Source organism: Pseudomonas sp. rhizo66 (assembly GCF_031931925.1).
Lineage (GTDB): Bacteria > Pseudomonadota > Gammaproteobacteria > Pseudomonadales > Pseudomonadaceae > Aquipseudomonas.
The window spans coordinates 1-57671 of the sequence record NZ_JAUJWZ010000004.1 but is presented as its reverse complement, the minus strand read 5'-3'; the positions used below and the strand labels follow the sequence as shown (position 1 = coordinate 57671).

Sequence of the window (57671 nt, the reverse complement as noted above, 5' to 3'; positions counted from 1 at the left end):
CCGCGGCCGGCGACGGCCTTGAGCACGGCATGCTCGAAGCGGCGGCGCTGCTCAATGAAGGCGCCCCGGCGGTGCTGCTGGTCATTACCGAAGAACAACCGCCCGAAGCCTATTCGGCGTGGATCGATGACGTGCCGTTTCCCTACGCGCTCGGGCTTTTGCTCACCCCCGGTACCGACTGGCGGCTGACCCTGAACAGCGCCCCGGAAACACGGTCAAAAGCGCACTGGCCCCACGCGCTCAATCTGTTGCAAACCCTGCTCGGCCAGCAAACCCATTGCCAACATGCCTGGAAAAATCGTGTATGGACCTGGCAACGCAACCCGTGACTGAAAAAAACCGCGATGCCTATTACTGGCGCCTGCTGGCCACCGCCGCAAGCTTCGCCCTGTTCGGGCTAGGCGGGCTGTGCCTGCGTGTGCTGGTGTTTCCGCTGTTGGCTTGCCTGCCCGGTGACGCCGTTGTGCATCGCCAACGCGCGCGGCAGACCGTCAGTCGGCTGTTCTGGTTTTTCGTACGGTTCATGGCCCGCACCGGCGTGCTGACGTATGACATTCAGGGCGCCGAACGCTTGGGGCGACCCGGGCAGATGATCATCGCCAACCACCCATCGCTGATCGACGTGGTGTTCCTCATCGGTCTGGTGCGTCAGGCCAATTGCGTGGTGAAGAAAAGTCTGTGGGAAAACCCCTTCACCCGTGGCCCGCTGCGCCGCACCGAATACATCAGTAACGACGGCAGCATGGACATGCTCGATGCCGCCGCGCAGTCCCTGCAAAACGGCCAGACCCTGATCATTTTCCCGGAAGGCACGCGCACCCAGCCCGGTCAGGCGCCGGCCTTTCATCGGGGCGCTGCGGCGATTGCCCTGCGCGGTGCGAAAATCCTCACGCCGGTGATCATCAAGGTCAGCCCGACCACATTGACCAAAGCCGAACCCTGGTACCGGATCCCCAGCCGCCGCGTGCACTTCAGTTTTCGCGTGGGAGCCGATATAGATCCACAGTCTTTTGCCGCGCAGGGGCCTGCCCCGCAAGCCTCGCGCAAGCTCAACGATTATTTGCACACCTACTTCATTAAGGAGCTCGCCGAAGATGAGCGATCTGAACACCCCTAGCCTGGTGCGTGACATCAAACTGCTGATCATCGACGCCCTTGGCCTCGAAGACATCAGCGCCGACGACATCGGCGACGATCAGACGCTGTTTGGCGAAGGCCTGGGTCTGGATTCCGTCGACGCGCTGGAACTGGGTCTGGCCATCCAGAAAAAATATGGCATCAAGATCGATGCCGACGCCAAAGACACCCGTAACCATTTCACCAACGTGGCCAGCCTTGCGGCGTTCGTCACGGCAAAACAGGCAGCTTGAGACCGGACCATGCAAACTCGTGACGATATTTTCAACACCCTGCGCGATGCCTTGGTCGAGCTGTTCGAACTGGATCCGGCCCGTGTGAGCCTGGAGTCCAATCTGTATCAGGATCTGGAAATCGACAGCATCGACGCGGTCGATCTGATCGATCACATCAAACGCCAGACCGGCAAGAAAATCGCCGCCGAAGAATTCAAATCGGTGCGCACTGTCGGCGACGTGGTCGAGGCGGTCTACCGTCTGGTTCAACCGGCCGCATGAGCCGATTGATCGGCCTGGGCCTGCTGCTGGCCGGTCTGCTGTACCCCTTTGCGGTGTATTTCGGCATGGAGCACTTTGCCCCGTGGCAGTTTGGTCTGCTGCTGGGCAGCCTGTGGCTGGCGCGGGCGCTGACCGGTGAGCGCAAGCCCGGCAGCCTGTGGATGGCCGGCGTGGCCATTGTGTTCTGCCTGCTGCTGGCGCTGTTCGACAGCCCGCTGTTGCTGCGCTGGTACCCGGTGCTGATCAGCGGATTCATGCTTGTGCTGTTCAGCCTGAGCCTGAAATTCGGGCCACCGATGGTCGAGCGCCTGGCGCGGTTGCGTGAGCCAGAGCTACCGGACATCGCGATTCGCTACACGCGCAAGGTCACCGTGGCCTGGAGCGTGTTTTTCTTCTGCAACGGTTTGTGCGCTGCCCTGCTGACCCTGTGGGCGCCGCTGAATTGGTGGATGTTGTACACCGGCCTGATCTCCTATGGATTGATCGGCCTGATGTTTGCCATTGAATGGCTGATACGACAACGGGTAAGAGGCCGTACATGAACTGGATAAAACTTGAGCAGCTGTTGCTCAAGCCTGAGCCGACGCGGGCCATCAGCCACGTACCGGCGCTCGAACATGCGCAACTGTGCGAGCAGGCGCTGAGCGTTGCCGCCGGTCTGCAAGCTCGAGGCGTGAAACGCCTGGCTGTGCACCTGGAAGATGCCGCCGAACTGGCCATCGCTTTGCTGGGTGCATGGCGTGCAGGCGTGAGTGTTCTGTTGCCCTCGGACCTGCAAGCGCAAACCCGCGAGCGCTGGTTGGCTGAAGTCGATCTGTGGCTGACGGATCAAGCCGATGACGCGCAACTGAGCGACGTTCAGCAGCCGCCGCTGCCCGGTGCCGAACTGGATCTCGACAAGTGCCGTCTGAGCCTGTGCACGTCCGGCTCCAGCGGCGAGCCCAAGCGCATCGACAAGACCTTGCGTCAACTGGCCAATGAAGTCGAAGCGCTGGAGCAATTGTGGGGCGCGGACCTCGGCGAGGCCTGCATCATCGGCAGCGTCGCCACACAGCATATCTACGGTTTGCTGTTTCGCGTGCTGTGGCCGCTGTGCGCCGGGCGCCCGTTTGTACGCAAGCAACTGGCGTTCCCCGAAGACTTGCAGCGCGCCAGCCGCGAACATCCAGCCTTTGCGTGGGTGGCCAGCCCGGCATTGCTCAAGCGTATGGGCGACAACCTCGACTGGCCGGCCCTGAGTGCCGTGCGCCGGGTGTTTTCTTCCGGTGGCGCGTTACCGTTCGAGGCCGCGCAGAGCCTGCAGCAACGCTTGCAGCAATGGCCGACGGAAATCCTCGGCAGCTCGGAAACCGGCGGTATCGCCTGGCGTCAGGGCGAACAACTGTGGCAACCGTTCGCCGGTGTTGAATTGAGCCAGGACAGCGAAGGCGCCCTGCTGATCGCTTCACCTTACCTGCCCGCCGGGCACGTCGAGCACAGCGCCGACGCCGCGCGTATCGCCGCCGATGGCCGTTTCGAACTGCTCGGACGCCTGGACCGGATCGTCAAACTCGAAGAAAAACGCATCTCTTTGCCCATGCTCGAACAGGCTTTGGTCGCCCACGATTGGGTCGCCGAAGCGCGCTTTGGCGTAGTCCAGGAAAACCGCGCCTCCCTCGGTGCTCTGCTGGTGCTCAGCGAGGACGGCCTGTTTGCCTTGCGGGAGCATGGCCGTCGCAGTCTGACCGAAACCCTGCGCCAGCATTTGCGCCACCACTGTGAAGCCTTGGCCCTGCCCCGCCGCTGGCGGCTGGTGCGGCAATTGCCATTGAACAGCCAAGGCAAACTGCCGCAGGCCGATATCGAAGCGCTGCTGATGGCGCCGCGTCCGAAAGCGCCCGAAGTGCTGGAACAAGTCGAAACCTCTGGCGAATGGAGCCTGCAACTGAGCGTGCCTCCGGATCTGGCTTATTTCAGTGGTCACTTCCCTAAAGCCCCGGTATTGCCCGGCGTGGTGCAGGTGGAATGGGCACTGAACCTCGGTCGCCAATTGCTCAATCTGACTGGCCCGTTTGCCGGCATGGAAGTGCTGAAATTCCAGCAACTGGTGCGGCCTGGGGATGAAATTCAACTGCACCTGCGCTTTGATCCTGAGCGCGGCAAATTGTACTTCGCTTATCGCAATGACACGGCGACCTGTTCCAGTGGGCGGATTCTTTTGGGTGTAGAGCATGGCTGACCTTGGTGAGTGCTGCGCACTCAATCGCGAGCAGGCTCACGCCTACAGGGATCGCGGTCTTCCAATGGAGAACACGTATGCATAACCCTTGTGCCGTTATCCCGGTCTACAACCACGAAACCGCGATCGGCACCGTGGTCGACGCCCTGCTCGCGCAAGGTCTGCCGTGCATTCTGGTGGACGACGCCAGCACGCTCTCCTGCGCCAGAGTGCTCGACGGTTTGGCGGAACGCGACAACGTGCACCTGGTGCGCCTGACCGCCAATCAGGGCAAGGGCGGCGCAGTCATGACCGGTTTGCGCGAAGCCGCGCTATTGGGTTTCAGCCATGCGCTGCAGGTCGATGCCGACGGGCAACACGATCTGCACGATGTCGCCCGTTTTGTTGAAGAATCCCGCGCCCATCCCGAGGCGATGATCTGCGGTTATCCGCTGTTCGACGAGAGCGTACCGAAAGGTCGTTTGTACGCGCGCTATCTGACCCATGTGATGGTCTGGATCAACACGCTGTCGCTGCAGATCCGCGATTCGATGTGCGGTTTCCGCGTCTATCCGCTGGCCCCGACGCTGGCGGTGATCGACTCGGCAAAAGTCGGCAAGCGCATGGATTTCGACTCGGACATTCTCGTGCGCCTGTCGTGGCGCAATCAGCCGATGCGCTGGCTGCAAACCAGCGTGCATTACCCGCTGGACGGCGTATCGCACTTCCGTCTGTTCCACGACAACGCACTGATTTCCAGCATGCACACACGGTTGTTTCTCGGCATGTTGCTGCGTTTCCCGGCGATCCTCTGGCGGCGGTGGCGCGCATGAGCGGCGAAGCCGACAAGCAGCACTGGGCTGACCGCGAGGAACGCGGCAGTTTCCTGCTGATGAAATTCACCGCGTTCGCCGCCAAGGTCCTTGGCCGACGCCTGCTCAGTCCGTTGCTGTACGGCATCGTCCTGTACTTTTTCCTGTTCGGTAGCACCGCACGGCGCAGTGCCTGGCAATACCAGCAGCGCCTGGCCGCATGGAGCCAGCGCGAAGATTTACGCCCCACGCATTGGCGGGTGTTCGGCCAGTTCATGGCATTCGCCGATTCGATGCTCGACAAGCTCGATGTGTGGAACGGCAAGCTGCGCATCGAACAGATCGAAATCATCGACCCCGCCCTGCTGCGCAATCAATTGCGCGGCAGTCGCGGGCAACTGCTGGTCGGCGCGCACCTGGGCAACCTGGAAGTCTGTCGCGCACTGGCGGAGATCGGCGAAAAGGTCACCATGAACGTGCTGGTACACACCAAGCACGCTGAGCAATTCAACCGTTTGCTGGGCGAGGCTGGAGCGACCAATCTGCGCCTGATTCAGGTCAGCGAGCTCGACCCGGTGATCATGCTGCAACTGCACGAACGCCTGGAGCGCGGCGAGTGGCTGGCGATTGCTGGCGACCGCGTGCCGCTGCACGGCGGGCGCAGTGTCACCGTGGACTTTCTCGGCCATCCGGCGCCGTTCCCGCAAGGCCCGTGGCTACTCGCCGGCCTGCTGAAATGCCCGGTCAATCTGCTCATGTGCCTCAAACAGCCGGACGGCCACTATCGCCTGACCCTCGAACCCTTCGCCGACGCCGTGGTGTGGAAGCGCAGCGAGCGCGAGCAGGTCATTCATCAGTGGGCCACCCGCTACGCGCAGCGCCTGAGTCACTATTGCCTCGAAGCGCCGCAACAATGGTTCAACTTTTACCCTTTCTGGAAGACCGATGACGACGCCAACCCATGAGCCGGTAACCTTCGGCGAACGCCCTTTGCGCATCGAAGACGTGCTGGCCCTGGCCAACCGTCAGGCGCCCGTGCAGTTGCAGAACGACGCCGACTATCGCGAGCGCATCGCCAAGGGTGCACGTTTTCTCGATTCGCTGCTGGACAAGGAAGGCGTGATCTACGGCGTGACCACCGGTTATGGCGATTCCTGCGTGGTTGCGGTGCCGCTGCATCACGTCGAAGCGTTGCCGCGCCACCTCTACACCTTCCACGGTTGCGGGCTGGGCAAACTGCTCGACGCGCAAGCCACTCGCGCGGTGCTGGCGGCGCGTTTGCAGTCGCTGTGTCACGGCGTGTCCGGGGTACGCGTTGAATTGCTGGAGCGTCTGCATGCCTTCCTCGAATACGACATCCTGCCGCTGATTCCTGAAGAAGGTTCGGTCGGCGCCAGCGGCGATCTGACGCCGCTGTCCTACGTCGCCGCAACGCTATCCGGTGAACGTGAAGTAATGTTCCGTAGCGAACGTCGCCAGTCTGCCGATGTGCATCGCGAACTCGGCTGGGCGCCGCTGGTGTTGCGTCCGAAAGAAGCCTTGGCCCTGATGAACGGCACTGCGGTGATGACCGGTCTCGCCTGCCTCGCCTTCGCCCGAGCCGACTATCTGCTGCAACTGGCCACGCGCATCACTGCGCTCAATGTGGTCGCACTGCAAGGCAACCCGGAACACTTCGACGAACGCCTGTTCGCCGCCAAACCGCATCCGGGGCAAATGCAGGTCGCCGCGTGGTTGCGCAAGGATCTGGCGATCGACGCACCGACCGCGCCGCTGCATCGATTGCAGGATCGTTACTCGCTGCGCTGCGCCCCGCATGTCCTCGGGGTGTTGGCCGACAGCCTGAACTGGCTGCGTTCGTTCATCGAAACCGAACTGAACAGCGCCAACGACAACCCGATCATCGACGCCGAAGCCGAACGCGTGTTGCACGGTGGGCACTTCTACGGCGGGCATATCGCGTTCGCCATGGACAGCCTGAAAAATCTCGTGGCCAACGTTGCTGACCTGCTGGATCGGCAACTCGCGCTGCTGGTCGACGAACGCTACAACCACGGCCTGCCGAGCAACCTCTCCGGTGCTCCGGCGGACCGGGCAATGATCAACCATGGCTTCAAAGCCGTGCAGATCGGTACCAGCGCGTGGACCGCCGAAGCGCTGAAAAACACCATGCCGGCCAGCGTGTTCTCGCGCTCCACCGAGTGCCACAACCAGGACAAAGTCAGCATGGGCACCATCGCCGCCCGCGACGCGATTCGCGTGCTGGAGCTGACCGAACAGGTCGCCGCCGCCACCCTGCTCGCCGCCAATCAAGGCGTATGGCTGCGCGCCCAAGCTGAAGATGCCCGACCGCTGCCACCGTCGCTGGCGGCAATGCACGCAGAACTGGCCAAGGACTTCCCGCCGGTGATCGAAGACCGCGCGCTGGAAGGCGAATTGCGCCTGTGCCTGCAACGTATCGCCGCACAACACTGGAGGCTGCATGCGTAGCGCCGGAGTACTTCACGCCGACACCGAAATCCTTGTGCCGTTTTTCGACGTCGACACCATGCACGTCGTGTGGCACGGCCATTACGTCAAGTATCTGGAAGTCGCGCGTTGCGCGTTGCTGGACATGATCGGCCACAACTACACGCAGATGGCCGAGTCCGGCTTCGCCTGGCCGATCATCGACCTGCAATTGCGCTACGTCCGTGGCGCGGTGTTCGGTCAGCGCCTGAATGTACGCGCCAGCCTGGTCGAGTGGGAAAACCGCCTGAAGATCAACTACCTGATCACCGACCTGCAAAGCGGCGAACGCCTGACCCGCGCCAGCTCGGTGCAGGTTGCCGTTGAAGTGAGCAGTCGCGAGATGCAACTTGCCTCACCGAAAGTCTTCACCGATGCCGTGGAAAGGATGCTGCGATGAACCTGTTATTCAGAAGCCTTGGCGCAGTGGCGCTGCTGGCCGTGTGCTCTTTGGCCAACGCCTTCGATCTGCAACAACTCAGCGAGCAACTGGCGAAACCGGATGTGATCCACGGTCAGTTCATTCAGGAAAAACACCTGCGTGCATTACCGCAGCCGCTGATCAGCAAGGGCAGTTTTGTTCTGGCGAAAAACCATGGCCTGCTCTGGCTGCTGAAAACCCCGCTGCAACAGGACTACCGCATCACCGCCAAAGGCATCGCCCGGCGTGAAGGCAATGGCTGGCAGATGCTGCCGAACAAGAGCGCCGGGGCCGAGCAGAACCGCTTGTTCCTCGCCGTGCTGCAAGGCGACAGCAGCGGCCTGCAACGCGACTTCGAACTGGCCCTGAGCGGCGACGCACAGCAGTGGAAACTGACCCTGACCCCGCGCTCGCTGCTGCTCAAGCAAGTGTTCAACCAGATCAATATCGACGGCGGCACGCTGGTGCAAACCATCGAACTGCTGGAAACCCAGGGCGACAGCACCGTGCTGCGCATGCAGGACAGCACTGCTGATCAACCGTTGAGCGACGCGGAGCAACATGACTTTGCCGAGTGAACGCAGGCTGCCCTGGCTGTTTCTGATCCTTTTGCTGGCGGTCATCGCCCTGGCCGGTTGGCAGTGGCGCGACGGTGCGCCGCTGTCGGCCAATCTGATGGAGCTGGTCCCCGGCACCCACCCCGACGCCCTCGAACTGCGCGCCGAACAACGCATGCAGGAACCGCTCAACCGCGAGATGCTGGTGCTGGTCGGCCACACCGATCGTCAGCAAGCGGTGGCCATGGCGCAGACGCTGGGCGAGCAATGGCAGGCCAGTGGTCTGTTCGAGAAAGTGCAGTGGAACCTGCAGGCGGATCTGCCAGCGCTGCGCACGCAACTGCTGCACGGGCGGCTGGCGATGCTCTCGGCGGATGATCGGCAACTGCTGATCGAACATCCCGACGTGTTCATTCAGCAACGCGTGCAGGCCCTGTTCGACCCGTTCAGCGGTTTCAGTCTGGTGCCGAGCCAGGATGACTGGCTGGGCCTGACCGGGCGCATCCAGAACAGCCAGCCGCAGCACGGTTCGGTGCAACTGGACATCGGCAGCGGCGCGTTGATTGCCGATGCCGACGGCAAGAGCTGGGTGCTGCTGCGCGCACGTACCACCGGCAATGCCTTCGATATGAACCTGCCGCTGCAAGTCGCGGCGCTGCTACAACACAGCCGCGAGCAGGCGGCGAAATCCGACGTGCAACTACTGGCCGCCAGCGGCTTGCTCTACGCGGCCAACGGTCAGCAGCAAGCCACGCGCGAAATGACCTGGGTCGGCGGCGGTGCCACGGTCGGTATCCTGTTGCTGCTGTTGCTCGCTTTCCGCCGCTGGCGCGTGTTGCTGGCGTTCGTGCCGGTGCTGGTCGGCATGCTCTTCGGTGCGGTGGCGTGTGTGGCGCTGTTCGGCCATATGCACGTGATGACGCTGGTGCTCGGTTCCAGTCTGATCGGCGTGGCCGTGGATTACCCCCTGCACTATCTGTCGAAGAGCTGGAGCCTGAAGCCGTGGCGCAGCTGGCCGGCGTTGCGTTTGACGCTGTCCGGGCTGACTCTGAGCCTGGTCACCAGTGCCATCGGATACTTGGCGCTGGCGTGGACGCCGTTCCCGGCGCTGACGCAAATCGCGGTGTTCTCCGCCGCCGGCTTGCTCGGTGCCTATCTGTCGGCGGTGTGCCTGTTGCCGGCGTTGCTGAAAAACGTCGAACTGCGCCCCGCGCAATGGCCGCTGCATCTGGCCGAGCGCATGGTCGCGCTGCGCGAAAAACTCCTCGAACGCGTGCACACGCCGGTGTTGCTGGCGTTGCTGCTCGCCTTCTGTGTGGGCGGTCTGGTGCAGTTGCAAAGCAAGAATGACATTCGCCAGTGGGTCGGCGCGCCGCAACGCCTGACCGACGAAGCGCAGACCATCGCGCGCATCACCGGCTATCAGCCGACCAGCCAGTTTTTCCTCGTACGCGCCGACAATCAGCAGCAATTGCTCGAGCGGCAGGCCGCGCTGAGCGAGCGTCTGCAGCAACTGGTCAACCTCGACAAGCTGCAAGGCTATCTGGCCCTCGATCAACTGGTCAGCCCGCCAAACCAGCAAGAACAGGTACGCCAGGCGCTGAACAAACTGCCGCAATACTGGCAGCCACTGCTCGACCTCGGCGTCCCGCTCGCCGCGCTGCAAACCGAACTACAGCAATTGCAGACCGTGCCTGCCGAGGACATCGACGCGGCATTGGCCGGCCCGCTCGGCGAGCCTTATCGCACGCTCTGGCTCGGTCCGACGGAAGACGGCGTAGCGGCAATGACCAGCCTGCAAGGCTTGAACAACCCGGCGCTGTTGCGGGTGCAAGCGCTGGACTTGCCGGGGGTAATGCTGGTCGATCGTCTCGGTGAGTTGAATGAAGTCTTTGCTGCGACGCAAATCAGCGCTGCTGAACTGAAACTCGCCTCCTGCGCGTTGATCGTGCTGGTGCTGATGCTGCCGTTCGGCCTCGGCGGCGCGCTGCGCATTGTCGCCCTGCCGTTGCTCGCCGCTTTGTGCAGTCTGGCCAGCCTTGGCTGGCTCGGTCAGCCGTTGACCCTGTTCAGCCTGTTCGGCCTGCTGCTGGTGACGGCGATCAGCGTCGACTACGCGATTCTCATGCGTGAGCAAGTCGGTGGTGCGGCGGTGAGCTTGCTGGGTACCCTGCTGGCCGCTGTGACGACGTGGTTGTCGTTTGGTTTGCTGGCGGTTTCCAGCACGCCGGCGGTGAGCAATTTCGGTATGTCGGTGAGCCTCGGCCTCGCGTTCAGCTTCATGCTCGCACCGTGGGCCGGACGCCACGAACAGGCCGCCGCCGTCACGGAGCCAGCAGCGTGATGATCGTCGGCTTCTGGCTGCTGGCCCTGGCGCTGTTTGCCGTGGCCACTCGCGTCGGGCGCCACTTCGGCCTGATCCCGATCGTCAGCCAGTTGCTGCTGGCGAGCTTCGGCTTGCCGCTGCTGATGTACTTCTGGATAGAGCCGGGCTGGCAGCTCAGCGGCGCACAACTGATTGCGCCTGACTGGCTGAAAAACCTCTACAGCCTGAGCTTTGCTTTGCTGCTCGGGCATATCCTCAGCGATGTGATCGACCTGAAACTCGATCGGCAGAGCGTGAAAATCGCCGTGCCGAGTTTCCTCGTGCCGTTCGCCAGCGGTCTGGCGGCAGCGTACTGGCTGTTGCCCGCGCAGCCGTGGCTCAACTCATTGGCGATCGGTCTGGTGTTCGCGATTACCGCGATCCCGGTGCTTTATCTGTACCTGCGCCACATCGATTATCCGCCCGCCGCCACGCGCCGACTGGTGCAGACCGCGATCCTCATTGATCTGACCTGCTGGACATTGTTCGGGCTCGCCCAAGGCAGTCTGCACCTGAGCAGTCTGTTGTTGCCGCTGGGCCTCGCCTGTGTGCCGCTGTTGTTGCGCGTCATCGGCGTACGCCGACCACTGACCTACAGCCTCGGTTTTTTCGCGTTGCTGGTGATGGCCGAGCATTACAAACTCAATGCGCTGATCTTCGGCATCGGCTACCTGCTGTGCATGGCCGCGCTGAAAGTGCCGCTGGTGCTGCCGTTGCCGGCGCACTGGATGAGGCGTTTGCAGACGTGGCTGGCGATCCCGCTGATCCTCACCTTCGGCATCGTCCAGATCGATGTGCACAGCGCCCTCGCCAGCCTCGGCGCAGTGCAATGGGCGGCGCTGCTGCTGTTGCCGATTGCCAGTAAACTGCTCGGCAACTGGCTCGGCCTCGGCTGGGCCGGCGCGTCGTTCGAAGGCGCCAGCCGCTGGCGCGAAAGTGTGCTGCTGAACATTCGTGGTCTGAGCGAAATCGTCTTTCTCAATTTGCTGTTGCAACAACAACTCATCACCCCGGCGCTGTACTTTGCGCTGATGCTGATGGGTCTGATCGCGACGCTGCTACCGGCTCTGATCGGCCTGCATCGCGCGCCTTTGAATCTGAAACAGCCTCTGTCCCGGAGCTCACGTGCCAATCGTTGAAATGGAATCCCGTCAGGTCGTGATCATCGGCGCCGGCCCTTCGGGCGCCATCGCCGCTGCACTGCTCAAGCGCAAGGGCCACGATGTGCTGGTGCTCGAGCGCCAGCACTTCCCACGCTTCTCCATCGGCGAAAGCCTGCTCAGCCATTGCCTGGATTTCGTCGAAGAGGCCGGCATGCTCGACGCCGTCAACGCCGCCGGCTTCCAGTGCAAGACTGGCGCCGCCTTCGCCTGGGGCGAGCGTTACAGCGCCTTCGATTTCGGTGACACCTTTACCGGCGGCAAACCGACCACGTTTCAGGTGCAACGCGCCGATTTCGACAAACTGCTGGCCGATCAAGCGGCGCTGCAAGGCGCGGAAATCCGCTACGGCGATGCCATCGTCAGCGTCGATTTCGAGCGGACGAAACCGCAGCTGAATGTGCGTCGCGAGGACGGCAGCGACTATCGCGTCGAAGCGGATTTCGTCCTTGATGCCAGCGGCTACGGCCGCGTGTTGTCACGACTGCTGGACCTCGAAGCACCGTCGAATTTCCCGGTGCGTCAGGCGGTGTTCACCCACGTCGAAGATCACATCGATAACCCGGCATTCGACCGCGAAAAAATTCTCGTCACCACCCATCCGGAACACCGCGATATCTGGTTCTGGACGATCCCGTTCAGCAACGGACGTTGCTCGGTGGGTGTGGTCGCGGCCGAGGAACACTTCAAGGGCCGTGACAGCGATCTGGATGCCTGCCTGCGCAGCTTCATCGCCGAAACCCCGAGCCTTGCCGGCGTGTTGAACAACGCTGTCTGGGACACCCCGGCACGCACCCTCGGCGGCTACGCGGCCAATGTGAAAACCCTGCACGGGCCGGGCTTCGCACTGCTCGGCAACGCGGCGGAATTTCTCGACCCGGTGTTTTCCTCCGGCGTGACCATCGCCATGCGCTCGGCGAGCATGGCCGCTGCCGTGCTGCATCGTCAGTTGCAGGGTGAAACGGTCGACTGGCAAAGCGAGTTCGCCGAGCCACTCAAGCGCGGCGTCGACACCTTCCGCTGCTACGTCGAGGGCTGGTATGCCGGTACTTTTCAAGACGTGATTTTTTATGAAGACAGCCAGGCCGACATCCGCCGGATGATCTGCTCGATCCTCGCCGGCTACGCCTGGGACGAACGCAACCCGTTCGTCAGCGAGGCGCGCCGCCGCTTGAAGATGATTTCCGAACTCTGTGCAAAGGACGCCCCATGAATTACTTGAGCGACAGCTACGTCGAGGAAACCCGCTTCGGTCTCTGGTTCCTGCGCAGCCACACCTGGCAGCACCATGTGTTGCGCGTGGCAATCAATGATTTGCGTGGCTTGTTCAGTGAAGCGCTGCCGGAACATCCGGTGTTGCTGGACGCCGGTTGCGGACAGGGCAAGTCGTTCGGTCATCTGCGCCAGACCTTCGCGCCACAGCGTTTGATCGGCGTTGACGCCGATCCGCACAGCCTGGAGTTGAGCGCTGAAGAAGCGACGCGTCTGGGCCTTGATGTAGAGCTGATCGGCAGTGATTGCGCGACGCTCAGTGTGCCGGACGCCAGTGTTGATCTGCTGTTCTGTCACCAGACGTTCCACCATCTGGTCGAGCAGGAAAAAGCGCTGGCCGAGTTTTATCGGGTGCTGAAACCGGGTGGCTATCTGCTGTTCGCCGAATCCACCGAGGCTTACATTGATACGTGGGTGATTCGCTGGCTGTTCCGCCATCCGATGCACGTGCAAAAGAGTGCGGCGCAGTATCTGCAGATGATTCGCGGGCAGGGTTTCGAGTTTGCCGAGAAAAATGTCTCATACCCTTATCTGTGGTGGAGCCGGTCGAAGGATTTTGGTTTGCTGGAGCGGTTTGGCTTGCGTAAGCCGAAGCCATTTGGTGAGCGCGAAGAGACGTTGGTGAACGTCGTCGCACGTAAACCGCTTGAAGGTGCCATCTGATGCCCCCCTTTCGACCTGCACACGTAGAACCCTGTGGGAGCTGGCTTGCCAGCGATAGCGGTGAATCAGCTTGCATCAGTGCCGGATGTGCCAACGCCATCGCTGGCAAGCCAGCTCCCACAGTGTCCGCGGTGTGGCGACTTTTTGTGGTCAGCATGATGCTTTTGTTAAGTGCCTGCGCCAGCCAGGCGCCGCTACCGGCAGGCAACCCGACGCTGCCCCTGCCGCTGCAATTGCACATCGAACGCCAGCAAGCCGAACAACGTCAGGACTGGTTGCTGGTGATCCAGCGCGAAGGCCCAGGCATTCGCTGGTCGATGATGGATCCGCTGGGCATTCCCCAGGCGCGTCAGCAACTGATCGACGGCCACTGGCAGGCCGATGGGCTGCTGCCACCGAACCCGGAAGCCCGGGAATTGTTTGCCGCGCTGTTGTTCGCCCTGACCCCGTCCGGCGAGTTGCAGCGCAATTACCCCGCCGCGCTGCAACAGGGCCAGCAACGCTCCCTGCCGACACGCTGGGATATCCGTTATTCACAACCGTTGAGCTTCGAATTGAACCTGCCCCAAGGCCCGCACTATCGCGTTTCTCCGTTGGATGAACCAACGCCATGACCGCTTACCTGAATGCCCTCGGCGTGATCTGCGCACTGGGCCGCGATAAACAAACCGTTGCGCGCAACCTGTTCGCCGGCGACTGCTCGGGTATGCGCCCCGAGTCCGGCTGGGTGGCGGAGCGTGAGTTGCCCGTCGCTGCCGTCCGCGGTGAGCTGGCGCCGATCCCGGCAGAACTCGTCGATCAACGCAGCCGCAACAATCAGTTGCTGCTGGAAGCGGCGTTGCAGATTCGCGATGACATCGATCAAGCGATCCAGACCTTCGGCCGTGAGCGCATCGGCGTGGTCCTCGGCACCAGCACTTCGGGCATCGACGAGGCCAGCCGTGGTCTGGCGCACTATATTCGCGAGCAGGAGTTCCCGGCGGAATACGATTATCGTCAACAGGAACTCGGCGCACCGGCCAATTTCCTCGCCGACTGGCTGCAACTGAGCGGCCCGGCGTATGTGATTTCCACGGCGTGCACCTCCAGCGCCCGGGCACTGATGAGCGCTCAGCGTTTGCTCGATCTGGGCCTGTGCGACGCGGTGCTGTGTGGCGGCGTCGACAGCCTGTGCAAACTGACCCTCAACGGTTTCTCGTCACTTGAAGCGATGTCCGACGAGCGCTGCAATCCATTCTCGGCCAACCGCAGCGGCATCAACATCGGCGAAGCGGCGGTGCTGTTCGTCATGAGCAAGCAACCCGGCGACGGCCCGACCATTGCCTTGCTCGGCGCCGGCGCCAGCTCCGACGCCCATCACATTTCCGCCCCTGAGCCGACCGGGCGCGGTGCCTTGCAAGCGATGCAGAAAGCCTTGAACCGCGCTCATCTGCAAGCAGCGCAGATCAGCTACCTGAACCTGCACGGCACCGCTACCCAACACAACGACGCCATGGAAAGTCTGGCGGTTGCCACGCTATTCCCTGAGGGCGTGGCCTGCTCGTCGACCAAACCGATGACCGGCCACACCCTCGGCGCGGCCGGCGCGCTGGAGGCGGCGTTCTGCTGGCTGAGCCTGAGCGCCGACAATCCAGATCACGCCTTGCCGCCGCACGTCTGGGATGCGCAGGCCGATCCCGCGCTGCCGCCACTGCAGTGGGTGACCACGAGCGAGCGCCTGACGTCCATTGCACCCCGCTACCTGATGAGCAACTCGTTTGCCTTCGGCGGCAACAACGTCAGCCTGATTATCGGAGACGCCCCATGACTGATTGGCCGCTCGCCGAACTACTGCCCCATGCGGGCGACATGATTCTGATCGACAGCATCACGAGCTTTGACGACGAGCAGATTTACACCCGCCTCACGGTCAAGCCTGATGGCCTGTTCAATCTGCCCGACGGCAGCCTGCCGGCCTGGGTCGGCATCGAGCTGATGGCACAGAGTGTCGCCGCGTTTGCCGGTTGTCACGCGCGGCAGAAAGGCAACCCGGTAGAGCTGGGCTTTCTGCTCGGCACACGCAAGTTCGAGTGCAATGTCGAAGCCTTTCCCGCCGGCAGCGAGCTGACCATCCATGGCCTGCGCTCGCTGGAAGACGACAACGGCATGGGCGTTTTCGAATGCCATATCAACGGCGCCGGCATTCACGCCAGCGCGCGTCTGAATGTGTTCCGTCCGCCTCAGGTCAATCAATATCTGCAACAGACACAGGAGTCGAACGATGACTGAATCCGTACTGGTCACCGGCTCCAGCCGTGGCATCGGCCGCGCCATTGCCTTGCGCCTGGCACAAGCCGGGCACGATATCGTCCTGCATTGCCGCAGCGGTGTGGCCGAAGCGCAAGCCGTTCAGGCTGAAATCGAAGCCTTGGGGCGGCAGGCGCGGATTCTGCAATTCGACGTTGCCGACCGGGAAACCTGCAAAACCATTCTTGAAGCCGACGTCGAAAGCCACGGCGCCTATTACGGCGTGGTGCTCAACGCCGGGCTGACCCGCGACGGCGCGTTTCCAGCGCTGAGCGACGACGATTGGGACGTGGTTTTGCGCACCAACCTCGACGGTTTCTACAACGTCCTGCACCCGGTGATGATGCCGATGATCCGCCGCCGCGCCGCCGGTCGCATTGTCTGCATCACTTCGGTGTCGGGACTGATCGGCAACCGTGGCCAGGTCAACTACAGCGCCTCCAAGGCCGGCGTGATCGGCGCGGCAAAGGCGTTGGCGATCGAGCTGGGCAAGCGCAAAATCACGGTTAACTGCGTCGCACCGGGCCTGATCGACACGGCGATGCTGGATGAAAACGTGCCGGTGGAAGAATTGATGAAAATGATCCCCGCGCAACGCATGGGCACCCCGCAAGAGGTGGCCGCTGCGGTGAATTTCCTGATGTCGGCGGAAGCCTCGTACATCACCCGCCAGGTTCTGGCGGTCAACGGAGGCTTGTGCTGATGAAGCGCGTCGTCGTCACCGGCATGGCCGGCATCACTTCGCTGGGCAGCGACTGGGAGACCATCGCCGGCAACTTCGCGGCCAACCGCAGCGGCATCCGCCGCATGGACGAGTGGGATCGCTTCAGCGAACTCAACACGCGTCTGGCCGGGCCGATCGATGACTTCGAAGTGCCCGCGCACTGGACCCGCAAGCAACTGCGCAGCATGGGCCGGGTGTCGCGACTGGCAGTCGGCGCGGCGGAAAAAGCCCTGGCTGACGCTGGTCTGCTCGGCGATGAATCGATCAAGGACGGGCGCATGGGCGTGGCCTGTGGTTCGTCCACCGGCAGCACCGACGAGATCAAAGCGTTCGGCAACATGCTGCTCAACTCGGTGGCCGAAGGCCTCAACGCCAACTCCTACGTGCGGATGATGCCGCACACCACCGCCGCCAATATCAGCATTTTCTTTGGCCTCACCGGTCGTTTGATCCCGACGTCCAGCGCCTGCACCAGCGGCAGCCAGGGCATCGGTTACGCCTACGAGGCGATCAAGTTCGGTCGCCTGCCGCTGATGCTCGCCGGCGGCGCCGAAGAGCTGTGCCCGACCGAAGCCATGGTCTTCGACGCGCTCTACGCCACCAGCCTGAAAAACGATGCCCCACAGACCAGCCCACGCCCTTACGACAAGGGCCGTGACGGTCTGGTGATCGGTGAAGGCGGCGGCATGCTGGTGCTCGAGGAGCTGGAACACGCCCTCGCCCGCGGTGCGCACATCCACGCCGAGATCGTCGGTTTCGGCAGCAACGCCGACGGCCAGCACACCACCCGCCCGGAACAAGTGACCATGCGCCGCGCCATGGAACTGGCGCTGGAAGACGCTGGGCTGACCCCGGATGCCATCGGCTATGTAAATGGTCACGGCACGGCTACAGAACAGGGCGATATTGCCGAAACACTGGCAACCAGCAGTTTGTTCGGTGAACGCATGCCGATCAGCTCGCAGAAGAGCTTCCTCGGCCACACCCTTGGCGCCTGCGGCGCGCTGGAGTCGTGGTTCAGCATCGAGATGATGAACCGCGACCTGTACGTGCACACGTTCAACCTCGACGAGGTCGATCCGCACTGCGGCAAGCTCGATTACCTGCGCGGCGAATTCCGCCAGATGCATCACGACTACGTGATGAACAACAATTTCGCTTTTGGTGGCGTCAACACCTCGTTGATTTTCCGCCGCTGGCACTGACCGCAACACGTTTGGAGTGAAGGGAATGACTCAGTTTCACCGCATCGCCGCGCTACTGGCACTTGTTCTTGTGCTCGGCGGTTGCACCAGCAAACCGGTTTACAACGCCAAGGAAGAGTTCTCGCCCAACCTCGGCTTCACCCAGCAACAGATGAGCCGCGCGATCGTCACCGCGCTCAACGACCGCCAATGGGTCGTGCAGTCGGTGCGTCCGGGCATGATCAAAGCGGCGATCACCGTGCGCGGTCGCCATCACGCCGAAGTCGACATCCCGTTCACCCCGACTTCGTTTGAAATCGACTACCGCAGCAGCTACGGCCTCGATGCCAAGGACGGCAAGATCCATGGCAACTACAACCGCTGGGTCAACCGCCTGCGCGACAACGTGCTCAAAGAGCTGTCGATCAACCCGGACATCGAGTTCGTCAACGACCTGGGCATCGTCAAACAAGGCGCCGACGAGCCGACGTACCTGAGCTTCCGTGAAGGCGTCAAACGTGCCACCGACGCCGGCCTGCTCGACGGCAGCGTGAAGTTCTACCTGGCCGGCGAAACCCTGCCAAAACAGGTGCGCAAACTCGACACCGTGAGCAGCAGCCGCAAGACCAACGGCTCGAACAAATCCGATGAAGACGCCTGCTTCTGGGCCCTGCAATCGGCTCTGGCGACCCTGCAGAACGCGGCGAAGAACGCCGACGCCAATGCGGTGATCAACATCGCCAGTGTCGACCAGCGCGACCTGTACAAAGACACTGAAAAATTCCAGTGCCGTGCCGGGCTGGTGGTGTCGAGCGTGGCGCTGCGTGGGGATCTGGCGCACGTGGATTGATGGGATTGCAGAAACGACAAAGGGCGCCATTTGGCGCCCTTTGTCATTCAGCCCGGATCAAGTACTGGCGTGTAACTTCAACCCTAACGCCTTCACCACTTTCAGGATTGTTCCGAACTCGGGGTTTCCTTCACCTGATAGTGCGCGGTAGAGGCTCTCTCGGGACAACCCTGCGTCACGTGCGACCTGAGTCATGCCTCGCGCTCTTGCTATGGTGCCAAGTGCCTTGGCGATAAAAGCCGGGTCATCTCCAGCCTCCTCCATGCAGGCGTCCAGATAGTTAGCCATGTCCTCTTCTGTCTTGAGGTACTCGGCTGAGTCCCAACGAGTGAATTTTTCGGTCATGGGTTTTGCTCCTGCCAGGACTCCGCGATGAGCCTGGCTTGCTTGATGTCTCGGGGTTGGCTGCTCTTGTCTCCGCCGCAAAGGAGGATGACCACTTGCCGACCTTGTTGCATGAAATAGACTCGATATCCGGGGCCATAGTCAATTCTGACTTCGCTGAGCCCTTCACCGATATTTGACATCGCCAAAATTTCCGTCAGCCATACGATCAATTCGCACCTGAATACGCATCCTGGCGCGACTATCAGCCAACTTTAAAAGCCAGCTGGAAAATGTGGAACTTCGAAGAATCTCAGTCATGGCCGAAGTGTAGCCTTTGAGCTACACATACTCCACACTGTTTTCTCTGTAGCAGATGTACGGTGTCTACACTCTTTGAATCAGCGAATGTTCATCGCTACGTCAAGGAGATGACCATGCAAGTGAAAGCCCTGATCGCCGCTGCGCTTTTCGCGCTACTGCCCAGTTCCAGCCACGCCACCAACCTGATGTACATGCCCTTCGAAACCGTGCTGTCGGATGCGATTCGCGCCGGGCGGCTGGATGGCAGTGTGAAATTCTATCTTCTCGGCAATGGGCCGCAGGGGACGCAGCAGTTGTTACGCCGAGGGGTGGTCAGTGATTTGAAGACCAATGGCTTCAACAAGAGTGACCACAACTCCTGCGAGTGGGTGCTGCAGTCGAATCTGATCAAATTGCAGGCCGATGCCAAGCGGGTCGGCGCGAATGCGGTGGTCAATATCGTCAGCTATTACGACCAGCATGTGCGCAAGGATTTGAATACGTACGAGTGCCGGGCGGGGATATTTGTCACGCGGGTGGCGTTGAAGGGGGATTTGGTCCACGTAGATTAACCTGAAATCACTTTGAAGCCATTGACCGGACACGGATTGATACTGCCGCAGAACGTATACGTTAATTATTCATCTGCTGATAAAAGCAATGCTTATATAGAAATCAACCAAAAAGCGCACAGCAACAAGAAATATATTCTTAAAACCTGTCAAGGTTGACAGGTGCGAAGGGAATCGAACTGTTTTATTTTCATTCTTCGCGAACTCATGCATTACAACCCAGAGAAAGATATCTTACTTTGCCAAAATCTACTGGAGTTCAGTTAAATGACCACAACCATAAAAGACGAAGCAGAACTTAAGAGCATGTTGGTATCATTGATGGTGCAAGCCACTAAAGACGCCAATAGCGCCAATCAAACATTTGAAGAGCAGGCAACATACATCTTCAACGTAAAACCCCGGCAGCAGGATCCGTTTTTTGAAATGCTTCACCGCCCATCCATAAAGGAATACTTATTGACGGCCAAGGTAACCGCCAGTGGCTCTTCGACCCCGATATCTCTCGACAAGTATATCGAGGACTTTCATTATGGCGACACCCACCCATCTACCATTGACACTGAAAAGGAAGTCATAACCACCCACAATTCAACCACAATGAGGTGCCGGATATTTATAAACCTAAATGTTATTAATAAATATCTGTTAGCTCAATAAAAATCTATTTCGCGGTTCTCGTGAGGTTACCTTGGTCGGCTCACTGAACTTATGTGCCTTCTACTTCGGGCTTCTTCTCGGGCAGGCTTGCTCCCACAGGTGACTTTGATCAAATGTGTGTAAGGCTGCTCGCGAAGGGCCATCAGCCCTCACAAAGGCTCGACCTTACGCGTAAGCAGTTCGACAAACGCCTTGGCCATCGGTGACTTCTGATCCTTGCGCTGCACCAGCCACACCGCAGAAACAGCCTCTGGATCCAGCAATGGTCGATAGACTACGCCGTCGATGCGCATCCGCTGATAGGACGCGGGCAGCACCGAAACCCCCAGCCCCGCTGCGACCAGACCGATAATGGTCATCGCCTCGCCCGCCTCTTGGGCGAAGTGCGGGCTGAATCCGGCATCGCGCGCCAGGCTCAGCAATTGCGCATAGAGCCCGCTGCCATAGCTGCGCGGGAAAAACACGAACGGTTCCAGCGCCAGCGCCGAGAGGAAAAGACCTTGGTCGCTGCCCTGGGCCAACGGATGCTTGGAACTGAGCACCGCCACTAACGGCTCGCGCATCAACTCAACCACGCTCAACGAATCCGGCAAGCCCAGCGGGCGCATGATCCCCACCTCGATCGATTGATCGAGCAGGGCATCGGCGACCATGGTGCTACTCATCTCGCGCAGGTTCAGATGCACCGCCTGAAAGCGCTGACGAAAGGAAAAAATCGCCTGCGGAATCGTCGAGTTGAACGGCGCCGACGAGGTAAAGCCGATCTTCAACTCACCCAGTTCACCCAGTTGCGCGCGTCGGGCGACGTCCGCCGCTTTATCCACTTGCGCCAGGACCTGCCGCGCCTCTTCCAGGAAGAGCCGGCCGGCCTCACTCAGTTCGACCCGACGATTGGTGCGCTCGAACAATCGCGCACCGACCTCCTGCTCCAACGCTTGAATCTGCTGGCTCAGCGGCGGCTGAGAAATCCCCAGCACCTGTGCCGCACGGCCGAAATGCAGTTCTTCGGCGACAGCGATGAAGTAGCGCAGATGACGCAATTCCATGGGAACCCCATTAGGTCGTTAAAGCTATCAAACAGGTCGAACAATATATTGGATAGAAACATTAGCCAGCTATATGATTTTTTCATTGCCTGCCTGGCCGTGCCCTCCGAGGTCTGAAGTGAAAACTGCTGTCGCGCCCCTTGCCCACGAAGTCCCGCCTGCTGCCGCGGACGATGTCGCCGCCGAGCTACAAGAGATCTACATCGAAAAAGGCACGCCGATGTTCATGCGCACGGTGCTGGCGCTGTTCAGCGGCGGGTTCGCGACGTTTGCCCTGCTCTATTGCGTGCAGCCGATGATGCCGCTGCTGTCCCACGAGTACGGGATCAACGCGGCGCAGAGCAGCCTGATCCTTTCGGTGGCCACCGGCATGCTCGCCATCGGTTTGTTGATCACCGGGCCAATTTCCGATCGGATCGGGCGCAAACCGGTGATGGTGACGGCGCTGTTCGCGGCAGCGCTGTGCACCATGGCCAGTGCAATGATGCCGAGTTGGGAAGGCGTGCTGATCATGCGCGCGCTGATCGGGCTGTCGTTGAGCGGGCTGGCAGCGGTGGCGATGACGTATCTGAGCGAAGAGATCCATCCGCAGCACATTGGTCTGGCGATGGGTTTGTACATCGGCGGCAACGCGATTGGCGGAATGAGCGGGCGCTTGATTACCGGGGTGTTGATCGACTTCGTCAGTTGGCACACGGCGATGCTGGTGATCGGCGGTCTGGCGATGATTGCCGCAGCGGTGTTCTGGAAAATCCTTCCCGAGTCGCGCAACTTCCGTTCACGCTCGCTGCACCCGCGCAGTTTGCTCGACGGCTTCACCATGCACTTTCGCGATGCCGGGCTGCCGCTGCTGTTTCTTGAAGCGTTCGTGCTGATGGGCGCGTTCGTCACGCTGTTCAACTACATCGGTTATCGCTTGCTGGCCGCGCCGTACAACCTCGATCAGGTGTTCGTCGGCTTGCTGTCGGTGGTGTACCTGTCGGGCATCTACAGCTCGGCAAAGATTGGTTCGCTGGCGGACAAACTGGGGCGACGCAAAGTGTTGTGGGCGACCATTGCGCTGATGTTTGCCGGCCTGGCATTGACGATGTTTACGCCACTGTTGCTGGTGATTGTCGGCATGTTGATTTTCACCTTTGGTTTCTTCGGTGCGCACTCGGTGGCGAGTAGCTGGATCGGTCGACGCGCGACCAAGGCCAAGGGCCAGGCGTCGTCGTTGTACCTGTTCAGTTATTACGCCGGGTCGAGTATTGCCGGGACGGCGGGCGGGGTGTTCTGGCATCTCGGCGGCTGGAACGGGATCGGCTTGTTTATCGGCGCGTTGTTGCTGGTGGCGCTGCTGGTGGCGTTGAAGCTGGCGAAGTTGCCGCCACTTGGCGGTGTGAAAGCTTAAAAGCAAAAGATCGCAGCCTTCGGCAGCTCCTACAGGGAAACGCGAATCCCAATGTAGGAGCTGCCGCAGGCTGCGATCTTTTGATCTTGATAAAACGCCCGGCATTTAGCCGGGCGTTTTTTATTGTGTCGCGATCACTCGTGATACTGCGCCGACAGCTCATGCACCGCGCGCAGGAACGCACCGGCATGCTCCGGATCAACCTCAGGCGTGATGCCATGGCCGAGGTTGAACACATGACCGCTGCCCTTGCCGTAGCTCGCCAGAATGCGCCCGACTTCAGTGCGGATCGCTTCCGGTTTTGCGTAGAGTACGGTTGGGTCCATGTTGCCTTGCAAGGCAACCTTGTCACCAACACGGGCGCGGGCGTTGCCGATGTCGCAGGTCCAGTCCAGGCCGAGCGCGTCGGCACCGGCGTCGGCGATGCTTTCCAGCCACAGGCCGCCGTTTTTGGTGAACAGAATCACCGGGACCTTTCGACCGTCGTGCTCGCGGATCAGGCCGCTGACGATTTTCTTCATGTAGGCCAGCGAGAATTCCTGGTACGCCGCCGCCGACAGGTTGCCGCCCCAGGTATCGAAGATCTGCACCGCTTGCGCGCCGGCCATGATCTGGCCGTTGAGGTACGAAGTCACCGATTGCGCCAGTTTATCCAGCAGCAGGTGCATGGCTTGCGGGTTGTCGTAAAGCATCGCTTTGGTCTTGCGGAAGTCCTTCGACGAGCCGCCTTCGACCATGTAGGTCGCCAAGGTCCACGGGCTGCCGGAGAAACCGATCAGCGGCACACGACCGTTGAGCTCGCGACGGATGGTGCTGACCGCGTCCATGACGTAGCCGAGGTCTTTGTGCGGATCAGGGATCGGCAGCGCTTCGATGTCAGCCAGGGTGCTGACGACTTTCTTGAAACGCGGACCTTCACCGGTCTCGAAGTACAGGCCTTGGCCCATGGCATCGGGGATGGTGAGGATGTCGGAAAACAGGATCGCCGCGTCCAGTTGTGGATAGCGGTCAAGCGGTTGCATCGTGACTTCGCAAGCGAATTCCGGATTCATGCACAGGCTCATGAAATCACCGGCCTGGGCGCGGCTGGCGCGGTATTCCGGCAGGTAGCGGCCGGCCTGGCGCATCATCCACACCGGGGTGACGTCAACGGGTTGCTTGAGCAGGGCGCGGAGGAAACGGTCGTTCTTCAGGGCAGTCATGTCGGCATCCGGAAAAAAAGTGCGGGCATTTTCTCAGAGCGCGAGGGAAAAGGCACGGATGCAGGTCAGCCTTTTGTCTATCGGGTCAATTTATTGCGTTGGAATGCAGACTTTGTGACGCCACAAAACACTGTGGGAGCTGGCTTGCCAGCTCCCACAGGTATTGCGGTGCAGCTTAAAACGGGTTTAGACGCCCAGGTAATCGAGGATCCCTTCGGCGGCATTGCGGCCTTCGAAGATCGCCGTCACCACCAGGTCGGAACCGCGCACCATGTCGCCACCGGCGAAGATTTTCGGGTTGCTGGTCTGGTGCTTGTACTGACCTTGCTCAGGCGCAACAACGCGGCCCTGGCTGTCGGTCTGGATCTCGAACTGCTCGAACCAAGGTGCCGGGCTCGGGCGGAAGCCGAAAGCGATAACCACGGCGTCGGCCGGGATGATCTCTTCGGAACCCGGGATCGGCTCTGGGCTGCGACGGCCACGGGCATCCGGTTCGCCTAGACGGGTCTCGACCACCTTCACGCCTTCGACCTTGTCTTCACCGACAATGGCGATCGGCTGGCGGTTGTAGAGGAATTTCACGCCTTCTTCCTTGGCGTTCTTCACCTCTTTGCGCGAGCCGGGCATGTTCGCTTCGTCACGACGATACGCGCAGGTCACCGATTTGGCGCCCTGACGGATCGACGTGCGGTTGCAGTCCATCGCCGTGTCGCCGCCGCCCAGCACCACAACCTTTTTGCCTTTCATGTCGACGAAATCTTCCGGCGACTTTTCAAAGCCCAGGTTGCGATTGACGTTGGCGATCAGGAAGTCCAGTGCGTCATAAACGCCTGGCAGGTCCTCACCGGCAAAACCGCCCTTCATGTAGGTGTAGGTGCCCATGCCCATGAACACCGCATCGTATTCGGCGAGCAGTTGTTCCATGGTCACGTCTTTGCCGACTTCGGTATTCAGACGGAACTCGATGCCCATGCCGGTGAAGACTTCGCGACGATTGCTCAGCACGGTCTTTTCCAGCTTGAACTCGGGGATGCCGAAGGTCAGCAGACCACCGATTTCCGGGTTCTTGTCGAACACCACCGGGGTCACACCGCCGCGTACCAGCACGTCGGCACAACCCAGACCCGCCGGGCCTGCGCCGATGATCGCGACACGTTTGCCGGTCGGTTTGACCTTGGACATGTCCGGGCGCCAGCCCATGGCGAACGCGGTGTCGGTGATGTACTTCTCGACCGAACCGATGGTCACCGCGCCGAAACCGTCGTTAAGGGTGCAGGCACCCTCGCACAGACGATCCTGCGGGCACACCCGGCCGCAGACTTCCGGCAGAGTGTTGGTCTGGTGCGACAGCTCGGCGGCCTGAAGGATGTTGCCTTCGGCCACCAGCTTCAGCCAGTTTGGAATGAAGTTGTGCACCGGGCACTTCCATTCGCAATACGGGTTGCCACAACCCAGGCAGCGGTGGGCCTGATCGGCCGACTGCTGGGGTTTGAACGGTTCGTAGATTTCCACGAACTCTTTCTTGCGTTGACGCAACAGTTTCTTCTTCGGATCCTTGCGCCCGACATCGATGAACTGGAAGTCGTTATTCAGACGTTCAGCCATTGTTAAAACCTCATCAAACTCTTCAGGCGCATATCACTGCGGGTTGGCACGAGTGCTGGAAAGCAACGACTTCAGGTTGGCAGCCTTAGGCTTGACCAGCCAGAAACGGCGCAGGTAGTCATCGAGGTTTTCGGCGAGTTCACGACCCCACTCGCTGTCGGTTTCCGCGACGTACTCGTTCAGCACGTTTTGCAGGTGGCTGCGATAGGCTTCCATCGCCTCGCCGCTGATCCGCTGGATTTCCACCAGTTCGTGGTTGACCCGGTCAACGAAGGTGTTGTCCTGATCGAGCACATAGGCGAAACCACCGGTCATGCCAGAGCCGAAGTTGTAACCGGTCTTGCCCAGAACGCAGACAAAACCACCGGTCATGTACTCACAGCAGTGATCGCCAGTGCCTTCCACAACCGTGTGGGCACCGGAGTTACGCACGGCGAAACGCTCGCCTGCGGTGCCGGCGGCGAACAGCTTGCCGCCAGTCGCGCCGTACAGGCAGGTGTTGCCGATGATGGCGCTTTCCTGAGTCTTATAAACGCTGCCCTTCGGCGGCACGATGGTCAGTTTGCCACCGGTCATGCCTTTGCCGACGTAGTCGTTGGCGTCGCCTTCGAGGTACATGTTCAGACCGCCGGCATTCCACACGCCGAAGCTCTGACCCGCCGTCCCTTTGAAGCGGAAGGTGATCGGCGCTTTCGCCATGCCCTGGTTGCCGTGCTTGCGCGCGATTTCGCCGGAGATCCGCGCGCCGATCGAACGGTCGCAGTTGCAGATGTCCAGATCGAACTCGGCGCCGCTCATGTCGTTGATCGCCGACGAAGCCATCTCGACCATTTTCTCGGCCAGCAGGCCTTGGTCGAACGGCGGGTTGCGCTCAACACCGCAGAACTGTGGCTTGTCTGCCGGGATGTGATCGCTGCCCAGCAGCGGGGTCAGATCCAGGTGATGCTGCTTGGCGGTCTGGCCTTCGAGGATTTCCAGCAGATCGGTACGACCGATCAGCTCTTCGAGGGAGCGCACGCCGAGCTTGGCCAGCCACTCACGGGTTTCTTCGGCGACGTAGGTGAAGAAATTCACCACCATGTCGACGGTGCCGATGTAGTGATCCTTGCGCAGCTTCTCGTTCTGCGTCGCAACGCCGGTGGCGCAGTTGTTCAGGTGGCAGATACGCAGGTATTTGCAGCCCAGCGCGATCATCGGCGCAGTACCGAAGCCGAAGCTTTCGGCGCCGAGGATTGCAGCCTTGATCACGTCGAGGCCGGTTTTCAGGCCGCCGTCGGTCTGCACCCGGACTTTGCCGCGCAGGTCGTTGCCGCGCAGGGTCTGGTGGGTTTCAGCGAGGCCGAGTTCCCACGGTGCGCCAGCGTATTTGATCGAGGTCAGCGGCGAAGCACCGGTACCACCGTCGTAGCCGGAGATGGTGATCAAGTCCGCATAGGCCTTGGCCACACCGGCGGCGATGGTGCCGACGCCCGCTTCCGCTACCAGCTTCACCGAAACCAGTGCCTTCGGGTTGACCTGTTTAAGGTCAAAGATCAGCTGCGACAAATCTTCGATCGAATAGATATCGTGGTGCGGCGGCGGCGAAATCAGGGTCACGCCCGGCACTGCGTAACGCAGCTTGGCGATCAGCCCGTTGACCTTGCCGCCCGGCAGTTGCCCGCCCTCGCCCGGCTTGGCGCCTTGCGCAACCTTGATCTGCAGCACTTCAGCGTTGACCAGGTATTCCGGGGTTACACCGAAACGGCCAGTGGCAACTTGCTTGATTTTCGAGCTCTTGATGGTGCCGTAACGTGCCGGGTCTTCACCACCTTCACCGGAGTTGGAACGCGCACCGAGGCGGTTCATGGCTTCGGCCAGGGCTTCGTGCGCTTCCGGCGACAAGGCGCCCAGCGAGATACCAGCGGAGTCAAAGCGCTTGAGCACCGATTCCAGTGGTTCGATTTCACTGATGTCGAGCGGCTTGTCGAGGGTCTTGACCTTGAACAGGTCGCGAATCATCGACACCGGACGGTTGTCCACCAGCGAGGTGTATTCCTTGAACTTGGCGTAGTCGCCCTGCTGCACGGCGGCTTGCAGGGTGTTGACCACGTCCGGGTTGTAGGCGTGGTATTCGCCACCGTGGACGAACTTCAGCAGACCGCCCTGCTGGATCGGCTTGCGCGGGCTCCAGGCTTCGACGGCGAGTGCTTTCTGCTCGGCTTCGATGTCGACGAAACGCGCACCCTTGATGCGGCTCGGCACGCCACGGAAGCTCAGGTCGCAGACTTCTTCGGACAGGCCGATGGCCTCGAACAGCTGCGCACCGCGGTACGAGGCGATGGTAGAGATGCCCATCTTCGACAGGATCTTCAGCAGGCCTTTGGTGATGCCTTTACGGTAGTTCTTGAACACCTCGTAGAGGTCGCCCAGCACTTCACCGGTACGGATCAGGTCGCCCAGCACTTCGTAGGCCAGGAACGGATAGACCGCCGAGGCGCCGAAACCGATCAGCACGGCAAAGTGATGCGGATCACGGGCGGTCGCGGTTTCAACAAGGATGTTGGAATCGCAACGCAGGCCTTTTTCGGTCAGGCGGTGGTGCACCGCGCCGGTCGCCAAGGATGCGTGGATCGGCAGCTTGCCCGGGGCGATATGGCGGTCGCTCAGAACGATCTGGGTACGCCCGGCGCGCACGGCTTCTTCAGCCTGATCGGCAACGTTGCGGATGGCCGCTTCGAGGCCGACGCTTTCGTCGTAGTTGAGGTCGATGATCTGCCGCTCGAAACCCGGGCGGTCGAGGTTCATCAGCGAGCGCCACTTGGCCGGCGAAATGACCGGCGAGCTGAGGATCACGCGCGAGGCGTGTTCCGGCGACTCCTGGAAGATGTTGCGCTCGGCACCGAGGCAGATTTCCAGCGACATCACGATCGCTTCCCGCAGCGGGTCGATCGGCGGGTTGGTGACCTGCGCGAACTGCTGGCGGAAGTAGTCGTACGGCGTGCGCACACGCTGCGATAGCACAGCCATCGGCGTGTCGTCGCCCATCGAGCCCACGGCTTCGTAGCCTTGCTCGCCGAGCGGACGCAAGACCTGATCGCGCTCTTCGAACGTGACCTGATACATCTTCATGTATTGCTTGAGCTGATCGACGTCGTAGAAGGCTGACCCATGGTCGTTGTCTTCCATGGTCGCCTGAATGCGCAGGGCATTCTTGCGCAGCCATTGCTTGTACGGATGACGGGACTTCAGTCGGTTGTCGATCGCATCGGTGTCGAGGATCTGCCCGGTTTCGGTGTCCACGGCGAAGATCTGGCCAGGACCGACACGGCCCTTGGCGAGCACGTCTTCAGGCTGGTAGTTCCACACGCCGATTTCCGAGGCGAGGGTGATGAAGCCGTTTTTGGTGGTGACCCAGCGCGCCGGACGCAGACCGTTACGGTCGAGCAGGCACACTGCGTAACGACCGTCGGTCATGACCACGCCGGCCGGACCGTCCCACGGCTCCATGTGCATCGAGTTGTACTCGTAGAACGCACGCAGATCCGGGTCCATGGTTTCGACGTTCTGCCACGCAGGCGGAATGATCATCCGCACGCCACGGAACAGGTCGATGCCACCGGTGACCATCAGTTCGAGCATGTTGTCCATGCTCGAGGAGTCGGAACCGACACGGTTGACCAGCGGGCCGAGTTCTTCCAGATCCATCAGATCGTTGGTGAACTTGGTCCGACGGGCCTGCGCCCAGTTACGGTTACCGGTGATGGTGTTGATCTCGCCGTTGTGGGCGAGGAACCGGAATGGCTGGGCCAGCGGCCATTTCGGCAGGGTGTTGGTGGAGAAGCGCTGGTGGAACACGCAGATCGCGGTTTGCAGGCGCTCGTCGCTCAGGTCTGGATAGAACGCGGCCAGGTCGGCCGGCATCATCAGGCCTTTATAGATGATGGTCTTGTGCGAAAAGCTGCAAATGTAGTGGTCGGAGTCGACGGCGTTGGCCACCGACGAACGACGACGAGCACTGAAAAGCTTGACCGCCATGTCCTGATCGCTCAGGCCTTCGCCGCCGATGTACACCTGCTCGATCTGCGGCAGGCGCTCAAGGGCCAGGCGGCCGAGGACGCTGGTGTCGATGGGCACTTTGCGCCAGCCGATCAGCTGCAGGCCTTCGGCAAGGATCTCGCGGTTCATGTTCTCGCGAGCGGCTTCGGCCTTGGCCGGATCCTGGTTGAAGAAGACCATGCCCACCGCGTATTGCTTGGGCAGCTCGACGCTGAAGGTTTCCTGGGCAATGGCTCGCAGGAACGCATCAGGCTTTTGAATCAGCAGACCGCAACCGTCACCGGTCTTGCCGTCGGCATTAATCCCACCGCGGTGGGTCATGCAGGTCAGGGCCTCAATGGCCGTTTGCAAAAGGGTATGACTGGGCTCGCCCTGCATATGGGCTATCAGGCCGAAACCGCAGTTATCCTTGAATTCATCTGGTTGGTACAGACCTGCTTTCATAGACACTTTCTCACCAGGCTGCCTCTTTTCGAGGCAAATTTCTTTTCAATTCAACCACTTGCATCCTGCGCCGAACGTACGCCGGCTTAGCGGGGGCAAAAGGGTGGTCATTGTACACAGCGACACAGAGGCTCACAAATTTGACGACGAAATGTCGCAAATTCATGTCGCATTTGTGAAAGGTTTAAAGCGATCTGCTGTGCTAGTCAAAACTTTTTTAATTTTGACCGCAACGACTCAAAGACTACTGTGACGCAGACACCACAAGGCACGCGACCTGGAAGGAAGCGCGCACTTGCAGAAATTTTGAGGTGCTTGGAGAGGCGGCCTGGGTAAGGCCGCCGAATCTTCAGCGAGTTGTTGCCAGTTCCTGTTGGACGCTGGCGACAGTGCGAGGCCAAGGTTTACCAGCCTGAACCTTCGCTGGCAAGGCCTTGATGGCAGAAACGGCTGCATCACGATTGGCGAAGTTGCCGTAGGTGATCACGTAAAGCGGTTTGCCGTTGAGGACTTTCTTGAAATAGCGGTACTCGCCGCCCTGCTCCTTGACGAAGTTTTGCGCGGCCGCTTCAGAGCTGGTGCCGAGGATCTGCACCACATAATTGCTGGTCGGCTGACCGGCGTACCAACTGCCACCGGCCGCTTTGGCGACGGTCACGGGTTTTTCGGCCGGTTTGGCAGCAGTGGCGGGCTTGGCCGGCGCTGGAGCCGGTTTCGCCGCTGGCGCTGCCGGAGCAGGCTTGGCGGTGGCGACTTGCGTCGGCGCTGGAGTCGGTTTGGCCGCCGGTACCGGCACCGGTGTCGGCGCAGGACCTGCCGGGACACCTGCCGGTGGTGCCGAAGTGGTCACGGTTGGCGGTGTGGCGCTGGAGCCTTCCAGAGGTACGCCGTCGTCGCCTTCGGTGATACCGCCAGCGGCTTCAGCCAACGGTCCGCGCATGACCGGTTGCGAGTTGCCGACCAGCGGCAACGGCATGGGCTGCGTATTGCCGGCGAACTCGACGTTCGGCGCGCCGCCATTGGCACCCTGCCCCAATGGCAACTGTGCCTGTTCATTGGCAGGAGCGCCGGTGGTTGGCGCCTTGTTGCGACCCGGCATCAACCAGGCGGCGGCGACCGCGACCACAACGACGGCGGAAATCGCCAATACGTGTTTCTTCGGCATGTTGAACCCCATACTTGGACGCTTGACCGCAGAGCGGCTGGCAATCATGACTTCGATCAGAGCATCGCGAGCGACCTGGTTGATGTTGCCCGGCCAACCCTCGGCACTTTCGTGAATATCAGAGATCTGATCCGCGGTGAAAAGTTCGACACCCCGGCCGGCACCTTCGAGCCGTTGGTCGAGATATTCGCGAGTCTCTTCTTCGGTGTACGGCTGCAACTCGATGACGTGGAAACGCTCTTCCTCAAGGTGCAAAGCCTCGAGCTGAGCGATCAGCGACGACTCACCGAACAGGAACACATGCGGGCGACCTTCCGGTGCGCCGGCACCCAGCGCCATCAGCGCCTCGAGAGCGGACTCGTCGAGTTGCTCGGCGTCGTCCACCAGCAGATAGACTTCCTGACCGGTCAGCGCGAGTTGCACCACCTGATCCAGAATCGCGCCGACTTCGGCCTGGGCCACGTTCAGCGCCTGAGCGACCTGACGCAGCACGCCCGCTGCATCGCCGGCACCACGGGCGGAAACCACCACGCTCTGCACCGATTGCTTGTTGGTGCTGGCGACCAGCGCCTGACGCAGCAAAGTCTTGCCGCTGCCCTGCGGGCCAGTGACCACCAGCAGCAACTGGCTGTAACGCGCCAGATGATGCAGTTGACCCAGCACCGGTTTGCGCTGGGCCGGGAAGAACTTGAAGCCCGGCACGCGTGGTGCGAACGGGTCATGACTTAACTGGAAATGGCCGAGGAACGCCTCGTCGGCATGCAAACTAGTCATCGGAATCTTATTAACCTTTAAGCTGAGCCAGGGCGCGGTAATCCGCTCCCAGCGTGGCCTGTAGAACCTCTTTCGGATAATCGTCGGTCACTACCGCTTCGCCCATCCGGCGCAGCAGCACCAGGCGCAGACGACCGTCGATCACTTTTTTGTCGATTGCCATGTGTTGAAGAAAATCAGCCTCGGTCATTTCAGTCGGCGGCACCACCGGCAGACCGGCGCGCTGGAACAAACGAATGCCGCGATCACGCTCCTCATCACTGATCCAGCCCAGACGCGCGGACATGTCCAGCGCCATCACGGTGCCAGCCGCGACCGCTTCCCCGTGCAACCAGACACCATAGCCCATGTGGGTCTCGATGGCGTGGCCAAAGGTGTGGCCGAGGTTGAGCGTGGCGCGTACGCCGGTTTCCTTCTCATCGGCGCCAACCACCGCTGCCTTGGCTGCGCAAGAACGCTCGATCGCATAAGTCAGGGCTTTCTGGTCCAGCGCGCGCAGGGCATCGACATTGTCTTCGAGCCAGGTCAGGAACGGCTCGTCGCAGATCAGACCGTACTTGATGACTTCAGCCAGACCGGCGGACAGCTCACGCTCTGGCAGGGTTTTCAGGGATGCCGTATCGATCAGCACCACATTCGGCTGGTAGAACGCGCCGACCATGTTCTTGCCCAGCGGATGGTTGATGCCGGTCTTGCCGCCCACCGACGAATCGACCTGGGACAGCAGGGTGGTAGGAATCTGGATGAAGTCGACGCCGCGCTGGTAGCAGGCGGCGGCGAAACCGGCCATGTCGCCAATCACACCGCCGCCAAGAGCGATCACAGTGGTGCGGCGATCATGACGGGCGGTCAGCAGGCCGTCGAAGATCAGTTGCAGGGTTTCCCAGTTCTTGAAGGCCTCGCCGTCCGGCAACACCACAGAAATCACCGAGAACTGCGCCAGGCTGCGGGTCAGACGTTCAAGATAGAGCGGCGCAACGGTCTCGTTGGAGATGATTGCCACCTGCCGCCCATGGATATGCGGCGCCAGCAGCTCGGGCTGATCCAACAAACCTTCGCCAATATGAATCGGGTAGCTGCGCTCGCCTAGATCGACCTTGAGTGTCTGCATGTGTCCCCACAGTGAAGATGGAAGCAGGCGTCCTGCCCTGAATTATTGGTTGTCTGCGGCCTATAGCGGGTATGACGCCGCTCGCACACCATCCGCCACAACCTCGGCGGGCTGTGACAGGACGCCGAGGATAGCGCATTTCGAGCGATGCTTTAACGGGGAGGAAGTTGCGCCAGACGATCGAGAATGTCGAGCACCACCATGCGTGGTGGCCGTTCGTCGGTTTCCACCACCAGATCGGCGATTTCCCGATAGAGCGGATCGCGGATCGCCAGCAAGTCGCGCAGGGTCTTTTCCGGATTGGCGGTGCGCAGCAACGGCCGATTGCGATCGCGCGACGTGCGGCCGACCTGCTGTTCCACGGAGGCGTGCAAATACACCACTCGCCCCCCCTCATGCAGGGCCTTGCGATTGGCATCACGCATCACCGCGCCACCGCCGGTCGCCAACACCACGCCATCGAACGCGCACAGCTCGGCGATCATCGCCTGCTCACGGTCACGAAAGCCGGGTTCGCCTTCCTTGTCGAAGATCCACGGGATATTGGCGCCCGTGCGCAGTTCAATTTCCTTGTCGGAATCTTTGAACGGCAGGCGCAGCTCTTTGGCCAGCAACCGGCCGATGGTGCTTTTTCCAGCGCCCATCGGTCCTACAAGAATCAAATTTCGCACAGAATCAACGACTCACAGCAATCGCCTGGTTATTCATGATACGTGGTGTGAGAAATACCAGCAGCTCGGATTTTTTCTCCGAAACCACATCACGCCGGAAAAGGCGGCCAAGATACGGCACATCGCCAAGAAATGGCACCTTATCTACGACCTTGCTTTGAGTATTTGAGAAAACGCCCCCAATCACGATGGTTTCGCCGTCATTGACCAGCACCTTGGCGTTGACCTCGTTTTTCTTGATCGGCGGTACATCCTGCACTTTGTTCAGGTAATCCGGTTCGTCCTTCGTGACCTTGACCTCCATGATGATGCGGTTGTCGGGGGTTATCTGCGGGGTGACTTCCAGTGACAGCGAGGCCTCCTTGAACGACACCGACGTCGCGCCGCTGGAACTGGCTTCCTGATACGGAATCTCGGTGCCTTTGAGGATTTTTGCGGTCTCTTTGTCGGAGGTGACCACCTTCGGCTGCGAGACGATTTCACCGTTGCCGGTCTTCTCCATCGCGGTCAGCTCGAGATCGAGCAGCACGTTATCGGTGATGAAGGCGATGCCGATCCCTGAGGTATTGCCCACCGTACCCATGTCGACGAACGGCGAGTTGGTGCTGGTGCTGCCCGGCGTACCGATGGTGGTCGATGTGCCGTTGCTCACACCCGAGGTGTTCCAGTTGCCCTTGTTCTGGATCGACCCGCCCCAGCGTACGCCCAGGCTTTTGTCGTAATCGACGTTGGCCTCGACAATCCGTGCCTCGATCATCACCTGACGCACCGGAATATCCAGCTGCGCCACGATCCGCCGCAGTTCGTCGAGGCGATCCTGAGTCTGGTAGGCAATGATGTTGTTGGTCCGCTCATCGACGGTAATCGAACCGCGTTCGTCGATTTTTGCTTCGGCGCTGGTCACCGACTGAAACAGCTTGGCGATGTCCGCCGCCTTGGCGTAGTTCACTTGCAGCAGTTCGCGGCGCAACGGCGCCAGTTCGGCGATCTGCTTCTGCGACTCCAGTTCCTGACGCTCGCGGGCAGCGATTTCGTCGGCCGGAGCCACCAGCAGCACATTGCCGATCTTGCGTTTATCCAGGCCCTTGGTTTTCAACACCAGATCCAGGGCCTGATCCCATGGCACATTTTGCAGACGCAAGGTGATGCCACCCTGCACCGTGTCGCTGGCAACCAGATTGAGGTTGGTGAAGTCGGCGATCAGTTGCAGTACCGAGCGCACATCAATGTCCTGGAAGTTCAGCGAGAGCTTTTCACCAACGTACGCCTGGCGGTCAGCGTTACGCTTTTGCAGGTCATCGACAGTCATCGGGCGGATGCTGACGGTCAGTTTGTTGTCGGTCTGGAAGGTGGAGTACTCATAGGTGCCACTGGGTTCAATCGTAATAACCGTGCGATCAGCGGTTACCCCGGCATTGACGAATTGCACCGGGGTGGCGAAATCCTTGACGTCGAGGCGTACCCGCAGCTTGTCCGGCAACTGCGTGCGCGCGAAGCTGAGGATGATCTTGCCGTCATGCTCCTGGATATCCGGGGCTATGGTCGGATCGGACAGATCGATGACGACATTGCCTTCACCTGCCGTTCCACGCTGGAAGTCCACACCGCGAATCGCCCGGCTTTTCGGCACAAATGCCTTGGCGGGCGCAGCCGCTTTCGCGGTAGCGCGCGGTGCAGCGGCAACAGAACGCGGCGCGATGGCCGGTGCGCCCTGACCGACCACCACGAACAGATTATTGCCCTCAACCCGCGTGGTGTACGGTGCCAGTTGCGTCAGGCTGACAATCAGCCGCGTGCGCTCCTTGGCCTCAACCACCGTGGCCGTGCGTGCATTGCCGCTGCCCAGATCAAGGCTCTTGCTGGCCAACTGACTGGCGACGCCGGGCAGATCCAGGGCAATCCGCGCTGGTGATTCGGTGGTGTAGCCCTTGGGTTGTGGCGGTGGGCCGTCGAACGACAACTTCAGCTCGATGCGATCACCCGGCAACGCCGCCACGTCCAGCGTCTTCAGATTGGCCGCGAGTACCATCGGCGACATCAGCGCTATCCATAGCGAAAAACCGAGGGTGGAGAAAATCCTGTTCATTATTCGACTTCCACTATGAGTGCTCTTTCAAAGGAATGGTGCGCGGACGCTCCAGCCAGGCGCCTTCGCCGTCGGGCACGATCTCGACCACATCGACCTGGGTGGCGCTGATGGCAACGATGCGACCGTCGTTGCGCCCCAGGTAATCGCCGACCTTCAAGCGATGCACACCGCCAGCGCCGCGCAACAACGCGAAGGAGCCGGAAGCATTGGCAATCGTGCCGACCATCTCGAACTGCTCGATGTTGAAACCTTCGAGGTATTGCTTGACCCGGTTAGGGTCGGGTTTGACATTGCGCGAGCCGTGCTTCTGCCCGGCCAGATCGACGCGCACCTGGCGCGAGAACGGACTGCGCAAGTTGGCAGCGCTGTAAGTGAATGTTGGGTAAGACCGGAATGTCGGGGTTGGTTCAATCCTGCCTGCCGGGCGCAGGCGCACTTCGTTCATATAGGCGTCGAGATCACTGAAGTCATCGCTGCCACCACAACCGTTCAGCGCGAGCAGCGTCATCGACAACGCGATGTAACGAATCGGGCTCATTTCTGCAGCCCCTTGTCGTTATAGCGATAGGTCTTGGCAAGGATGCTCATGCGCAGCTTCGGCCCGCCCTCTTTATCGGCAGGAGCGAGTTCGAAATCATGCAAGGTGACAATGCGCGGCAGCCCGGCCACGCCACTGACGAAAGTGGCCAGGTCGTGATAGGCGCCGGTGACGGTGATCTGGATCGGCAGCTCGATATAAAACTGCTGAGTGACCTCCGGCAGCAGCTTGATCTCCTCGAACTCCAGGCCACTGCCCAGACCGGTGCGGGTGATGTCTTCGAGCAGGCCCGGCACTTCGGTGTCACTGGGCAATTGGCGCAACAACACGCCGAAGGTGTTTTCCATCTCCTTCATTTGCTGGGTGTACAGCTCAAGGTTGGCTGACAGGCGCGCCTTGCTGGCGAACTGTTCCTTGAGCGTGGCTTCTTCCTCGCGCTTGGCCTCCAGCTGGTTTTCCAGGTCACTGATGAAAAAGTTATAGCCAAGCGCCAGGACCAACACCATCAACAGCGCCCCGGCGATGGCTTTCACTGCCGCCGGCCATGAGCCGATGTTGCTGGTATCAAGATCGTTGAAATCGATGTCGCGCAGACTTTCCAGCCACTCGGACGGCTTCATTGCTCGTCCTCCACGGTGCGGGGCTGGCTCTGTCGTACCGTCAGCTCAAAGGTGTTGGCCTGATCCACCTGGCCTGCAGTCGTCGCTTTCACCTCATTGAGACTCGGCGCATCGAACCACTCGGAAGCCTCCAGATTGCGCATCAGGTCCGAGACCCGGTTGTTCGATTCCGCAGCGCCACTGATCGACAGGGTTTTGCCGACCATCTTCACATCGGTGAAATACACCCCGTCCGGCAGCGTGCGCGCCAGTTGATCGAAGATGCGCCCGCTGATCTGCCGGTTGCCCTGCAAGTCCTGAATGATGCGCATGCGCTCGACCAGTTGCTGGCGACGGGCCTTGAGATCGCTGATCTGTTTGATCCGTTCGTCGACCACGGCGATCTGCTTGCCGATGTAGTCGTTGCGCGCCACTTGCCGCTCGATGGCGGCACTGATGATTTGATCGGCAATCAGCACTGCGCCGACCGAGCCGACCACCACGCCGATCAAGGCCAGCAGAAAGCGTTTGCGCCGCTCTTCGCGACGTTCTTCGCGCCACGGAAGGAGGTTGATCCGCGCCATCAGTCAAAACTCCTGAGCGCGAGCCCGCAGGCGATCATCAGCGCCGGCGCATCACTGGCCAGCGCACCGGCATTGACCTTGCTGCTCAAGGCCATGCTGGCGAACGGGTTGGCCACTTGCGTCGGCGTACTCAGGCGCTGCTCGATCAAACGATCAAGTCCCGGCACCGACGCCGTGCCGCCGGCCAGCAGAATGTGATCGACCGCGTTGTACTGCCCGGAAGCGAAGAAAAACTGCAAGGAGCGCGACACCTGTTGCACCAGCGCCTCACGAAACGGCTGCAAGACCTCGCTGATGTAATCATCGGGCAGACCGCCCTGCTTTTTCGCCAGCCCCGCTTGTTCGAGGGTCAGGCCATAGCGGCGCTGGATTTCCTCGGTCAGTTGCCGGCCGCCGAACAATTGCTCGCGGGTATAGATGATCTTGCCGTTGTGAAGGACGCTGAGGGTGGTCATGGTCGCGCCGATATCGACCACCGCGACGGTGAGGCGCTCCTGAGAAGCCGCCAATTGCGTGGCCAGCAAGCCGAAGGAGCGCTCCAAGGCATAGGCCTCGACATCGACCACCCGTGCCGTCAGCCCGGCGAGGGCCAACGCCGCTTCGCGGACTTCGACGTTTTCCTTACGACAAGCGGCCAGCAGCACGTTGACCCGCTCAGGGTTGCGCGGCGACACGCCCTGGACTTCAAAATCGATGGCAACTTCGTCCAGTGGATAGGGAATGTACTGGTCGGCTTCGATCTTCAGCTGGTTTTCCAGCTCGTCGTCGGACAGCCCGGCGTCCATCTCGATGATCTTGGTGATCACGGCGGAACCGGCCACCGCGACGGCCACGCTCTTGAGCCCGGTGCGCGCCTTGACCAGCACACGGCTCAGGGCCTGACCGACGCCTTCAAGTTCGGCGATGTTCTTTTCGACCACGGCATTGACCGGCAATGGCTCTACCGCATACGCCTCGACCCGGTAACGATCACCCTGACGGCTCAGTTCCAGCAGCTTCACTGACGTGGAACTGATGTCGATCCCCAGTAACGTATTGGCCTTTTTATTGAAGAGTCCCAGCACTACCAATTCCCTATGACTTTCCGTGAGTTACGGACTCTGTAATACGCATTGCGTTCCTTCACCCCGTCTTGACAGAAGCGCAAATGACGCCCCCAGCAGAAAAGTGCTTATAATGCCCAGCGTTTTTTTCCGCTTTTTACTGCAAGCGCGGATGGTTCTGTGTGTAGCCGGAGCCCCGTCGCCAAATTCATTCTTTGCCCTGGATGTCCAAAAGCCTTGATTCGTCTGCTGAAATTTTTCGGTTGGTCCATCGTCGCCGTTTTCTGCGGACTGCTTTTAGGTCTCAGCGGCGCGTTTCTTTACCTTAGTCCGGGTTTGCCGTCTGTGGAGGCCCTGCGAAGCATTCAGTTGCAGATTCCGCTGCGGGTCTACAGCAGCGACAACAAGTTGATCGCAGAATTTGGCGAAATGCGCCGTACACCGATCCGTTTCGCCGACATTCCCCCCAATTTCATTAATGCGTTACTAAGTGCTGAAGACGACAATTTTGCCAACCACTATGGTGTCGATCCGAGCAGCCTGATGCGCGCCGCGACCCAACTGGTCAAAAGCGGGCACATTCAGTCTGGCGGTAGCACCATCACCATGCAGGTGGCGAAGAACTTCTTCCTGACCAGCGAACGCAGCTTCTCGCGCAAAACCACGGAAATTCTTCTGGCGCTGCAGATCGAGCGGCAGCTGACCAAGGATGAAATCCTTGAGCTGTACGTGAACAAGATCTATCTGGGCAACCGCGCCTATGGCATCGAAGCAGCGGCGCAGGTGTATTACGGCAAGTCGATCCGAGATGTCAGTCTGGCGCAGATGGCGATGATCGCCGGCCTGCCGAAGGCGCCGTCGCGCTTCAACCCGCTGGCCAACCCGGCGCGCAGCAAAGAGCGCCGCGACTGGATCCTCGGGCGCATGTACAAGCTCGGCAAGATCAGCGAAGCGGACTACACCGCGGCGATCAACGAGCCGCTGAACGCCAGCTATCACGTGCCGACCCCGGAAGTGAACGCACCGTACATCGCTGAAATGGCCCGCGCCGAAATGGTCGGCCGTTATGGCAGCGACGCTTACACCGAAGGTTTCCGCGTCACCACCACGGTGCCGAGCAACCTGCAGGAAATGGCCAACACCGCGCTGCACGAAGGTTTGATGACCTACGACCAGCGTCACGGTTACCGCGGCCCCGAGTCGCGCCTGCCGGGCAAGACACGCGAAGCGTGGGCCAGCGAACTGACCAAGCAGCGCACCATCAGCAGCCTGGAGCCGGCCATCGTCACCCAGGTCGACAAGAACGGCCTGCAAGTGCTGACCCGCACCGGCGAAGAACACGTCGCCTGGGACACCATGAAATGGGCGCGACCGTTCCTCAACACCAACAGCATGGGCGCCAATCCGCGCCAGCCGTCGGATGTGGCGCAGGTCGGCGATCTGGTTCGCGTGCAGCGTCAGAAAGACAATTCGCTGAAGTTCAGCCAGATTCCGCAGGCACAAGGTGCGCTGGTGTCGCTGGATCCGCAGAACGGTGCGATTCGCTCGCTGGTCGGCGGTTTTGCCTTCGAGCAGAGCAACTACAACCGCGCGATGCAGGCCAAGCGTCAGCCGGGCTCGAGCTTCAAGCCGTTCGTCTACAGCGCTGCGCTGGATAGCGGCTACACCGCCGCCACGCTGGTCAACGACGCGCCGATCGTGTTCGTCGACGAGTACCTGGACAAGGTCTGGCGTCCGAAGAACGACACCAACACCTTCCTCGGCCCGATCCGCTTGCGCGAGGCGCTGTACAAGTCGCGTAACCTGGTGTCTATCCGCTTGCTGCAGGCGATGGGCGTAGGCAAGACCATCGACTACATCACCCGTTTCGGCTTCAACAAGCAGGATCTGCCGCCCAACCTGTCGCTGGCGCTGGGCACTGCAACGCTGACGCCGATGGAAATTGCGACCGGTTGGAGTACGTTCGCCAACGGCGGCTACAAGATCACCCCGTACATCATCGACAAGATCGAAAGCCGTAACGGCGACACGCTGTTTCTCGCCAACCCGCCAACCGTGCCTCAGGGCGGTTCGGCGACGGACGGTTTCGCCGCGCCGGATACTCAATCGTTCACGGTCAATGCCGCGCCGGTTCCGGGCGAAGCCCCGGGCAACGCAGCTGTGCCACAAGCACCCGCCGTCGCGGAACGTATCGTCGATGGGCGCACCACGTACATCCTCAACAGCATGTTGCAGGACGTGATCAAGCTCGGCACCGGCCGTCGCGCACTGGCCATGGGCCGCAGCGATATCGCCGGTAAAACCGGTACTACCAACGAATCGAAAGATGCCTGGTTCTCCGGTTACAACGCCGATTACGTCACCACCGTGTGGACCGGTTTCGACCAGCCAGAAAGCCTCGGTCGTCGTGAATTCGGCGGCACCGTGGCGCTGCCGATCTGGATGAACTACATGTCGGCTGCGCTGAAGGACAAGCCGCCGCACGTGCAGCCTGAGCCGGAGGGCATCCTCAGCCTGCGGGTGGACCCGGTCAGCGGCCGGGCGGCGACACCGAGCACGCCGGGCGCGTATTTCGAACTGTTCAAGTCTGAGGACACACCGCCGTCGGTGAACGAGCTGGGTAATGGCGCCGTACCGGGCAGCCCGCTGCCGGCGGATGAGCAGGCGCCGATCGATTTGTTCTGATCCAGCGCCATTGAAAAGCCCCGCCTTCGTGAGAAGTGCGGGGCTTTTTTATGGCTGAAGATCAAGAGCCCCTCACCCTAGCCCTCTCCCAGTGGGAGAGGGAACTGATTGGGGGATGCTGGTGAGGGATGCCGACCTGAACGTGCTGTGTTGAATCCATAGGCGCTAATGCACTTTCAGGTCGGTGTATCTCGCGAATCTCCCACGGTCAGTCCCCTCTCACTCAGGGAGAGGGTTAGGGTGAGGGGCTCTTGATCTTCAGGCAATAAAAAGCCCCGACTCTCACGAGCCGGGGCTTTCGGTTGAAGCGCTACAACGGCTTAGCCGTTGAACACGTCATCCACGCTTTTCAGCGGGTAGTTCTTCGGATATGGCAGGGTCGCCACACCAGTCTCGATCGCAGCTTTGGCCACAGCGTCGGAGATCAGCGTGATCAGACGCTTGTCCATTGGCTTCGGAATGATGTACTCACGGCCGAACTCCAGCGGCGCGCCACCGTAGGCATCGCACACGTCCTGTGGAACAGGCAGCTTGGCCAGTTCACGCAGGGCATTGGCGGCAGCCACTTTCATTTCTTCGTTGATGCGCTTGGCGCGAACGTCCAGAGCACCACGGAAGATGAACGGGAAGCCCAGTACGTTGTTGACCTGGTTCGGGTAGTCCGAACGGCCGGTGGCCATGATCACGTCGCTGCGAGTAGCGTGCGCCAGTTCCGGGGAGATTTCCGGATCCGGGTTCGAGCAGGCGAACACGATCGGGTTGGCCGCCATCGACAGCAGTCCTTCAGCGCTCAGCAGGTTCGGGCCGGACAGACCGACGAACACGTCAGCGCCTGCCAGTGCGTCAGCCAGAGTGCGCTTGTCGGTGGCGTGAGCGAATACGGCTTTGTACTGGTTCAGGTCGTCACGGCCGGAGTGGATCACACCGGTACGGTCAACCATGAAGATGTTTTCGATGCGAGCGCCCATGCTCACCAGCAGTTTCATGCAGGAGATGGCGGCAGCGCCGGCGCCCAGGCAGACGATCTTGGCGTCTGGCAGGGTTTTGCCAGCGATTTCCAGGGCGTTGATCATGCCCGCAGCGGTCACGATCGCGGTGCCGTGCTGGTCATCGTGGAACACCGGAATGTCGCACTGCTCAATCAGAGCACGTTCGATCTCAAAGCACTCAGGTGCCTTGATGTCTTCCAGGTTGATGCCACCGAAGGTGATGGAGATACGCTTGACGGTGTCGATGAAGGCTTGCGGGCTTTCGGAGTCGACTTCGATGTCGAAAACGTCGATGCCGGCGAAGCGCTTGAACAGAACGCCTTTACCTTCCATTACTGGCTTGGAAGCCAATGGGCCGAGGTTGCCCAGGCCGAGAATCGCGGTGCCATCGGAAATGACTGCAACCAGGTTGCCCTTGCCGGTGTATTTGTAGGCCAGTTCAGGATCGCGAGCGATCTCACGCACTGGTTCAGCTACGCCGGGGCTGTAGGCCAGCGACAAGTCGCGAGCGGTAGCAGTGGCCTTGGTGAGCTCGACACTCAGCTTCCCTGGACGAGGATTGGCATGATATTCGAGAGCGGCAGTTTTCAGATCAGACATTTTGGCATTCCGCTTTTTACTGTTGGACAGACTGGTCAGCGAGGATACGCGCCTCGCAAAGTCCCCACAAGACTGAGCGGTCACCCCTGTCAAGCGCCCTGCCCTACGACTTTGGGCCAAGAGCCACGGCGTACAAGGGCTGGACTGTTCACAATCGACAGAAAAAATGTCTACAATTTTTCTTCAGGGTGATCTTTGCAACATTGAAGAATCGGTCAGCGGCAGCAACCAACGCGACTGCCCGGATTGCAGCCCACCGCGCCGCGAACGATCGACGATCCAGCCGCGAGCCTCGATCTGCTTGCCTTTGAGCGCCTGCAAACGGGCATTGTCGAATTGTCCGACCAGATTGGGTGCAACGCGCAATACAAGCGCATCCTGCAACTCGATCCAGATTCCGCCGCGATTGCGCTGAACCTTGCTCACACGCCCACTGATCACGGCGAAACCCGAGCGCTGGATCTGCTCCGCTTTCAGTACAGGCGACTGCCGCCAGAGGCCCAGTCCGGCCTTGCGCGCACTGCTTTCGGCGGCTTGCTGACAGGCAACAAGATCGACATTCGGCGCGACTGCGACCTGGAAACCGAGGCCATCGGCGAGCATTTGCGCTTCGAGATTGGCGCCGCTGGCGCTGTAAATATGCGCAAGCGTACGCCCGTAATGGTCTTTGGCTTGCTTGCCAGGCTGCAAACCGACACGTCCGCCGCTGGCATCGACCAGCGCTTGCAGGCGTTGGCGTGCCGCCACTGCGAAGGGTTCGTCGCTGCGACCCTGCCTGCCCAGTTCAGGCGTGTTGAGGCCGATCATCCGTACGCTGCGACCATCGCTCAGGCGCAGTGTGTCGCCATCGACTACGCGCTGCACCGTGACGCTGGTCAGTCCTGCAGGCGCCGGGCAAAAGGCCTGGGCGACGGACAGCCAAATCGCAGACACAAAAAAGGCGCCCGCAAGGGACGCCTTTTTCATCAGTCTGGAGAAGTCGAAACGACCTTCCAAAATGATCAGCCTCAGGCTTTTTTGCCAACGCCGAAAGTAGCGAAACGGTCTGCGAACTTCTGCACGCGGCCGCCGGTGTCCAGAGTCTTCTGCTTACCGGTGTAGAACGGGTGGCATTCGTTGCAAACGTCGATCGCCAGGGCTTTGCCGAAGGTCGAACGAGTTTCGAACTTGTTACCGCACGAGCAGGTAACAGCGATTTCTGGGTAATTCGGGTGGATATCGGCTTTCATGGTGTATTCCTCAGGCTAGCGTGCCGCCACCCAACACTATTGTTGAATACCGCACGTAATTAGGCCGCGGATTCTACCAGACCTTTTCAATCACGCAAGCTGTCACCGAGACCGACCGTCTGCTAGGCTCCCGGCCCATTGCGCTGTCCCTGTGGGAGCGAGCCTGCTCGCGAAGACGATCTATCAGCCAGCATTTTCGTCGTCTGACACACCGCTTTCGCGAGCAGGCTCGCTCCCACAGGTTATGTACACAGTCCTTTTAATCGTCTGTTGATCGAGATCCCCCCGCGTGCCCGACGCCATTCTGCGCCTCGCCCTGCCTTCGCCCTTGCGCCGCCTGTTCGATTATCGGGCCCCGGCCGGTGTGCTGCGTGAGCAATTGCAGCCAGGCATGCGCCTGCGGGTGCCGTTCGGTCGGCGCGAGATGATCGGGATTCTGGTCGAGGTCACCGACACCAGCGAAGTGCCGGTGGAAAAACTCAAACCGGCGCTGGCCCTGCTTGATGCCACGCCGCCGTTGCCACCGGCGCTGTTCAAGTTGTGCCTGTGGACTTCGCAGTATTATCAGCACAGCCTCGGCGACACCCTGAGCTGGGCACTGCCGGTGCTGCTGCGCCAAGGCGAGCTGGCCGAGGCGCGGCAGGAACGTTTCTGGTCGATCGTGCCCGGCGCCAGCCTTGATGATCCGCGCATCGCCCGCGCCCCGCGCCAGCGTGAGGCCTTGGCGACGCTGGCTCAGCATCCACATGGCGTCGCCCATCAGTTGCTGAGCAAACTGATGCTGAGCAAGGACAGCCTTGATCTGCTGCTGGCGAAAAACCTGGTGCAAGTGGAAATCCGCCGCCATGCACCTGGCGTGCGCCATGAGCACTGGCTGGCGCAACCGGAATTGCCGCTGAACACCGAGCAGCGCGCCGCGTATGAAGCGATTCGCGCCGGATTCGACAGTTATCACGCGTTTCTCCTGGCTGGGGTTACCGGCAGCGGCAAGACCGAAGTCTATCTACAGCTGATTCGCGAAACCCTCGAAGCCGGCAAACAGGCGCTGGTGCTGATCCCGGAGATCAACCTCGGCCCGCAGACCCTGGCGCGCTTCGAGCAGCGCTTCAACGCGCGCATCGCCCTGCTGCACTCGGCGGTCAATGATCGCGAGCGCCTCGACGCCTGGCTCGCCGCCCGCGATGGCGAGGCCGACATTATTATCGGTACCCGTTCAGCGCTGTTCACGCCGATGAAAAACCCCGGGCTGATCATCATCGACGAAGAGCACGACGGCTCTTATAAACAGCAGGAAGGTTTGCGCTACCACGCCCGTGATCTGGCGCTGGTGCGTGCGCGGCAGGAAAACATCCCGATCGTGCTCGGCTCCGCGACGCCATCGCTGGAAAGTCTGCACAACGCCTACACCGGCCGTTACGGCCTCCTACGCCTGAATGAACGTGCCGGCGGTGCCAAGCAACCACGTTTCCTGCGCCTGGATGTGAAAAGCCGTCCACTGGACAGTGGGATTTCCGGACCGATGCAGCAGGCCATCGGCCAGACGCTCGCCAACGGCCAACAGGTGCTGGTGTTCCTCAACCGTCGCGGATTTGCGCCGACACTGCTCTGCCACGATTGCGGCTGGATGTCCGAATGCTCGCGCTGCGACGCGCGGATGACCGTGCACCAACGCTACGGCGAACTGCGCTGCCACCACTGTGGCTACGTCGAACGCACGCCGCGCCAGTGCCCGAAGTGCAACAAGGTCGATCTGCGCCCGGTCGGCGCCGGCACCGAGCGTGCCGAGGAACGTCTGGCAATTCTGTTTCCCGATTACCCGGTACTGCGCGTCGACCGTGACAGCACGTCGCGCAAGGACGCGATGAATCAGCTGTTCGCGACGATTCAGAAGGGCCAGCCGTGCATTCTGGTCGGCACGCAGATGTTGGCCAAGGGGCACCATTTTCCACGGGTGACGCTGGTATCGATTCTGGATGCTGACGGTGGCCTGTTCTCCGGCGACTTCCGCGCCAGCGAACGGATGGCGCAATTGATCGTACAAGTCGCCGGCCGTGCCGGGCGGGCGGAAGAGCCGGGCAAGGTAATCATTCAGACCCACCTCGCCGACCATCCTTTATTGGTGCAACTTACCGAACAGGGTTATTTCGCCTTCGCCGAACAGGCTCTGAGCGAGCGTCGCGCCGCCGGCCTGCCGCCGTTTGCGCATCTGGCGTTGTTGCGCGCCGAAGCGCACAAGCCGGGGCAGGCGGAAGGTTTTCTCGATGAGGCGTGCAGCGAGGCTGAGCGCTTGCTGGCTGAACAAAATTTGACCGGCATCGAACTGCTCGGGCCAGTGCCGGCGCCGATGGAACGCCGTGCCGGACGTTATCGCGCGCAGTTGTTGTTGCAGGCGACAGCACGGGCGCCGCTGCATCGGTTGCTGGCCAGTTGGTTGCTGGCGCTGGAGCAGATGCCGAGCGGGCGCGCGGTGCGCTGGTCGCTGGATGTCGATCCCGTCGATTTGTATTGAAGATCAAAAGATCGCAGCCTGCGGCAGCTCCTACAGCAAAATGCGTATCCCCGTGTAGGAGCTGCCGAAGGCGGCGATCTGTTGACCTGAATGTCACCACATATCCATAAGCTGCCTGCTAAGGTTGGCAAGCCCGTCTTCGCAACGGATAATGCCCAGTTTTTCCACCCGCGCATCGATGCGCCCGCCGCGCTTGCGGTCGAAAGAGAAGACCATGAAAGACACCATTCGCCAGCTGATCCAACAAGCCCTCACCCAACTCGTCAACGAAGGTGTGTTGCCTGAAGGCCTGTCGCCGGCGATTCAGGTGGAGAACGCCCGTGACAAGACCCACGGCGACTTCGCCAGCAACATCGCGATGATGCTGGCCAAGCCTGCGGGCATGAAGCCGCGCGATCTCGCGGAAAAAATCATCGCCGCGCTGCCGGCTGACGAGAACGTCACCAAGGCCGAAATCGCTGGCCCGGGCTTCATCAATTTCTTCCAGAACACCCAGGCTCTGGCCAACCGCCTCGATGCCGCACTGGCCGATGCTCACGTTGGCGTGCGCAAGGCCGGCCCGGCGCAGCGCACCGTGGTCGATCTGTCGGCGCCGAACCTGGCAAAAGAGATGCACGTCGGCCACTTGCGCTCGACCATCATCGGCGACGGTGTGGCGCGCGTGCTGGAATTCCTCGGCGACGAAGTGATCCGCCAGAACCACGTTGGCGACTGGGGCACCCAGTTCGGCATGTTGATGGCGTATCTGCAGGAAAACCCGATCACCAGCGACGAGCTGTCCGACCTGGAAAACTTCTACCGCGCCGCCAAACAGCGTTTCGACGAATCCGCAGAGTTCGCCGACCGCGCCCGTGGTCTGGTGGTCAAGCTGCAGGCCGGCGATGCCGAGTGCCTGGCGCTGTGGACCCGGTTCAAGGACATCTCGCTGTCGCACTGCCAGAAAATCTACGAACTGCTCAACGTCAAACTGACCATGGCCGACGTGATGGGCGAAAGCGCCTACAACGACGACCTGATCAACGTGGTCAACGACTTGAAAGCCGCTGGCATGTTGGTCGAGAGCAACGGCGCCCAGTGCGTGTTCCTCGACGAGTTCAAGAACGCCGACGGCGACCCGCTGCCGGTGATCATCGTCAAGGCTGACGGCGGCTATCTGTACGCCACCACTGACCTCGCCGCCGTGCGCTACCGCAGCGGCAAGCTGAAAGCCGATCGCGCGCTGTACTTTGTCGATCAGCGCCAGGCCCTGCACTTCCAGCAAGTGTTCGCTGTAGCGCGCAAGGCCGGTTTCGTGACCCATCCGATGGAAATGGAGCACATGGGCTTCGGCACCATGAACGGCGCCGATGGCCGTCCGTTCAAAACCCGTGACGGCGGCACCGTGAAGCTGATCGACCTGCTGACCGAAGCGCAGGAACGCGCCTACAACCTGGTGAAAGAGAAGAACCCGGAACTGGCCGAAGACGAATTGCGCAACATCGCCAAGGTCGTCGGTATCGGCGCGGTAAAATACGCCGACCTGTCGAAGCACCGCACCAGCGACTACAGCTTCAACTTCGACCTGATGCTGAACTTCGAAGGCAACACCGCACCGTACCTGCTGTACGCCTATACCCGTGTGGCCGGCGTGTTCCGCAAACTGGGCAAGGACTTCAGCGAAGTCGACGGCCAGATCGTCCTCGAAGCCGCGCACGAGCAAGAGCTGGCGGCGAAACTGGCGCAGTTCGGCGAAGTGCTGAACAACGTGTCCGACAAAGGCACGCCGCACATTCTCTGCACTTATCTGTACGACGTTGCCGGTCTGTTCTCCAGTTTCTACGAGAACTGCCCGATCCTCGCCGCCGAGACCCCGGCCCAGATGCAGAGCCGTCTGCGCCTGGCCGCGCTGACCGGTCGCACCCTCAAGCAAGGCCTGGAGCTGTTGGGTCTGGAAACTCTGGAGCGTATGTAAGTTGGCTGCCAAGAAAAAACCTGCACCCAAGCGTGGCGCCAGCCGTTACCAAGCTCCTGCGAAGCAACCGATTCCGGGTTGGCTGTGGATGGCCATCGGCCTGACGGTCGGCGCGTTTATCGTGTTCCTGATGAAGCTGGAGCCGGGCAAAGGCAGCGACACAGTCAAGCGCGAGAAAGTCGAACAGGCGCAACAGCAGAAAGCGTCGAAGATCGCCGAGGCCAACAAGACCCCGCCGAGCCCGACGCAACCGGTGAAGCCGAAGTACGACTTCTACACCCTGCTGCCGGAATCGGAAGTGATCGTGCCGCCGGACGCGGTGCCGGAGAAGACTTTGCCGACGCCACAAGTGCCGGCCATCCCGACAACACCGGTGACCCCGGCGGAAGCGGCGAAGATCGACACCGCGCGCGCTCAGGCGGCGCTGGCCGGGATTACCCCGCCGCCAGCACCACCGGTGAGCAAAGCGGCGCCAGTGACCAAGTTCTTCCTCCAGGCCGGTTCGTTCCGCAAGGAAACCGATGCCGACAAGGTTCGCGCGCAGATCATTCTGCTCGGTCAGGCGGTAGCGGTTGAGTCCGGCACAGTGAAGGATGAAACCTGGTATCGCGTTTTGGTCGGCCCGTTCAGCAACCGTGAACAACTGACCACCGCGCAGAAACAACTGGCCGGTGCCGGCTTCAGCAACCTGTTGTTACAACAACGCCAGAGCCGCTGATTCCCTCCCACACGGGCGCCACAAATCCCCTGTAGGAGCTGCCGAAGGCTGCGATCTTTTGATTTTGTTTCAGATCAAGATCAAAAGATCGCAGCCTTCGGCAGCTCCTACAGGGGGTCGCCGTTCGTCCCTCCGCACCCTCCCCGGTTGAAATCCTCTCCAGCACCCCCATATGAATGGGCATAAGGCACTTTCGCCCCGCTGTGTGGAGACTCTTCCCTTGACCACCATCGTTTCAGTCCGCCGTCACGGCAAAGTCGTCATGGGCGGCGACGGCCAGGTTTCTCTCGGCAATACCGTGATGAAAGGCAACGCGAAAAAAGTCCGTCGCCTGTACCACGGCCAGGTCATCGCCGGTTTTGCCGGTGCCACCGCCGACGCCTTTACCCTCTTCGAACGCTTCGAAGGCCAGCTTGAGAAACATCAGGGCCACCTGGTGCGCGCCGCTGTCGAACTCGCCAAAGAATGGCGCACCGACCGCTCCCTGAGCCGCCTCGAAGCCATGCTCGCGGTTGCCAACAAGGACGCTTCGCTGATCATCACTGGCAACGGTGACGTGGTCGAGCCCGAAGATGGCCTGATCGCCATGGGTTCCGGCGGTGCCTATGCGCAAGCCGCGGCCAGCGCGCTGCTGAAAAAGACCGACCTGTCGGCCCGTGAAATCGTCGAAACCGCCCTCGGTATCGCCGGCGACATCTGTGTATTCACCAACCACACTCAGACCATTGAGGAGCAGGATCTCGCTGAATAAGCCTGACGCGGCCCTGTGCCACGGCTTGTTTCTGCTTGAGGACCGTCAATTACTATGTCCATGACTCCCCGCGAAATCGTCCACGAACTCAACCGCCATATCATCGGCCAGGACGATGCCAAGCGCGCCGTCGCGATTGCCCTGCGCAACCGCTGGCGCCGCATGCAGCTGCCTGAAGAGCTGCGCGTTGAAGTGACCCCGAAAAACATCCTGATGATCGGCCCGACCGGTGTCGGTAAAACCGAGATCGCCCGTCGCCTGGCGAAACTGGCCAACGCCCCGTTCATCAAAGTCGAAGCGACCAAGTTCACCGAAGTCGGCTACGTCGGTCGTGACGTCGAATCGATCATCCGTGATCTGGCTGACGCCGCGATCAAGATGCTCCGCGAGCAGGAAATGACCCGCGTTCGCCATCGCGCTGAAGACGCTGCCGAGGACCGTATCCTCGACGCACTGCTGCCGCCGGCGCGCATGGGCTTCAGCAATGAAGAAGCGCCAAGCTCCGATTCCAACACCCGCCAGCTGTTCCGCAAGCGCCTGCGCGAAGGTCAGCTGGACGACAAGGAAATCGAGATCGAAGTGGCCGAAATGGCCGGCATCGAAATCGCCACGCCGCCGGGCATGGAAGAGATGACCAACCAGCTGCAGTCGCTGTTTGCCAATATGGGCAAGGGCAAGAAGAAGTCGCGCAAGCTCAAGGTCAAAGAAGCGCTGAAACTGGTGCGCGACGAAGAAGCCGGGCGTCTGGTCAACGAAGAAGAGCTGAAAGCCAAGGCGCTGGAAGCGGTTGAACAGCACGGCATCGTGTTCATCGACGAGATCGACAAAGTTGCCAAGCGCGGTAATGTCGGCGGTGCCGATGTGTCCCGTGAAGGCGTGCAGCGCGACCTGCTGCCGCTGATCGAAGGCTGCACCGTCAACACCAAACTGGGCATGGTCAAGACTGACCACATCCTGTTCATCGCCTCCGGCGCGTTCCACCTGAGCAAGCCGAGCGATCTGGTGCCGGAGCTGCAAGGCCGTCTGCCGATCCGTGTCGAACTCAAGGCGCTGAGCCCGTCGGATTTCGAACGCATCCTCAGCGAGCCGCACGCTTCGCTCACCGAGCAGTATTGCGCGCTGCTGAAAACCGAAGGCCTGAACATCCAGTTCCAGCCGGAAGGCATCAAGCGTCTGGCGGAGATCGCCTGGCAGGTCAACGAGAAGACCGAAAACATCGGTGCCCGTCGCCTGCATACGCTGCTTGAGCGTCTGCTGGAGGAGGTGTCGTTCAGCGCCGGTGATCTGGCCAGCACCCACGATGAGAAGCCGATCCTGATCGACGCCGAATACGTCAACAGCCACCTCGGCGAATTGGCGCAGAACGAAGACCTGTCCCGTTATATCCTGTAGGTCACCGTCCCTGTAGGAGCTGCCGCAGGCTGCGATCTTTTGACTTGAGTTTGTTAAAAAGCAAGATCAACAGATCGCAGCCTTCGGCAGCTCCTACAGGGTGTTCCTCTAGTCGGATGACCTGCAATGACTACTATTCCTACCGACATCAAACTGCACAAAGCCTCGAAAACCCTGACGCTCACCTACGCGTCCGGCGAGGAATACACCCTGCCCGCGGAATTCCTGCGCGTGCATTCCCCCTCCGCCGAGGTCCAGGGCCACGGCAAACCGATCCTGCAATTCGGCAAGCTCAATGTCGGTCTGAGCAAACTGGAACCGGCCGGTCATTACGCACTGAAACTGACCTTCGACGATGGTCACGACAGTGGCTTGTTCACTTGGGATTATCTCTATGAGCTTGGGCGACGTCATGACGCACTCTGGGCCGATTATCTGGCCGAGCTCAAAGCCGCCGGAAAAACCCGCGATCCGGACGAGTCGATCGTCAAGCTGATGCTCTAGCCCGAGACTCTTGCTCTTTAGAGGGCATTTTCTAAATTCATCTGTTTGAATGCTCTGCTGTGTGGCCGAGGATCGGCCTGCTTGCGAAAAAAATTAAACTCGGGTAACCAATGGAGCTGGCAAGTTCCCTGCAGTGCTCTACGACTGTAAAGCAGCTATGCAGAATTAACGGTCACCCGAGCAGTAGTACCTGGCATTGGCTGTGGAACTGCACAGCAGAAAACCGGGTACTCGTCTCAGGACAATGGAGCGTCGTAGATGAGTAACAAGAATAACGATGACTTGAAGTACCAAGCCTCGGAAAACACCCTGGGGCTTAATCCCGTCGTTGGGCTACGCGGAAAGGATCTGCTGGCCTCTGCTCGTATGGTGCTGAAACAGGCCATCAAACAACCGATCCATAGCGTCAGGCACGTCACCCATTTCGGCCTCGAACTGAAGAACGTGTTGTTTGGTAAATCCGAATTGCAACCGGCTGGCGATGACCGTCGCTTCGCCGATCCTGCGTGGAGCCAGAACCCGCTCTACAAACGTTATCTGCAAACTTACCTGGCGTGGCGCAAGGAACTCCATGCCTGGATTGATGACAGCAGCCTGTCACCCAAAGACATCGCCCGCGGCCACTTCGTGATCAACCTGATGACCGAAGCCATGGCCCCGACCAACACCGCCGCCAACCCGGCGGCGGTGAAACGCTTCTTCGAAACCGGCGGCAAGAGCCTGCTCGATGGCCTCTCGCACCTGGCCAAGGATCTGGTCCATAACGGCGGCATGCCGAGCCAGGTCAACATGGGCGCGTTCGAGGTCGGCAAGAGCCTCGGTGTCACCGAGGGCGCGGTGGTGTTTCGCAACGACGTGCTGGAGCTGATTCAGTACAAGCCGATCACCGAGCAAGTCCACGAGCGCCCACTGCTGGTGGTGCCGCCGCAGATCAACAAGTTCTACGTATTCGATTTGAGCCCGGACAAAAGTCTGGCGCGCTTCTGCCTGCGCAATAACGTGCAGACGTTCATCGTCAGCTGGCGCAACCCGACCAAGGCCCAGCGCGAGTGGGGCCTGTCGACCTACATCGATGCATTGAAAGAAGCCGTCGACGTGGTCACCGCGATCACCGGCAGCAAAGACGTGAACATGCTCGGCGCCTGCTCCGGCGGCATCACCTGCACCGCCCTGCTCGGCCACTACGCGGCGATCGGCGAGAAGAAGGTCAATGCCCTCACGCTGCTGGTCAGCGTGCTCGACACGACGCTGGACAGCGACGTCGCCCTGTTCGTCGACGAGCAGACCCTGGAGACCGCCAAGCGCCATTCGTATCAGGCCGGCGTGCTCGAAGGCAAAGACATGGCCAAGGTCTTCGCCTGGATGCGCCCCAACGACCTGATCTGGAACTACTGGGTCAACAACTACCTGCTCGGCAACGAGCCGCCGGTGTTCGACATCCTGTTCTGGAACAACGACACCACCCGGTTGCCCGCCGCGTTCCATGGCGACCTGATCGAGATGTTCAAAAACAATCCACTGATCCGCCCGAATGCACTGGAAGTGTGCGGCACGCCGATCGACCTCAAGCAGGTCACGGCCGACATCTTCTCGCTGGCCGGCACCAACGACCACATCACCCCGTGGAAGTCCTGCTACAAGTCGGCGCAGTTGTTTGGTGGCAAGGTCGAGTTCGTGCTGTCGAGCAGCGGGCATATCCAGAGCATTCTGAACCCGCCGGGCAACCCGAAATCGCGCTACATGACCGGCGAAGAAATGGCCGCCAATGCCGATGACTGGCAAGAGAACTCGACCAAGCACACCGACTCCTGGTGGCTGTACTGGCAGGCGTGGCAGGCCGAGCGCTCGGGCAACCTGAAAAAGGCCCCGCTGAAACTGGGCAACAAAGCGTATCCGGCGGGTGAAGCCTCGCCGGGCACTTACGTTCACGAGCGGTAACTGACACCACCCTGCCCAATGCAGGAGCTGCCGCAGGCTGCGATCTTTTGATTCTGTTTTTAAAATCAAGATCAAAAGATCGCAGCCTTCGGCAGCTCCTACACAGGGAATCGGGTGTACTTGAAATCCACAGGGCCTGAAGCATGCCGCAACCGTTCATATTCCGTACCGTCGATCTGGATGGCCAGACCCTCCGCACGGCGGTACGCCCCGGCAAGCCTCACTTGACGCCCTTGCTGATTTTCAACGGCATCGGCGCCAACCTGGAGCTGGTGTTTCCGTTTGTCGCGGCGCTGGACCCGGACCTGGAAGTGATCGCCTTCGACGTGCCCGGTGTCGGCGGCTCGTCGACGCCGAACCGGCCGTATCGCTTTCCCGGGCTGGCCAAGCTGACGTCGAGGATGCTCGATTACCTCGACTACGGTCAGGTCAACGTCATCGGCGTGTCGTGGGGCGGCGCCTTGGCGCAACAGTTCGCTTACGACTACCCCGAGCGCTGCAAGAAACTGGTGCTGGCGGCGACCGCGGCCGGTGCGGTGATGGTGCCGGGCAAGCCGAAAGTGCTGTGGATGATGGCCAGTCCGCGGCGCTACATTCAGCCTTCCCACGTTATCCGCATTGCCCCGCTGATTTACGGCGGCTCGTTCCGTCGTGACCCGACGCTGGCAGCCAGCCATGCGGCGAAAGTGCGTTCGGCGGGCAAGCTCGGTTACTACTGGCAACTGTTCGCAGGCCTCGGCTGGACCAGCATTCACTGGCTGCACAAGATCCATCAACCGACGCTGGTGCTAGCCGGCGATGACGATCCGCTGATCCCGCTGATCAACATGCGCATGCTCGCCTGGCGCATTCCCAACGCGCAACTGCACATCATCGACGACGGTCATCTGTTCCTGATTACCCGTGCCGAAGCGGTGGCGCCGATCATCATGAAATTTCTCCAGGAGGAACGTCAGCGTGCAGTGATGCACCCGCATCCGACACCGCTGGGCGGTTAACCGCTGCGGCAGGCTTTATGCAAGCGTTATGGAGTGCGCGGCAGGACGCCGCGCAGGCAGCAACCCGCAACAGCGTCTATGGTGTTCTGGTTCGGTGAGTTTGTTTTTGGCCTGAAGACGAAGGAGTGTTGAGTCATGCGCGACAAACCAGCGACGGGCGTGGTGCCCAGCCCCGCCGTGTTCATCAATGCACAAAGTGCGATCACTGGCCTGCGTGGCCGGGATTTGATTTCGACCTTGCGCAGTGTGGCAGCCCATGGCCTGCGCAACCCGATCCACAGTGCGAAGCACGCGTTGAAACTCGGCGGCCAATTGGGTCGCGTGCTGCTTGGCGAAACCCTGCACCCGACCAATCCGAACGACAGCCGTTTCGCTGATCCGGCGTGGAGCCTCAACCCGTTCTACCGACGCAGCCTGCAGGCCTATCTGGCCTGGCAAAAACAGGTCAAAAGCTGGATCGACGAAAGCAACATGAGTGATGACGATCGCGCCCGCGCGCACTTCGCTTTCACCCTGCTCAATGATGCCGTGGCACCGTCGAACACCTTGCTCAACCCGCTGGCGGTCAAGGAGCTGTTCAACTCCGGCGGGCACAGTCTGGTGCGTGGTCTCAGCCATTTGTTCGATGACTTGCTGCACAACGATGGCCTGCCGCGCCAAGTGACCAAGCAGGCTTTCGAGGTCGGCAAGACCGTCGCCACCACCACCGGCTCGGTGGTGTTTCGCAACGAGATGCTGGAGCTGATCCAGTACAGACCGATGAGCGAAAAGCAGTACGCCAAACCACTGCTGGTGGTGCCGCCGCAAATCAACAAGTACTACATTTTCGACCTCAGCCCACACAACAGCTTCGTCCAGTACGCACTGAAAAACGGCTTGCAGACCTTCATGATCAGTTGGCGCAACCCGGATGTGCGCCATCGCGAATGGGGCCTGTCGACGTATGTCGAGGCGGTGGAAGAGGCGATGAACATCTGCCGGGCGATCACCGGCGCCCGCGAGGTCAACCTGATGGGTGCCTGCGCCGGCGGCCTGACCATCGCCGCCCTGCAAGGGCATTTGCAGGCCAAACGGCAACTGCGCCGCGTCTCCAGTGCGACCTACCTGGTCAGCCTGCTCGACAGCCAGATCGAAACCCCGGCCACTCTCTTCGCCGACGAACAGACCCTGGAAGCCGCCAAGCGCCGCTCGTACCAGAAAGGCGTGCTCGATGGTCGCGACATGGCCAAGGTCTTCGCCTGGATGCGCCCCAACGATTTGATCTGGAGCTACTTCGTCAACAATTACCTGCTGGGCAAAGAGCCGCCAGCCTTCGACATCCTCTACTGGAACAACGACAACACCCGGCTGCCGGCGGCATTTCACGGCGACCTGCTGGACTTCTTCAAGCACAACCCGCTGACCCATCCGGGTGGCCTGGAAGTGTGCGGCACGCCGATCGACCTGCAGAAAGTCACTGTCGACAGCTTCAGCGTCGCCGGCATGAACGACCACATCACCCCGTGGGATGCGGTGTATCGCTCGACCCTGCTGCTCGGCGGCGAACGGCGTTTCGTGCTGTCCAACAGCGGTCACGTGCAGAGCATCCTCAACCCGCCGAGCAATCCGAAAGCCGCGTACATCGACAACGGCAAGATGAGCAGCGACCCGCGGGCCTGGTACTACGACGGCAAGCACGTCGACGGCAGTTGGTGGCCGCAGTGGCTGGAGTGGATTCAGCAACGCTCCGGGGCGCAACACGAAACCACGTTCACCCTCGGCAACCCGAACTATCCACCGATGGAGGCAGCGCCCGGTACTTACGTGCGTGTGCGCTGACGCTTAACCGAACTTTTCTAAGAAGACTGGATGAAAACCCGCGACCGGATTCTCGAATGTGCTTTGCAACTGTTCAACGAAAAGGGCGAGCCGAATGTCTCCACCATGGAGGTGGCCAATGAAATGGGGATCAGCCCGGGCAACCTCTACTACCACTTCCATGGCAAAGAGCCGCTGATTCTCGGGTTATTCGAACGTTTCCAGAATGAACTCGCGCCACTGCTCGATCCGCCCTCGGATGTGGAACTGGCGCCGGAGGACTACTGGCTGTTTTTGCATTTGATCGTCGAGCGGCTGGCGCAGTACCGGTTTCTGTTTCAGGACCTGTCGAACCTCGCCGGACGCTTGCCGAAACTGGCCAAGGGCATTCGTCATCTGCTCAATGCGCTGAAGCGCACGCTGGCGTCGTTACTGGCGCGCTTGAAGGCTTCGGGGCAACTGGTCAGTGATACACAAGCATTGGGGCAACTGGTTGAGCAGATCACCATGACGTTGCTGTTTTCGCTGGATTATCAGCGGATTCTGGATCGAGAGGGTGAGGTCAGATTGGTCGTGTACCAGATCATGATGCTGGTGGCGCCGCATCTGTTGCCGCCGGTGAAAGTGGCGACTGAGCGGATGGCATTGCAATACCTTGAAGACCACGACTGAATCAAAAGCCCCCTCACTGTAGCCCTCTCCCGGAGGGAGAGGGGACTGATCCGGGGATGCTGATGAGCTACGCCGACCTGAAATCTCTCTATTGAATCCATAATCGACTCGGTTTTTCAGGTCGATGTATGACGCAAGACATTGCGG

Annotated in this window: 52 protein-coding genes and 1 pseudogene (1 of these 53 running past the window's edge); 35 read left to right on the top strand and 18 right to left on the bottom strand. The window is 60.7% G+C overall.

Annotation, left to right across the window (positions count from 1 at the left end):
* The 21 genes from QZR14_RS06190 to QZR14_RS06090 all read left to right on the top strand — a co-directional run.
* Positions 1 to 329 carry the 3' portion of a beta-ketoacyl synthase chain length factor gene (locus tag QZR14_RS06190; RefSeq protein ID WP_250604192.1) on the top strand. 397 nt of this gene lie to the left of the window's left edge, so only the last 329 of its 726 coding nucleotides appear in the window; its start codon lies beyond the left edge, outside the window; it ends in the stop codon at positions 327 to 329.
* On the top strand, positions 305 to 1117 hold the full coding sequence (locus QZR14_RS06185) for a lysophospholipid acyltransferase family protein (protein WP_250602864.1): 813 nt from the start codon (positions 305 to 307) through the stop codon (positions 1115 to 1117). The genes QZR14_RS06190 and QZR14_RS06185 overlap by 25 nt, the downstream gene beginning before the upstream one ends.
* A complete protein-coding gene (locus QZR14_RS06180) occupies positions 1095 to 1370 on the top strand; it encodes a phosphopantetheine-binding protein (protein WP_250602863.1) in 276 nt (91 codons plus the stop codon). Before QZR14_RS06185 ends, QZR14_RS06180 begins: the two co-directional genes overlap by 23 nt.
* Before the next feature lie 9 nt (positions 1371 to 1379).
* Positions 1380 to 1634 (top strand): acyl carrier protein, encoded by a 255-nt coding sequence (locus QZR14_RS06175; RefSeq protein WP_007909503.1) that lies wholly within the window; start codon positions 1380 to 1382, stop codon positions 1632 to 1634.
* Positions 1631 to 2176: a hypothetical protein gene (locus QZR14_RS06170; RefSeq protein WP_007909501.1), complete on the top strand. Its 546-nt coding sequence runs from the start codon at positions 1631 to 1633 to the stop codon at positions 2174 to 2176. Before QZR14_RS06175 ends, QZR14_RS06170 begins: the two co-directional genes overlap by 4 nt.
* On the top strand, positions 2173 to 3852 hold the full coding sequence (locus QZR14_RS06165; RefSeq protein WP_311996130.1) for an AMP-binding protein: 1680 nt from the start codon (positions 2173 to 2175) through the stop codon (positions 3850 to 3852). Before QZR14_RS06170 ends, QZR14_RS06165 begins: the two co-directional genes overlap by 4 nt.
* A 77-nt stretch (positions 3853 to 3929) precedes the next feature.
* Positions 3930 to 4664, top strand: a complete 735-nt coding sequence (locus QZR14_RS06160) for a glycosyltransferase family 2 protein (protein ID WP_311996129.1) — start codon at positions 3930 to 3932, stop codon at positions 4662 to 4664.
* Positions 4661 to 5608, top strand: coding sequence for an LpxL/LpxP family acyltransferase (locus QZR14_RS06155; protein ID WP_250602860.1), 948 nt, complete (start codon positions 4661 to 4663; stop codon positions 5606 to 5608). Before QZR14_RS06160 ends, QZR14_RS06155 begins: the two co-directional genes overlap by 4 nt.
* Complete coding sequence (locus QZR14_RS06150; protein ID WP_311996128.1) at positions 5589 to 7133, top strand: HAL/PAL/TAL family ammonia-lyase; 1545 nt, start codon at positions 5589 to 5591, stop codon at positions 7131 to 7133. Before QZR14_RS06155 ends, QZR14_RS06150 begins: the two co-directional genes overlap by 20 nt.
* A complete protein-coding gene (locus QZR14_RS06145) occupies positions 7126 to 7551 on the top strand; it encodes an acyl-CoA thioesterase (RefSeq protein WP_311996127.1) in 426 nt (141 codons plus the stop codon). Before QZR14_RS06150 ends, QZR14_RS06145 begins: the two co-directional genes overlap by 8 nt.
* Complete coding sequence (locus tag QZR14_RS06140; RefSeq protein ID WP_311996126.1) at positions 7548 to 8150, top strand: outer membrane lipoprotein carrier protein LolA; 603 nt, start codon at positions 7548 to 7550, stop codon at positions 8148 to 8150. The genes QZR14_RS06145 and QZR14_RS06140 overlap by 4 nt, the downstream gene beginning before the upstream one ends.
* Positions 8134 to 10473, top strand: coding sequence for an MMPL family transporter (locus QZR14_RS06135; protein WP_311996125.1), 2340 nt, complete (start codon positions 8134 to 8136; stop codon positions 10471 to 10473). Before QZR14_RS06140 ends, QZR14_RS06135 begins: the two co-directional genes overlap by 17 nt.
* Positions 10470 to 11633: a sodium:proton antiporter gene (locus tag QZR14_RS06130; RefSeq protein ID WP_311996124.1), complete on the top strand. Its 1164-nt coding sequence runs from the start codon at positions 10470 to 10472 to the stop codon at positions 11631 to 11633. Before QZR14_RS06135 ends, QZR14_RS06130 begins: the two co-directional genes overlap by 4 nt.
* Positions 11620 to 12867 (top strand): NAD(P)/FAD-dependent oxidoreductase, encoded by a 1248-nt coding sequence (locus QZR14_RS06125; protein WP_311996123.1) that lies wholly within the window; start codon positions 11620 to 11622, stop codon positions 12865 to 12867. The genes QZR14_RS06130 and QZR14_RS06125 overlap by 14 nt, the downstream gene beginning before the upstream one ends.
* Positions 12864 to 13589, top strand: coding sequence for a class I SAM-dependent methyltransferase (locus QZR14_RS06120; protein ID WP_311996122.1), 726 nt, complete (start codon positions 12864 to 12866; stop codon positions 13587 to 13589). The genes QZR14_RS06125 and QZR14_RS06120 overlap by 4 nt, the downstream gene beginning before the upstream one ends.
* A gap of 155 nt (positions 13590 to 13744) precedes the next feature.
* Entirely contained in the window at positions 13745 to 14203 is a 459-nt protein-coding gene (locus QZR14_RS06115) for a hypothetical protein (protein ID WP_442967383.1), read from the top strand.
* Positions 14200 to 15396, top strand: a complete 1197-nt coding sequence (locus tag QZR14_RS06110) for a beta-ketoacyl-[acyl-carrier-protein] synthase family protein (RefSeq protein ID WP_250602851.1) — start codon at positions 14200 to 14202, stop codon at positions 15394 to 15396. Before QZR14_RS06115 ends, QZR14_RS06110 begins: the two co-directional genes overlap by 4 nt.
* Positions 15393 to 15857, top strand: a complete 465-nt coding sequence (locus tag QZR14_RS06105) for a hotdog family protein (protein WP_250602850.1) — start codon at positions 15393 to 15395, stop codon at positions 15855 to 15857. The genes QZR14_RS06110 and QZR14_RS06105 overlap by 4 nt, the downstream gene beginning before the upstream one ends.
* On the top strand, positions 15850 to 16578 hold the full coding sequence (gene fabG / locus QZR14_RS06100) for a 3-oxoacyl-ACP reductase FabG (RefSeq protein ID WP_250602849.1): 729 nt from the start codon (positions 15850 to 15852) through the stop codon (positions 16576 to 16578). The genes QZR14_RS06105 and fabG overlap by 8 nt, the downstream gene beginning before the upstream one ends.
* Positions 16578 to 17804 (top strand): beta-ketoacyl-ACP synthase, encoded by a 1227-nt coding sequence (locus tag QZR14_RS06095; protein WP_250602848.1) that lies wholly within the window; start codon positions 16578 to 16580, stop codon positions 17802 to 17804. Before fabG ends, QZR14_RS06095 begins: the two co-directional genes overlap by 1 nt.
* 25 nt (positions 17805 to 17829) lie before the next feature.
* On the top strand, positions 17830 to 18633 hold the full coding sequence (locus QZR14_RS06090) for a hypothetical protein (RefSeq protein WP_250602847.1): 804 nt from the start codon (positions 17830 to 17832) through the stop codon (positions 18631 to 18633).
* Between the two features lie 57 nt (positions 18634 to 18690).
* Here the strand turns inward: QZR14_RS06090 and QZR14_RS06085 are convergent, their stop codons facing one another.
* Positions 18691 to 18978 carry an addiction module antidote protein gene (locus QZR14_RS06085; RefSeq protein ID WP_038360089.1) on the bottom strand — a complete coding sequence of 96 codons (288 nt, stop codon included), beginning with the start codon at positions 18976 to 18978 and terminating at the stop codon, positions 18691 to 18693.
* A pseudogene (locus QZR14_RS06080) lies at positions 18975 to 19278 on the bottom strand (type II toxin-antitoxin system RelE/ParE family toxin). Before QZR14_RS06080 ends, QZR14_RS06085 begins: the two are co-directional and overlap by 4 nt.
* A 116-nt stretch (positions 19279 to 19394) precedes the next feature.
* Between QZR14_RS06080 and QZR14_RS06075 the strand changes: the two are divergent.
* Both QZR14_RS06075 and QZR14_RS06070 read left to right on the top strand, forming a co-directional pair.
* Positions 19395 to 19832, top strand: a complete 438-nt coding sequence (locus QZR14_RS06075; RefSeq protein WP_311996120.1) for an excinuclease — start codon at positions 19395 to 19397, stop codon at positions 19830 to 19832.
* A gap of 267 nt (positions 19833 to 20099) precedes the next feature.
* Entirely contained in the window at positions 20100 to 20492 is a 393-nt protein-coding gene (locus QZR14_RS06070; protein WP_311996119.1) for a hypothetical protein, read from the top strand.
* Between the two features lie 149 nt (positions 20493 to 20641).
* On the opposite strand, the gene QZR14_RS06065 is transcribed toward QZR14_RS06070, so the two are convergent.
* The gene (locus QZR14_RS06065) at positions 20642 to 21538 is read right to left on the bottom strand and encodes a LysR family transcriptional regulator (RefSeq protein ID WP_250602844.1); all 897 of its coding nucleotides are present in this window, start codon (positions 21536 to 21538) and stop codon (positions 20642 to 20644) included.
* Positions 21539 to 21656: 118 nt separating this feature from the next.
* Between QZR14_RS06065 and QZR14_RS06060 the strand changes: the two genes are divergently transcribed.
* The gene (locus QZR14_RS06060) at positions 21657 to 22931 is read left to right on the top strand and encodes an MFS transporter (protein WP_250602843.1); all 1275 of its coding nucleotides are present in this window, start codon (positions 21657 to 21659) and stop codon (positions 22929 to 22931) included.
* 134 nt (positions 22932 to 23065) lie between these two features.
* Here the strand turns inward: QZR14_RS06060 and hemE are convergent, their stop codons facing one another.
* From hemE to QZR14_RS06005, 11 genes are all read right to left on the bottom strand, one after another.
* Positions 23066 to 24133: a uroporphyrinogen decarboxylase gene (hemE, locus tag QZR14_RS06055; protein ID WP_016983859.1), complete on the bottom strand. Its 1068-nt coding sequence runs from the start codon at positions 24131 to 24133 to the stop codon at positions 23066 to 23068.
* Between the two features lie 186 nt (positions 24134 to 24319).
* Complete coding sequence (locus QZR14_RS06050) at positions 24320 to 25738, bottom strand: FAD-dependent oxidoreductase (protein ID WP_007909438.1); 1419 nt, start codon at positions 25736 to 25738, stop codon at positions 24320 to 24322.
* 33 nt (positions 25739 to 25771) lie between these two features.
* Positions 25772 to 30217, bottom strand: a complete 4446-nt coding sequence (gene gltB / locus QZR14_RS06045; protein WP_311996118.1) for a glutamate synthase large subunit — start codon at positions 30215 to 30217, stop codon at positions 25772 to 25774.
* A gap of 349 nt (positions 30218 to 30566) precedes the next feature.
* The gene (locus tag QZR14_RS06040) at positions 30567 to 32156 is read right to left on the bottom strand and encodes an AAA family ATPase (RefSeq protein WP_311996117.1); all 1590 of its coding nucleotides are present in this window, start codon (positions 32154 to 32156) and stop codon (positions 30567 to 30569) included.
* Positions 32157 to 32166: 10 nt separating this feature from the next.
* Entirely contained in the window at positions 32167 to 33267 is a 1101-nt protein-coding gene (gene aroB / locus QZR14_RS06035) for a 3-dehydroquinate synthase (protein ID WP_311996116.1), read from the bottom strand.
* A gap of 152 nt (positions 33268 to 33419) precedes the next feature.
* Complete coding sequence (gene aroK / locus QZR14_RS06030; RefSeq protein ID WP_011332081.1) at positions 33420 to 33938, bottom strand: shikimate kinase AroK; 519 nt, start codon at positions 33936 to 33938, stop codon at positions 33420 to 33422.
* 4 nt (positions 33939 to 33942) lie between these two features.
* Positions 33943 to 36024, bottom strand: coding sequence for a type IV pilus secretin PilQ family protein (gene pilQ / locus QZR14_RS06025; protein ID WP_311996115.1), 2082 nt, complete (start codon positions 36022 to 36024; stop codon positions 33943 to 33945).
* 13 nt (positions 36025 to 36037) lie between these two features.
* Positions 36038 to 36565 (bottom strand): pilus assembly protein PilP, encoded by a 528-nt coding sequence (locus QZR14_RS06020; protein WP_250602838.1) that lies wholly within the window; start codon positions 36563 to 36565, stop codon positions 36038 to 36040.
* Positions 36562 to 37185: a type 4a pilus biogenesis protein PilO gene (gene pilO, locus QZR14_RS06015; protein WP_099757776.1), complete on the bottom strand. Its 624-nt coding sequence runs from the start codon at positions 37183 to 37185 to the stop codon at positions 36562 to 36564. The genes QZR14_RS06020 and pilO overlap by 4 nt, the downstream gene beginning before the upstream one ends.
* The gene (locus QZR14_RS06010) at positions 37182 to 37748 is read right to left on the bottom strand and encodes a PilN domain-containing protein (protein ID WP_311996114.1); all 567 of its coding nucleotides are present in this window, start codon (positions 37746 to 37748) and stop codon (positions 37182 to 37184) included. Before QZR14_RS06010 ends, pilO begins: the two co-directional genes overlap by 4 nt.
* Positions 37748 to 38812, bottom strand: a complete 1065-nt coding sequence (locus QZR14_RS06005) for a pilus assembly protein PilM (protein ID WP_250602836.1) — start codon at positions 38810 to 38812, stop codon at positions 37748 to 37750. Before QZR14_RS06005 ends, QZR14_RS06010 begins: the two co-directional genes overlap by 1 nt.
* 219 nt (positions 38813 to 39031) lie before the next feature.
* Here QZR14_RS06005 and QZR14_RS06000 point away from each other — a divergent pair, with 219 nt between their 5' ends.
* The gene (locus tag QZR14_RS06000) at positions 39032 to 41476 is read left to right on the top strand and encodes a penicillin-binding protein 1A (protein WP_442967385.1); all 2445 of its coding nucleotides are present in this window, start codon (positions 39032 to 39034) and stop codon (positions 41474 to 41476) included.
* Between the two features lie 320 nt (positions 41477 to 41796).
* On the opposite strand, the gene QZR14_RS05995 is transcribed toward QZR14_RS06000, so the two are convergent.
* The 3 genes from QZR14_RS05995 to rpmE form a co-directional block, all read right to left on the bottom strand.
* Complete coding sequence (locus QZR14_RS05995) at positions 41797 to 43065, bottom strand: malic enzyme-like NAD(P)-binding protein (protein ID WP_007909407.1); 1269 nt, start codon at positions 43063 to 43065, stop codon at positions 41797 to 41799.
* A 183-nt stretch (positions 43066 to 43248) separates the two neighbouring features.
* Positions 43249 to 44031 (bottom strand): thermonuclease family protein, encoded by a 783-nt coding sequence (locus tag QZR14_RS05990; protein WP_311996234.1) that lies wholly within the window; start codon positions 44029 to 44031, stop codon positions 43249 to 43251.
* 41 nt (positions 44032 to 44072) lie between these two features.
* The gene (gene rpmE / locus QZR14_RS05985) at positions 44073 to 44294 is read right to left on the bottom strand and encodes a 50S ribosomal protein L31 (RefSeq protein WP_064585593.1); all 222 of its coding nucleotides are present in this window, start codon (positions 44292 to 44294) and stop codon (positions 44073 to 44075) included.
* A gap of 289 nt (positions 44295 to 44583) precedes the next feature.
* On the opposite strand from rpmE, the gene QZR14_RS05980 reads away from it, so the two are divergent.
* The gene (locus QZR14_RS05980) at positions 44584 to 46803 is read left to right on the top strand and encodes a primosomal protein N' (RefSeq protein WP_250602834.1); all 2220 of its coding nucleotides are present in this window, start codon (positions 44584 to 44586) and stop codon (positions 46801 to 46803) included.
* 93 nt (positions 46804 to 46896) lie between these two features.
* Here the strand turns inward: QZR14_RS05980 and QZR14_RS05975 are convergent, their stop codons facing one another.
* Entirely contained in the window at positions 46897 to 47019 is a 123-nt protein-coding gene (locus QZR14_RS05975) for a hypothetical protein (RefSeq protein WP_256579857.1), read from the bottom strand.
* Here QZR14_RS05975 and argS point away from each other — a divergent pair.
* The 9 genes from argS to QZR14_RS05930 all read left to right on the top strand — a co-directional run bounded on the left by argS (position 47018) and on the right by QZR14_RS05930 (position 57524).
* Complete coding sequence (argS, locus tag QZR14_RS05970) at positions 47018 to 48754, top strand: arginine--tRNA ligase (RefSeq protein ID WP_311996112.1); 1737 nt, start codon at positions 47018 to 47020, stop codon at positions 48752 to 48754. The genes QZR14_RS05975 and argS overlap by 2 nt on opposite strands.
* Position 48755: 1 nt before the next feature.
* Complete coding sequence (locus QZR14_RS05965) at positions 48756 to 49472, top strand: SPOR domain-containing protein (RefSeq protein WP_007909385.1); 717 nt, start codon at positions 48756 to 48758, stop codon at positions 49470 to 49472.
* A 220-nt stretch (positions 49473 to 49692) separates the two neighbouring features.
* Positions 49693 to 50223 carry an ATP-dependent protease subunit HslV gene (gene hslV, locus QZR14_RS05960; RefSeq protein ID WP_003186641.1) on the top strand — a complete coding sequence of 177 codons (531 nt, stop codon included), beginning with the start codon at positions 49693 to 49695 and terminating at the stop codon, positions 50221 to 50223.
* 54 nt (positions 50224 to 50277) lie between these two features.
* The gene (gene hslU, locus QZR14_RS05955; RefSeq protein WP_250602832.1) at positions 50278 to 51615 is read left to right on the top strand and encodes an ATP-dependent protease ATPase subunit HslU; all 1338 of its coding nucleotides are present in this window, start codon (positions 50278 to 50280) and stop codon (positions 51613 to 51615) included.
* Positions 51616 to 51741: 126 nt separating this feature from the next.
* Positions 51742 to 52119, top strand: coding sequence for a DUF971 domain-containing protein (locus QZR14_RS05950; RefSeq protein ID WP_311996111.1), 378 nt, complete (start codon positions 51742 to 51744; stop codon positions 52117 to 52119).
* A gap of 258 nt (positions 52120 to 52377) precedes the next feature.
* Positions 52378 to 54057: a class II poly(R)-hydroxyalkanoic acid synthase gene (gene phaC, locus QZR14_RS05945; RefSeq protein WP_250602830.1), complete on the top strand. Its 1680-nt coding sequence runs from the start codon at positions 52378 to 52380 to the stop codon at positions 54055 to 54057.
* 143 nt (positions 54058 to 54200) lie between these two features.
* The gene (phaZ, locus tag QZR14_RS05940) at positions 54201 to 55055 is read left to right on the top strand and encodes a poly(3-hydroxyalkanoate) depolymerase (RefSeq protein WP_034152967.1); all 855 of its coding nucleotides are present in this window, start codon (positions 54201 to 54203) and stop codon (positions 55053 to 55055) included.
* A gap of 135 nt (positions 55056 to 55190) precedes the next feature.
* A complete protein-coding gene (phaC, locus tag QZR14_RS05935; protein ID WP_194935815.1) occupies positions 55191 to 56873 on the top strand; it encodes a class II poly(R)-hydroxyalkanoic acid synthase in 1683 nt (560 codons plus the stop codon).
* A gap of 30 nt (positions 56874 to 56903) precedes the next feature.
* Positions 56904 to 57524 carry a TetR/AcrR family transcriptional regulator gene (locus QZR14_RS05930; RefSeq protein ID WP_095187463.1) on the top strand — a complete coding sequence of 207 codons (621 nt, stop codon included), beginning with the start codon at positions 56904 to 56906 and terminating at the stop codon, positions 57522 to 57524.
* The last annotated feature ends 147 nt before the right edge of the window (positions 57525 to 57671 follow it).

What these genes read in the sequence shown, in the direction of transcription:
- QZR14_RS06170 (WP_007909501.1), top strand. Translation starts at nt 1,631, where the DNA reads ATGAGCCGATTGATCGGCCTGGGCCTGCTGCTGGCCGGTCTGCTGTAC.
- pilQ (WP_311996115.1), bottom strand. Translation starts at nt 36,024, where the DNA reads ATGAACAGGATTTTCTCCACCCTCGGTTTTTCGCTATGGATAGCGCTG.
- aroB (WP_311996116.1), bottom strand. Translation starts at nt 33,267, where the DNA reads ATGCAGACACTCAAGGTCGATCTAGGCGAGCGCAGCTACCCGATTCAT.
- QZR14_RS06095 (WP_250602848.1), top strand. Translation starts at nt 16,578, where the DNA reads ATGAAGCGCGTCGTCGTCACCGGCATGGCCGGCATCACTTCGCTGGGC.
- phaC (WP_250602830.1), top strand. Translation starts at nt 52,378, where the DNA reads ATGAGTAACAAGAATAACGATGACTTGAAGTACCAAGCCTCGGAAAAC.
- QZR14_RS06160 (WP_311996129.1), top strand. Translation starts at nt 3,930, where the DNA reads ATGCATAACCCTTGTGCCGTTATCCCGGTCTACAACCACGAAACCGCG.
- QZR14_RS06155 (WP_250602860.1), top strand. Translation starts at nt 4,661, where the DNA reads ATGAGCGGCGAAGCCGACAAGCAGCACTGGGCTGACCGCGAGGAACGC.
- QZR14_RS06110 (WP_250602851.1), top strand. Translation starts at nt 14,200, where the DNA reads ATGACCGCTTACCTGAATGCCCTCGGCGTGATCTGCGCACTGGGCCGC.
- QZR14_RS06090 (WP_250602847.1), top strand. Translation starts at nt 17,830, where the DNA reads ATGACTCAGTTTCACCGCATCGCCGCGCTACTGGCACTTGTTCTTGTG.
- QZR14_RS05995 (WP_007909407.1), bottom strand. Translation starts at nt 43,065, where the DNA reads ATGTCTGATCTGAAAACTGCCGCTCTCGAATATCATGCCAATCCTCGT.
- QZR14_RS06180 (WP_250602863.1), top strand. Translation starts at nt 1,095, where the DNA reads ATGAGCGATCTGAACACCCCTAGCCTGGTGCGTGACATCAAACTGCTG.
- gltB (WP_311996118.1), bottom strand. Translation starts at nt 30,217, where the DNA reads ATGAAAGCAGGTCTGTACCAACCAGATGAATTCAAGGATAACTGCGGT.
- argS (WP_311996112.1), top strand. Translation starts at nt 47,018, where the DNA reads ATGAAAGACACCATTCGCCAGCTGATCCAACAAGCCCTCACCCAACTC.
- QZR14_RS06075 (WP_311996120.1), top strand. Translation starts at nt 19,395, where the DNA reads ATGCAAGTGAAAGCCCTGATCGCCGCTGCGCTTTTCGCGCTACTGCCC.
- QZR14_RS06105 (WP_250602850.1), top strand. Translation starts at nt 15,393, where the DNA reads ATGACTGATTGGCCGCTCGCCGAACTACTGCCCCATGCGGGCGACATG.
- QZR14_RS06085 (WP_038360089.1), bottom strand. Translation starts at nt 18,978, where the DNA reads ATGACCGAAAAATTCACTCGTTGGGACTCAGCCGAGTACCTCAAGACA.
- QZR14_RS06165 (WP_311996130.1), top strand. Translation starts at nt 2,173, where the DNA reads ATGAACTGGATAAAACTTGAGCAGCTGTTGCTCAAGCCTGAGCCGACG.
- QZR14_RS05930 (WP_095187463.1), top strand. Translation starts at nt 56,904, where the DNA reads ATGAAAACCCGCGACCGGATTCTCGAATGTGCTTTGCAACTGTTCAAC.
- QZR14_RS06120 (WP_311996122.1), top strand. Translation starts at nt 12,864, where the DNA reads ATGAATTACTTGAGCGACAGCTACGTCGAGGAAACCCGCTTCGGTCTC.
- QZR14_RS06010 (WP_311996114.1), bottom strand. Translation starts at nt 37,748, where the DNA reads ATGGCGCGGATCAACCTCCTTCCGTGGCGCGAAGAACGTCGCGAAGAG.
- QZR14_RS06145 (WP_311996127.1), top strand. Translation starts at nt 7,126, where the DNA reads ATGCGTAGCGCCGGAGTACTTCACGCCGACACCGAAATCCTTGTGCCG.
- hslU (WP_250602832.1), top strand. Translation starts at nt 50,278, where the DNA reads ATGTCCATGACTCCCCGCGAAATCGTCCACGAACTCAACCGCCATATC.
- QZR14_RS05975 (WP_256579857.1), bottom strand. Translation starts at nt 47,019, where the DNA reads ATGGTCTTCTCTTTCGACCGCAAGCGCGGCGGGCGCATCGATGCGCGG.
- QZR14_RS06150 (WP_311996128.1), top strand. Translation starts at nt 5,589, where the DNA reads ATGACGACGCCAACCCATGAGCCGGTAACCTTCGGCGAACGCCCTTTG.
- QZR14_RS06185 (WP_250602864.1), top strand. Translation starts at nt 305, where the DNA reads ATGGACCTGGCAACGCAACCCGTGACTGAAAAAAACCGCGATGCCTAT.
- QZR14_RS06040 (WP_311996117.1), bottom strand. Translation starts at nt 32,156, where the DNA reads ATGACTAGTTTGCATGCCGACGAGGCGTTCCTCGGCCATTTCCAGTTA.
- QZR14_RS06065 (WP_250602844.1), bottom strand. Translation starts at nt 21,538, where the DNA reads ATGGAATTGCGTCATCTGCGCTACTTCATCGCTGTCGCCGAAGAACTG.
- QZR14_RS06135 (WP_311996125.1), top strand. Translation starts at nt 8,134, where the DNA reads ATGACTTTGCCGAGTGAACGCAGGCTGCCCTGGCTGTTTCTGATCCTT.
- QZR14_RS06050 (WP_007909438.1), bottom strand. Translation starts at nt 25,738, where the DNA reads ATGGCTGAACGTCTGAATAACGACTTCCAGTTCATCGATGTCGGGCGC.
- phaC (WP_194935815.1), top strand. Translation starts at nt 55,191, where the DNA reads ATGCGCGACAAACCAGCGACGGGCGTGGTGCCCAGCCCCGCCGTGTTC.
- QZR14_RS06115 (WP_442967383.1), top strand. Translation starts at nt 13,745, where the DNA reads ATGATGCTTTTGTTAAGTGCCTGCGCCAGCCAGGCGCCGCTACCGGCA.
- pilO (WP_099757776.1), bottom strand. Translation starts at nt 37,185, where the DNA reads ATGAAGCCGTCCGAGTGGCTGGAAAGTCTGCGCGACATCGATTTCAAC.
- QZR14_RS06020 (WP_250602838.1), bottom strand. Translation starts at nt 36,565, where the DNA reads ATGAGCCCGATTCGTTACATCGCGTTGTCGATGACGCTGCTCGCGCTG.
- QZR14_RS05950 (WP_311996111.1), top strand. Translation starts at nt 51,742, where the DNA reads ATGACTACTATTCCTACCGACATCAAACTGCACAAAGCCTCGAAAACC.
- hemE (WP_016983859.1), bottom strand. Translation starts at nt 24,133, where the DNA reads ATGACTGCCCTGAAGAACGACCGTTTCCTCCGCGCCCTGCTCAAGCAA.
- QZR14_RS06070 (WP_311996119.1), top strand. Translation starts at nt 20,100, where the DNA reads ATGACCACAACCATAAAAGACGAAGCAGAACTTAAGAGCATGTTGGTA.
- QZR14_RS06140 (WP_311996126.1), top strand. Translation starts at nt 7,548, where the DNA reads ATGAACCTGTTATTCAGAAGCCTTGGCGCAGTGGCGCTGCTGGCCGTG.
- QZR14_RS05990 (WP_311996234.1), bottom strand. Translation starts at nt 44,031, where the DNA reads ATGAAAAAGGCGTCCCTTGCGGGCGCCTTTTTTGTGTCTGCGATTTGG.
- phaZ (WP_034152967.1), top strand. Translation starts at nt 54,201, where the DNA reads ATGCCGCAACCGTTCATATTCCGTACCGTCGATCTGGATGGCCAGACC.
- fabG (WP_250602849.1), top strand. Translation starts at nt 15,850, where the DNA reads ATGACTGAATCCGTACTGGTCACCGGCTCCAGCCGTGGCATCGGCCGC.
- rpmE (WP_064585593.1), bottom strand. Translation starts at nt 44,294, where the DNA reads ATGAAAGCCGATATCCACCCGAATTACCCAGAAATCGCTGTTACCTGC.
- QZR14_RS06175 (WP_007909503.1), top strand. Translation starts at nt 1,380, where the DNA reads ATGCAAACTCGTGACGATATTTTCAACACCCTGCGCGATGCCTTGGTC.